Origin of the sequence: Sphingopyxis macrogoltabida (assembly GCF_001307295.1) — a bacterium.
Classification (GTDB): domain Bacteria; phylum Pseudomonadota; class Alphaproteobacteria; order Sphingomonadales; family Sphingomonadaceae; genus Sphingopyxis; species Sphingopyxis macrogoltabida_B.
Genome location: NZ_CP012700.1, coordinates 1 through 55,595, shown reverse-complemented (window position 1 = coordinate 55,595; position 55,595 = coordinate 1). Strand labels below are relative to the sequence as shown.

At 66.0% G+C, this 55,595-nt stretch carries 59 protein-coding genes and 1 pseudogene (1 of these 60 running past the window's edge); 23 read left to right on the top strand and 37 right to left on the bottom strand.

All coding sequences use genetic code 11. From position 1 onward, the window contains the following. The 5 genes from AN936_RS00290 to hisS all read right to left on the bottom strand — a co-directional run. Positions 1-1,026 carry the 5' portion of a DUF4139 domain-containing protein gene (locus AN936_RS00290; protein ID WP_234715689.1) on the bottom strand. It extends 360 nt beyond the left edge of the window, so the window shows 1,026 of its 1,386 coding nt (coding positions 1-1,026); its start codon is at positions 1,024-1,026; its stop codon lies beyond the left edge, outside the window. Positions 1,027-1,150: 124 nt separating this feature from the next. Next, entirely contained in the window at positions 1,151-2,032 is an 882-nt protein-coding gene (locus tag AN936_RS00285; RefSeq protein WP_054586399.1) for a DUF4167 domain-containing protein, read from the bottom strand. A gap of 255 nt (positions 2,033-2,287) precedes the next feature. After that, the gene (gene prmC / locus AN936_RS00280; RefSeq protein ID WP_054589995.1) at positions 2,288-3,115 is read right to left on the bottom strand and encodes a peptide chain release factor N(5)-glutamine methyltransferase; all 828 of its coding nucleotides are present in this window, start codon (positions 3,113-3,115) and stop codon (positions 2,288-2,290) included. Continuing rightward, positions 3,108-4,175 (bottom strand): peptide chain release factor 1, encoded by a 1,068-nt coding sequence (gene prfA / locus AN936_RS00275; protein WP_054586398.1) that lies wholly within the window; start codon positions 4,173-4,175, stop codon positions 3,108-3,110. The genes prmC and prfA overlap by 8 nt, the downstream gene beginning before the upstream one ends. After that, entirely contained in the window at positions 4,175-5,422 is a 1,248-nt protein-coding gene (gene hisS, locus AN936_RS00270) for a histidine--tRNA ligase (protein WP_054586397.1), read from the bottom strand. The genes prfA and hisS overlap by 1 nt, the downstream gene beginning before the upstream one ends. A 77-nt stretch (positions 5,423-5,499) precedes the next feature. Between hisS and AN936_RS00265 the strand changes: the two genes are divergently transcribed. From AN936_RS00265 to ppa, 3 genes are all read left to right on the top strand, one after another. Next, on the top strand, positions 5,500-6,138 hold the full coding sequence (locus tag AN936_RS00265; protein ID WP_054586396.1) for a DUF1345 domain-containing protein: 639 nt from the start codon (positions 5,500-5,502) through the stop codon (positions 6,136-6,138). A 359-nt stretch (positions 6,139-6,497) separates the two neighbouring features. Further along, entirely contained in the window at positions 6,498-8,423 is a 1,926-nt protein-coding gene (locus AN936_RS00260) for a M61 family metallopeptidase (protein ID WP_054586395.1), read from the top strand. Between the two features lie 135 nt (positions 8,424-8,558). Further along, positions 8,559-9,095, top strand: a complete 537-nt coding sequence (gene ppa / locus AN936_RS00255; RefSeq protein WP_054586394.1) for an inorganic diphosphatase — start codon at positions 8,559-8,561, stop codon at positions 9,093-9,095. Positions 9,096-9,187: 92 nt separating this feature from the next. On the opposite strand, the gene AN936_RS00250 is transcribed toward ppa, so the two are convergent. The 4 genes from AN936_RS00250 to AN936_RS00235 form a co-directional block, all read right to left on the bottom strand. Continuing rightward, positions 9,188-10,123, bottom strand: a complete 936-nt coding sequence (locus AN936_RS00250; RefSeq protein WP_054586393.1) for a mechanosensitive ion channel family protein — start codon at positions 10,121-10,123, stop codon at positions 9,188-9,190. Further along, entirely contained in the window at positions 10,120-11,325 is a 1,206-nt protein-coding gene (gene metC, locus AN936_RS00245; RefSeq protein ID WP_054586392.1) for a cystathionine beta-lyase, read from the bottom strand. Before metC ends, AN936_RS00250 begins: the two co-directional genes overlap by 4 nt. A 76-nt stretch (positions 11,326-11,401) precedes the next feature. Further along, complete coding sequence (gene sseA / locus AN936_RS00240; RefSeq protein WP_054586391.1) at positions 11,402-12,244, bottom strand: 3-mercaptopyruvate sulfurtransferase; 843 nt, start codon at positions 12,242-12,244, stop codon at positions 11,402-11,404. A 200-nt stretch (positions 12,245-12,444) separates the two neighbouring features. Continuing rightward, the gene (locus AN936_RS00235) at positions 12,445-13,755 is read right to left on the bottom strand and encodes a hypothetical protein (RefSeq protein WP_234715688.1); all 1,311 of its coding nucleotides are present in this window, start codon (positions 13,753-13,755) and stop codon (positions 12,445-12,447) included. Positions 13,756-13,891: 136 nt separating this feature from the next. Between AN936_RS00235 and queF the strand changes: the two genes are divergently transcribed. Then, the gene (gene queF / locus AN936_RS00230) at positions 13,892-14,362 is read left to right on the top strand and encodes a preQ(1) synthase (protein WP_054586389.1); all 471 of its coding nucleotides are present in this window, start codon (positions 13,892-13,894) and stop codon (positions 14,360-14,362) included. 69 nt (positions 14,363-14,431) lie between these two features. Beyond that, positions 14,432-14,842 (top strand): acyl-CoA thioesterase, encoded by a 411-nt coding sequence (locus AN936_RS00225; RefSeq protein ID WP_054586388.1) that lies wholly within the window; start codon positions 14,432-14,434, stop codon positions 14,840-14,842. Between the two features lie 71 nt (positions 14,843-14,913). Here the strand turns inward: AN936_RS00225 and AN936_RS00220 are convergent, their stop codons facing one another. The 4 genes from AN936_RS00220 to AN936_RS00205 form a co-directional block, all read right to left on the bottom strand. Next, positions 14,914-15,168, bottom strand: coding sequence for a hypothetical protein (locus AN936_RS00220; protein WP_054586387.1), 255 nt, complete (start codon positions 15,166-15,168; stop codon positions 14,914-14,916). A 122-nt stretch (positions 15,169-15,290) separates the two neighbouring features. Then, complete coding sequence (locus AN936_RS00215; protein WP_054586386.1) at positions 15,291-16,577, bottom strand: cytochrome P450; 1,287 nt, start codon at positions 16,575-16,577, stop codon at positions 15,291-15,293. 116 nt (positions 16,578-16,693) lie between these two features. Continuing rightward, entirely contained in the window at positions 16,694-17,143 is a 450-nt protein-coding gene (locus AN936_RS00210; protein WP_054586385.1) for a hypothetical protein, read from the bottom strand. A 7-nt stretch (positions 17,144-17,150) separates the two neighbouring features. Further along, complete coding sequence (locus AN936_RS00205) at positions 17,151-18,743, bottom strand: helicase HerA-like domain-containing protein (RefSeq protein WP_054586384.1); 1,593 nt, start codon at positions 18,741-18,743, stop codon at positions 17,151-17,153. 260 nt (positions 18,744-19,003) lie between these two features. On the opposite strand from AN936_RS00205, the gene AN936_RS00200 reads away from it, so the two are divergent. Continuing rightward, entirely contained in the window at positions 19,004-21,280 is a 2,277-nt protein-coding gene (locus AN936_RS00200) for a TonB-dependent receptor (RefSeq protein WP_054586383.1), read from the top strand. A 103-nt stretch (positions 21,281-21,383) separates the two neighbouring features. Here AN936_RS00200 and AN936_RS00195 read toward each other — a convergent pair whose 3' ends face one another. Further along, positions 21,384-22,781: a methyltransferase family protein gene (locus tag AN936_RS00195; RefSeq protein WP_149037753.1), complete on the bottom strand. Its 1,398-nt coding sequence runs from the start codon at positions 22,779-22,781 to the stop codon at positions 21,384-21,386. Between the two features lie 241 nt (positions 22,782-23,022). Here AN936_RS00195 and AN936_RS00190 point away from each other — a divergent pair, with 241 nt between their 5' ends. Both AN936_RS00190 and AN936_RS00185 read left to right on the top strand, forming a co-directional pair. Then, positions 23,023-24,225 (top strand): M23 family metallopeptidase, encoded by a 1,203-nt coding sequence (locus AN936_RS00190; RefSeq protein ID WP_054586382.1) that lies wholly within the window; start codon positions 23,023-23,025, stop codon positions 24,223-24,225. 1 nt (position 24,226) lies between these two features. Beyond that, complete coding sequence (locus AN936_RS00185; RefSeq protein ID WP_054586381.1) at positions 24,227-24,625, top strand: bactofilin family protein; 399 nt, start codon at positions 24,227-24,229, stop codon at positions 24,623-24,625. Between the two features lie 213 nt (positions 24,626-24,838). Here the strand turns inward: AN936_RS00185 and AN936_RS23900 are convergent, their stop codons facing one another. The 18 genes and pseudogenes from AN936_RS23900 to AN936_RS00105 form a co-directional block, all read right to left on the bottom strand. Then, a complete protein-coding gene (locus AN936_RS23900) occupies positions 24,839-24,973 on the bottom strand; it encodes an entericidin A/B family lipoprotein (RefSeq protein WP_084758081.1) in 135 nt (44 codons plus the stop codon). Between the two features lie 155 nt (positions 24,974-25,128). Further along, complete coding sequence (locus AN936_RS00180; RefSeq protein WP_054586380.1) at positions 25,129-25,902, bottom strand: hypothetical protein; 774 nt, start codon at positions 25,900-25,902, stop codon at positions 25,129-25,131. A gap of 100 nt (positions 25,903-26,002) precedes the next feature. Further along, entirely contained in the window at positions 26,003-28,315 is a 2,313-nt protein-coding gene (locus tag AN936_RS00175) for a S9 family peptidase (protein ID WP_054586379.1), read from the bottom strand. A gap of 165 nt (positions 28,316-28,480) precedes the next feature. Further along, positions 28,481-29,134 (bottom strand): glutathione S-transferase family protein, encoded by a 654-nt coding sequence (locus tag AN936_RS00170; protein WP_201782950.1) that lies wholly within the window; start codon positions 29,132-29,134, stop codon positions 28,481-28,483. Then, the gene (locus AN936_RS00165; RefSeq protein ID WP_054586378.1) at positions 29,134-29,586 is read right to left on the bottom strand and encodes a hypothetical protein; all 453 of its coding nucleotides are present in this window, start codon (positions 29,584-29,586) and stop codon (positions 29,134-29,136) included. The genes AN936_RS00170 and AN936_RS00165 overlap by 1 nt, the downstream gene beginning before the upstream one ends. After that, positions 29,573-30,070, bottom strand: a complete 498-nt coding sequence (locus tag AN936_RS00160) for a VOC family protein (protein ID WP_054586377.1) — start codon at positions 30,068-30,070, stop codon at positions 29,573-29,575. The genes AN936_RS00165 and AN936_RS00160 overlap by 14 nt, the downstream gene beginning before the upstream one ends. 14 nt (positions 30,071-30,084) lie before the next feature. Beyond that, positions 30,085-30,795, bottom strand: a complete 711-nt coding sequence (locus tag AN936_RS00155) for a DUF899 family protein (RefSeq protein WP_054586376.1) — start codon at positions 30,793-30,795, stop codon at positions 30,085-30,087. Between the two features lie 35 nt (positions 30,796-30,830). Beyond that, positions 30,831-31,625, bottom strand: a complete 795-nt coding sequence (locus AN936_RS00150) for a VOC family protein (protein ID WP_054586375.1) — start codon at positions 31,623-31,625, stop codon at positions 30,831-30,833. Then, complete coding sequence (locus tag AN936_RS00145; protein WP_054586374.1) at positions 31,622-32,347, bottom strand: DUF899 family protein; 726 nt, start codon at positions 32,345-32,347, stop codon at positions 31,622-31,624. Before AN936_RS00145 ends, AN936_RS00150 begins: the two co-directional genes overlap by 4 nt. Positions 32,348-32,378: 31 nt before the next feature. After that, entirely contained in the window at positions 32,379-32,921 is a 543-nt protein-coding gene (locus tag AN936_RS00140) for a GFA family protein (RefSeq protein WP_054586373.1), read from the bottom strand. A gap of 155 nt (positions 32,922-33,076) precedes the next feature. Further along, the gene (locus tag AN936_RS25350; protein ID WP_335337320.1) at positions 33,077-33,481 is read right to left on the bottom strand and encodes a DUF1428 domain-containing protein; all 405 of its coding nucleotides are present in this window, start codon (positions 33,479-33,481) and stop codon (positions 33,077-33,079) included. An 18-nt stretch (positions 33,482-33,499) separates the two neighbouring features. Next, a pseudogene (locus AN936_RS25345) lies at positions 33,500-33,796 on the bottom strand (DUF1428 domain-containing protein); the annotation flags it as partial. Positions 33,797-33,828: 32 nt separating this feature from the next. Beyond that, a complete protein-coding gene (locus tag AN936_RS00130; RefSeq protein WP_054586371.1) occupies positions 33,829-34,503 on the bottom strand; it encodes a glutathione S-transferase family protein in 675 nt (224 codons plus the stop codon). Between the two features lie 24 nt (positions 34,504-34,527). Continuing rightward, entirely contained in the window at positions 34,528-35,202 is a 675-nt protein-coding gene (locus AN936_RS00125; RefSeq protein ID WP_054586370.1) for a glutathione S-transferase family protein, read from the bottom strand. A 2-nt stretch (positions 35,203-35,204) separates the two neighbouring features. Next, positions 35,205-35,423: a DUF4287 domain-containing protein gene (locus AN936_RS00120; protein ID WP_054586369.1), complete on the bottom strand. Its 219-nt coding sequence runs from the start codon at positions 35,421-35,423 to the stop codon at positions 35,205-35,207. Continuing rightward, positions 35,420-35,836: a DoxX family protein gene (locus AN936_RS00115; RefSeq protein WP_054586368.1), complete on the bottom strand. Its 417-nt coding sequence runs from the start codon at positions 35,834-35,836 to the stop codon at positions 35,420-35,422. The genes AN936_RS00120 and AN936_RS00115 overlap by 4 nt, the downstream gene beginning before the upstream one ends. A gap of 23 nt (positions 35,837-35,859) precedes the next feature. Next, complete coding sequence (locus tag AN936_RS00110; RefSeq protein WP_054586367.1) at positions 35,860-36,303, bottom strand: VOC family protein; 444 nt, start codon at positions 36,301-36,303, stop codon at positions 35,860-35,862. 45 nt (positions 36,304-36,348) lie between these two features. Beyond that, positions 36,349-37,065: a TetR/AcrR family transcriptional regulator gene (locus AN936_RS00105; RefSeq protein WP_158500023.1), complete on the bottom strand. Its 717-nt coding sequence runs from the start codon at positions 37,063-37,065 to the stop codon at positions 36,349-36,351. Between the two features lie 524 nt (positions 37,066-37,589). Here AN936_RS00105 and AN936_RS00100 point away from each other — a divergent pair. The 10 genes from AN936_RS00100 to AN936_RS00055 all read left to right on the top strand — a co-directional run bounded on the left by AN936_RS00100 (position 37,590) and on the right by AN936_RS00055 (position 45,069). After that, on the top strand, positions 37,590-39,098 hold the full coding sequence (locus tag AN936_RS00100; RefSeq protein WP_054586366.1) for a YifB family Mg chelatase-like AAA ATPase: 1,509 nt from the start codon (positions 37,590-37,592) through the stop codon (positions 39,096-39,098). 5 nt (positions 39,099-39,103) lie between these two features. Further along, on the top strand, positions 39,104-39,397 hold the full coding sequence (locus AN936_RS00095) for a DUF1905 domain-containing protein (RefSeq protein WP_054586365.1): 294 nt from the start codon (positions 39,104-39,106) through the stop codon (positions 39,395-39,397). A 259-nt stretch (positions 39,398-39,656) separates the two neighbouring features. Continuing rightward, positions 39,657-39,968 (top strand): PGPGW domain-containing protein, encoded by a 312-nt coding sequence (locus AN936_RS00090; protein ID WP_234715687.1) that lies wholly within the window; start codon positions 39,657-39,659, stop codon positions 39,966-39,968. 101 nt (positions 39,969-40,069) lie between these two features. Next, the gene (gene rpmH / locus AN936_RS00085; RefSeq protein WP_054586364.1) at positions 40,070-40,204 is read left to right on the top strand and encodes a 50S ribosomal protein L34; all 135 of its coding nucleotides are present in this window, start codon (positions 40,070-40,072) and stop codon (positions 40,202-40,204) included. Positions 40,205-40,233: 29 nt separating this feature from the next. Then, on the top strand, positions 40,234-40,572 hold the full coding sequence (gene rnpA, locus AN936_RS00080; RefSeq protein ID WP_084758079.1) for a ribonuclease P protein component: 339 nt from the start codon (positions 40,234-40,236) through the stop codon (positions 40,570-40,572). Between the two features lie 258 nt (positions 40,573-40,830). Next, entirely contained in the window at positions 40,831-41,043 is a 213-nt protein-coding gene (yidD, locus tag AN936_RS00075; protein WP_054586362.1) for a membrane protein insertion efficiency factor YidD, read from the top strand. Between the two features lie 44 nt (positions 41,044-41,087). Next, positions 41,088-42,845: a membrane protein insertase YidC gene (gene yidC, locus AN936_RS00070; RefSeq protein ID WP_054586361.1), complete on the top strand. Its 1,758-nt coding sequence runs from the start codon at positions 41,088-41,090 to the stop codon at positions 42,843-42,845. Then, on the top strand, positions 42,842-43,495 hold the full coding sequence (gene yihA / locus AN936_RS00065; protein ID WP_054586360.1) for a ribosome biogenesis GTP-binding protein YihA/YsxC: 654 nt from the start codon (positions 42,842-42,844) through the stop codon (positions 43,493-43,495). The genes yidC and yihA overlap by 4 nt, the downstream gene beginning before the upstream one ends. Positions 43,496-43,670: 175 nt before the next feature. After that, complete coding sequence (locus AN936_RS00060) at positions 43,671-44,342, top strand: glutathione S-transferase family protein (protein WP_054586359.1); 672 nt, start codon at positions 43,671-43,673, stop codon at positions 44,340-44,342. Between the two features lie 46 nt (positions 44,343-44,388). Next, the gene (locus tag AN936_RS00055) at positions 44,389-45,069 is read left to right on the top strand and encodes a hypothetical protein (RefSeq protein WP_054586358.1); all 681 of its coding nucleotides are present in this window, start codon (positions 44,389-44,391) and stop codon (positions 45,067-45,069) included. On the opposite strand, the gene AN936_RS00050 is transcribed toward AN936_RS00055, so the two are convergent. Further along, entirely contained in the window at positions 45,045-45,512 is a 468-nt protein-coding gene (locus tag AN936_RS00050; RefSeq protein ID WP_054586357.1) for a cupin domain-containing protein, read from the bottom strand. The genes AN936_RS00055 and AN936_RS00050 overlap by 25 nt on opposite strands. Before the next feature lie 108 nt (positions 45,513-45,620). On the opposite strand from AN936_RS00050, the gene dapE reads away from it, so the two are divergent. Then, positions 45,621-46,754 (top strand): succinyl-diaminopimelate desuccinylase, encoded by a 1,134-nt coding sequence (dapE, locus tag AN936_RS00045; protein ID WP_084758598.1) that lies wholly within the window; start codon positions 45,621-45,623, stop codon positions 46,752-46,754. A 9-nt stretch (positions 46,755-46,763) separates the two neighbouring features. On the opposite strand, the gene AN936_RS00040 is transcribed toward dapE, so the two are convergent. The 3 genes from AN936_RS00040 to AN936_RS00030 are packed head-to-tail and all read right to left on the bottom strand — an operon-like array spanning position 46,764 to position 49,365. Continuing rightward, positions 46,764-47,339, bottom strand: coding sequence for a Smr/MutS family protein (locus AN936_RS00040; protein WP_054586355.1), 576 nt, complete (start codon positions 47,337-47,339; stop codon positions 46,764-46,766). A 6-nt stretch (positions 47,340-47,345) separates the two neighbouring features. After that, entirely contained in the window at positions 47,346-48,677 is a 1,332-nt protein-coding gene (locus tag AN936_RS00035) for a murein transglycosylase A (RefSeq protein WP_054586354.1), read from the bottom strand. Between the two features lie 19 nt (positions 48,678-48,696). Further along, positions 48,697-49,365 carry a Tim44/TimA family putative adaptor protein gene (locus AN936_RS00030; protein ID WP_149037560.1) on the bottom strand — a complete coding sequence of 223 codons (669 nt, stop codon included), beginning with the start codon at positions 49,363-49,365 and terminating at the stop codon, positions 48,697-48,699. 266 nt (positions 49,366-49,631) lie between these two features. Here AN936_RS00030 and secB point away from each other — a divergent pair, with 266 nt between their 5' ends. The 4 genes from secB to AN936_RS00010 all read left to right on the top strand — a co-directional run bounded on the left by secB (position 49,632) and on the right by AN936_RS00010 (position 53,616). Beyond that, complete coding sequence (secB, locus tag AN936_RS00025) at positions 49,632-50,150, top strand: protein-export chaperone SecB (RefSeq protein ID WP_054586353.1); 519 nt, start codon at positions 49,632-49,634, stop codon at positions 50,148-50,150. A gap of 27 nt (positions 50,151-50,177) precedes the next feature. Beyond that, on the top strand, positions 50,178-51,785 hold the full coding sequence (murJ, locus tag AN936_RS00020; RefSeq protein ID WP_054586352.1) for a murein biosynthesis integral membrane protein MurJ: 1,608 nt from the start codon (positions 50,178-50,180) through the stop codon (positions 51,783-51,785). Positions 51,786-51,788: 3 nt separating this feature from the next. Then, positions 51,789-52,805, top strand: a complete 1,017-nt coding sequence (trpS, locus tag AN936_RS00015; RefSeq protein WP_054586351.1) for a tryptophan--tRNA ligase — start codon at positions 51,789-51,791, stop codon at positions 52,803-52,805. A gap of 127 nt (positions 52,806-52,932) precedes the next feature. Next, positions 52,933-53,616 (top strand): DUF4136 domain-containing protein, encoded by a 684-nt coding sequence (locus tag AN936_RS00010; protein ID WP_173585633.1) that lies wholly within the window; start codon positions 52,933-52,935, stop codon positions 53,614-53,616. Positions 53,617-53,728: 112 nt separating this feature from the next. Here the strand turns inward: AN936_RS00010 and dnaA are convergent, their stop codons facing one another. Continuing rightward, positions 53,729-55,090: a chromosomal replication initiator protein DnaA gene (dnaA, locus tag AN936_RS00005; RefSeq protein WP_054586350.1), complete on the bottom strand. Its 1,362-nt coding sequence runs from the start codon at positions 55,088-55,090 to the stop codon at positions 53,729-53,731. Positions 55,091-55,595 lie beyond the last annotated feature (505 nt).

Sequence of the window (55,595 nt, the reverse complement as noted above, 5' to 3'; positions counted from 1 at the left end):
CAGGTCGCGCTGGTAAAAGCGCACCGTCCCGGCGGGCAGCGCGTCGCCGAGGCCGCCGTCGCGGCTCGAGGTGAATTTGATCACGCTCGCCGCGCTAGCCGGTTCGGTCATGTTGTTGAAGCCGTCGACGGTGAACTCGTAGATTTTCTGCGCCGGCACTTTCGACACGTCGAGGAAGCTCACCTGCTTGGTCTGCGCATTGGCGATCGTCGTGCGTTCGGCGAGCGGATAGAGATAATAGTCGCCGAGCTGCTCGCGCGGCGCAGTTTCGGTGCCGGCGCGGCGCAGGTTGCCGGGACCCGGCGGCTGCGGGCGATAGCGATACGACTGGCCGTAAGCGGCCATGCCACCCGCCGACGGCGTCCCCGCGACGAGCAGGGTCTTGGCATTGTCGAAGGTCGTGCCGGTGTTGTTGCTCAGCGTCACCCAGCCCTGGACGTCGATCGTCCCCGCCTTTTCGTCATAGAGCGACACATAGTCGGCGGACCAGCCGAGGCCGTTCGTCAGATAGGAAAGCGTCGCCGGCCGCGTCCCGGCGCCCTTGCTCTCGACGGTGATCGACAGCGTCGGCTTGGCGCGCAAGTTCGGCGGGATCTTGTCGAAGATCACCCGCACCGGCAGGCCGTCGTCGCGCAATATCTCGATCCGCGGCCCGATCTGCAGCACGACGCCGCCGTTGACCGCGAGCACCTTGGCGCGCTCGCGCGTTTCGGCGCCCGTCGCGGGATTGATCCGGAGCAGCGTCACCGTCTCGCCTACCGCCTTCTGCATCAGCGCATCGGGCGAGAGGAGGTCATAGTCGAAATTCTGCTCGACAATCGCCGCCCCGTCCGCGGCGAAGGAGACGGTCTGCGGCCGGATCTGTGCCGAAACGTCGGGAAACTCCTGCCGCGAGCGCCCCGCGGGGAAAGCGATCTGGCGGATATCCTCCACCAGCGACTGCCCGCCGTTATAGATGGTGACGGCAAGGTCGCCCTGCGCATTGCCCTGCGTCGGATCCTGCGCGGCGGCGGGGAATGAAACCATCGCCGCAACGGCGGCCACCGAAGCGCAAGTCCTTGCCAAAACGCGCATAAAAAACCTCCCCGCCAACAGTCTGGCGGGGAGGCTATGTTATGTGCCGGTCAAAAACCAGCGTGAAATAATGACCTTATTCGGCGGCCTCGACGCCGCTGCTCCGTGCCGCCAGCGTGCGGCGCGTGCGGCGCGGTTTTGCGGCAGGGGCTTCGTCGCCGCCATCTGCGCCGGCGTCGGCCTCTACGCTCCGTTCGGGGCGGCCGATCGCCGGCGGCAGCACGGCCGTGTCGATGCCGGCATTGCCGTTATCGTCGCCTGCGCTCTCGTCCTTGCGCGGACGGCGCGCCGGGCGGCGTGCGGGACGCGGAGCCTCTTCGGCTTCGACAGTCTCGGCCTGCGCATCATTGCGGTCGTCGCGCTCGTCCTGTTCGCCGCGGCCGGCGCTGTCTTCGTCGCGGGTACGGTTGGCGCGGCCGCGACCCTGCTGGCGATTGCCGCGATTGTCGTCGCCCTGATCGTCGCGATTGCCGCGCACTTCGCGGTTCCCGCGATTGTCGCGCTGGCCGCGGTCGTTGCGATCATTGCGCTCGCCACGGTCGTCGCCATCGTCGTCGCGGCCGCCGTCGGCGTCGATATCGCTGTCGGTATCGTCATGACCGTCGAAATCCTCGACGCCGCGAATCTCGCGACCACGGTCGTGGCTGCGTTCCTGGCCGTTCTGGGCGTTCTTTTCTTCCTGCCGGGCGCGGAAATCGCTCACGACGCGGAAATAATGGTCGGCGAACTGCAGATAATATTCGGTCTGGACCCGGTCGCCGGCAAGCTGCGCGTCACGCGCAAGGTTGCGGTATTTCTCGATCATCTGGGCGCCGTTGCCGCGGGCGCGGCTGTCGATGCGGTTGGCCTGGTCGACGCCCCCGCGTCCGCCCGACTGCGGGCGACCATTGTTGTTGCTGTTGTTGTTGCGGCCGCGACGGCGACCGCTCTGCCGGTTGTTCATGTTCAACTGAGACATCCTGTCGAAAAGCCAAATAAGCTATGCCAACCCCTTTTGGCCGACCGCGCCATTTGCGCGTCGCGCCCGCGCTCCCTGCGCGGCTTTACCCTTTACCGCTTGAACGGAACCCACGCCCCGGACCAGCATCGTAAGTGGGAAGCAGTTCTGCCGGGCCAGTATCGATGCCAAGCATCGCCAATGGGGTCCGATCAGTCCTAGCGCCGCCCCTACCGCGCTTTGCGGCGTAAACCAAGCGAATAATTGCGGCGACGCTCAGGCACGGGTCAGCAAAAGCGCCCTGTCACGGCCGCCGAGGTCGCGGCGGCACCCGACGGAAAAGCCTGCCGCTTCGGCAAGAGTAGAAACCGAAATAAGCTGCGAGGCTCCGATTTCAAGGATCGCCACGCCGCCGGGCGCCAGCAGGCGCGGCAGATCGGGAATGATCCGGCGATAATCGTCGAGCCCGTCGGGCCCGGCGAAAAGCGCTCCGGCGGGCTCATGGTCCGCGACATCGGGCATCAGTTGTTCGGTATCGGCGATATAGGGCGGATTGCACAGGATCAGGTCGAATTGCCCGGCGACCCCGTCGGTCCAGTCGCCTTCGCGGAATATTGCCCGATCCTGCATTTGCAATTCGCCCGCGTTCCGGCGCGCAAACGCCAGCGCCTCCGCCGACGCATCGACACCGAGCCCGGCCGCTTCGGGCAATTCGGACAACAAGGCCAGCAACAGCGTGCCCGGCCCGGTTCCAAGGTCAAGGATATGCAGCGGCGCCTCGCGATCCTCGACATGCGCCAGCGCCGCCTCGATCAGCGTCTCGCTGTCGGGGCGTGGGATCAGCACACCCGGGCCCACCGTAACGCGGATCGTCCAGAAGTCGCGATAGCCGACGATATAGCCGACCGGCTCGTGCCCCATCCGGCGATCGATCAGCGCAGCGAAATCGCCGGGTACGGCGAAGCGCGGCGGATCGAGGAGCAGCGCCTGCCGTTCGATCCCCAGTGCATGCGCCATCAACAGTTCGGCGTCGAGGCGCGGGGTGTCCGACACCGCCGCCAGCCGCGCCGCCGCATCGCGCAGCGCGGCGCCTACCTCACTCACCCAGCCCCGCCAGCCGCTGCGCCTGATCTTCGGCAATCAGCGCGTCGATCAGTTCGTCCATCGCGCCCTCCAATATCTCGGGCAGGCGGTGGAGCGTCAGGTTGATGCGGTGGTCGGTCACCCGGCCCTGGGGGAAATTATAGGTGCGGATGCGTTCGGAGCGGTCGCCCGAACCGACCATCGACTTGCGCGCCGACGCCTCGGCGCTGTGGATCTTCTCGCGCTCAAGGTCATAGAGCCGCGCGCGCAGCACCTGCATCGCCTTGGCGCGGTTCTTGTGCTGGCTGCGCTGGTCCTGCTGGATCACGACGAGCCCGGTCGGAATATGTGTGATGCGGATCGCCGAATCGGTCGTGTTGACGTGCTGGCCGCCCGCCCCCGACGCGCGATAGATGTCGATCTTGAGGTCGCTGTCGTTGATCGCAACGTCGACCTCCTCGGCCTCGGGCAGCACCGCGACGGTCGCGGCGCTGGTGTGGATGCGCCCGCCGCTTTCGGTGACGGGGACGCGCTGGACGCGGTGGACGCCGCTTTCGAACTTGAGCTTGGCGAACACGCCCTGCCCGCTGACCGATGCGACGACTTCCTTATAGCCGCCGACCTCGGCCTCGTTGGCCGAGATGATTTCGACCTTCCAGCCCTGCGTATCGGCATAGCGGCTGTACATGCGCAGCAGGTCGCCCGCGAACAGCGCCGCCTCGTCGCCGCCGGTTCCCGCGCGGATTTCGAGCATCGCGGCACGTTCGTCGGCGACGTCCTTCGGCAGCAGCTTGATCGCGAGGTCGTGCTCGGCGGCCGGCAGCGCCTCTTCGACCGCCGCGATTTCCTCCTCCGCCATCGCCTTCATCTCGGGATCGCCGAGCATTTCGTTCAGCGCCGCCAGTTCGTCGCGCAGCCGCGTAACTTCGGCCGCGGCCCGGGCCACTGGTTCGAGCTCGGCGAACTCCTTCGACGCCGCGACGAAATCGGCGGGCGCCATGTCGCCCGTCGCCATCCGCGCCTGTAACGCGGCGTGGCGTTCGATGATGGCGTCGATCTGTTTTTCGGAAACGCTGGTCATCAAAGGGCCCGGACGACCGCTTCAGCCTGCTTCGCGCGATCGCTGTCGCCGCGGACATTGATATGCGGCGCACCGTCGCGCGTGCCGACCGAGATCAGCGCGTGCGCCGGAATCTTCGCCGCCTTATCGAAGCGCTTGCGCGGCGATCCGCTGGCGACGATTTCGGTCGCGAAGCCGCTGCTGCGAAGCGCCGCCAGCGCCCGCATCGCCAGCGCGAGCAGGCTGTGGTCCTCGACCGCGATCACCACATCGAGACGATTGTCGATCACGTCGTCGGCGAGCAGCATCGCCAGCCGCTCGATCCCGGCCGCCCAGCCGACCGCGGCTGTCGGCGGTCCGCCGAGATTCTCGATCAGCCCGTCGTAGCGCCCGCCGCCGAGCACGGTGCCCTGCGCGCCGAGCCGGTCGGTGACGAACTCGAACGCGGTGTGGCGATAATAGTCGAGCCCGCGTACCAGCCGCGCGTTGCGTTCCCAGGCGACGCCCGCGGCATCGAGGCCGGCGGTGACCGCGCCGAAGAAATCCTGCGCTTCGCCGGTCAAAAACGCGTCGATATCGGGTGCGCTGTCGGCGATCGGGCGGTCTTTGGGATCCTTGCTGTCGAGGATGCGAAGCGGATTCTTGTCGAGCCGGGCGAGGCTGTCCTCGCTTAAGCTCTCGCGATGCCTCTCGAAATGCTCGACCAGCGCCGCACGCCACGCGTCGCGGCTTGCCGCGTCGCCAAGCGTGTTGAGCGTCAGCGTGACGCCTTCGGATATGCCCAGTTCCTTGAGCAACTGATCGGCGAAGACGAGCAGTTCGGCGTCGGCGAGCGGGCTATCGCTTCCCAGCACTTCCGCATCCAATTGGTGGAATTGGCGATAGCGCCCCTTCTGCGGCCGCTCGTAACGGAACAGCGGCCCGTGCGTCGCAACCTTCAGCGGCGCGAACTGCTGCCAGCCATTGGTGACATAGGCGCGCGCGATCCCGGCGGTAAATTCGGGGCGCAGCGTGATCCCTTCGCCGCCGCGATCCTCGAACGAATACATTTCCTTCGACACGACGTCGGTCGTCTCACCGAGCGAGCGGGCGAACACTGCGGTCGGCTCGATCACCGGCACCTCGATGCGCTTGAAGCCATAGAGGCGGCGCACCCGCTCGAACGTCTCGACGACATAAGCGAAACGGTCGGCGAAATCGCCGAGCATGTCCTGGGTACCGCGGACGGGCTGCGGGGTCGGGATCCTGGCGGATTTGTCCTTGCTCATGGGCCGCGCGTCTAATCGCTTTTCGGCGAAAGGCAAAGCGGGCTTGCGCGGGCTTCGCGCGCGGCTAGGCTGGCGTCATGGCCCGCACGATCGGCAATCGCATCGCCCCGCCCCGCTTCGTCGCCTATGCGGCGGGACTGGTTCTCGTCGCTGCATGGGCCATCATGCAGGATCGATCGGCGCTGCAGGACTTTCTGATCGGCTTCGACATCGTCACCGCGCTCTTCCTTCTGTCGACGATCCCGCTGTTCCGCACCCGCGACCCGCATATCATCGAGCGCCATGCGGTCGAGAATGACGCGAACCGCGTCGCGCTGCTCGTCATCTCGGTCGCGGTGAGCGCGGTGGTGCTCGGTGCCCTCGCGCAGCTCGTATCGGGCACCGGACAATATTCGAAGCCGCTCGTCATCGTCACGCTGGCGCTTGCCTGGCTGTTCGCAAACACCGTTTATGCGATCCATTATGCGCATCTCTATTACACCCCCGACAAGGCGCACGGCGGCCATGCGGGAGGGCTTTCGGTGCCGAGCAGCCCCGCGCCCGACTATTTCGACTTCCTCCACTTCGCGCTGATCCTCGGCATGACCTTCCAGACCGCCGATATCGACATCACCAGCCGCGCGATCCGCCGCGTTTCGACCTGGCATTGCCTCGAGGCCTTCATCTTCAACATCGGCATATTGGCCTTCTCGATCAACATGATCGCCGGAAGCTGAGCGATCGGGCAATCACCGGTTTCGTCGAACCCCACCGCACGCCTGTAGAGTCCGTACTCAATTACCACGCCGTCGAGGCGCCCAAATGGCGAACAGGTCGGGCTGAAAGACGCGCCGGGAAGGCTGGTGGCCTTTCCAAGCGGCTTTCGGACCGAGATGGAAGCCATTTGGGCGTCCCGCAGGGATTTGATCAAAATGGCCCATTGCTTCGTCGAGAAGGCTTGAAATATCGACATATTACTTCGCCCTCTCTCCTCGCACTGGGCCATTTTGCTTCAAACCTCGACGGCGTGGTAATTGAGTACGGACTCTGAGAGCGCCCGCTGGACCTGATCGCCATTTCGTCGCAGATACACGGCATGAGAAAAGCACCGCTCGTCGCAGCCGCCCTGATCGCCTTCATTGCCCCCGCGCAGGCGCAGGATGGCAACAGCCGCCCGCAGCCGGTCGTCCAGCCGCTGACCATCCCGCTGCCCGCCGACAAGCCCTATCCGGGCACGATGACGCTCAGGGTCGACGCGACCGACGTCGCGCGCGGCATCTTCCACGTTCGCCAGACGATTCCGGTCGCCAAGACGGGCAAGCTGACCCTGCTCTATCCCGAATGGCTGCCCGGCAAACACGCGCCGCGCGGCGCGATCGCCGAGCTCGCGGGTTTCAAGCCCAGCGCCGGCGGCAAGCCGCTCGTCTGGACGCGCCAGCCGACCGACGTCTACGCTTTCGATATCGAGGTGCCGGCCGGGGTGAAGAGCATCGATGTCGCCTTCGATTTCCTGTCGCCGACGCGGACGAGCGAAGGCCGCGTCGTCGTCACGCCGACGATGATGAACCTGCAATGGGAGCAGGTCAGCCTCTATCCCGCCGGCTATTTCACCCGCCAGATTCCGGTGCAGCTCGACGTGACGCTGCCCGAGGGATGGACCGGCGCCGCCGCGCTCGACGGTCTCAAAATCTCGGGCAACCGCTACAGCTTTGCCCCGACGAATTACGAGGTGCTCGTCGACAGCCCGATGTTCGCAGGGAAATATTTCCGCAAATGGGATCTCGGCAACCGGGTGACGCTCAACGTCGTCGCCGACGAAGCCAAATATCTCGAAGCCAGCCCCGACCATATCGCGCGCCACGCGGCGCTGGTGTCGGAGGCGGTTGCGCTGTTCGGCGTGCGCCATTTCGACCGCTACGAATTTCTCCTCGCGCTCAGCGAAGAGCTGGGCGGCATCGGGCTCGAACATCACCGGTCGAGCGAGAACAGCCGCAACCCCGACTATTTCACCCGATGGAACGACAACGACAGCGAACGCGGGCTGCTGCCGCACGAACTGACGCATAGCTGGAACGGCAAGTATCGCCGCCCCGACAAGATGTGGACCCCCGATTTCCGTACCCCGATGCACGACAATCTGCTGTGGGTTTACGAAGGCCAGACGAGCTTCTGGGACCTTGTCCTTGCCGGTCGCTCGGGGATGCAGTCGAAGGAGATGATCCTCGCCGAATGGGCGACCAACGCCGGTTTCTACAGCGCGCAGGCCGGGCGCGCGTGGCGCTCGGTCGACGACACGACGCTCGACCCGATCATCGCGGCGCGCAAGCCCAAGCCCTGGCCGAGCTGGTCGCGCACCGAGGATTATTACAACGAAGGGTCGCTGACCTGGCTCGAGGCCGACATGCTGATCCGGACCTCGACGAACAATGCGAAAAGCCTCGACGATTTCGCGCGCGCCTTTTTCGGCGGGCGCGAGGGCGACTGGGGGCAGGACACCTATAATTTCGACGATGTCGTCGCGGCGCTCAATGCGGTTCACCCCTATGACTGGGCGAAATTCCTGCGCGACCGGCTGCAGACGCCGGACCAGCCCGCGCCGGTCGGCGGCATCGAACGCGCCGGATATCGCCTCGTCTGGCGCGACGCGCCCAACATCTACGACCGCGACCGGATGGCGCAGGCGAAGAACACCGACCTGACCCACAGCCTCGGCATGGTCGTCGACAAGGACGGCATCGCGAGCGGTATATTGTGGGACGGCCCCGCCTTCCGCGCCGACATCGTGAACGGCACGAAGATCGTGGCCGTCGACGGCATGGCGTACAGCCGCGAGCGAATCGAGGCCGCGGTGCGCACCGCGACCGACGGCAAGACCCCCGTCCGCCTGCTCGTCGAGCGCGGCGGGCGCTATCGCAACATCGATCTCGACTATCATAGCGGGCTGCGCTGGCCGCACCTCGAAAAGGCGGGCAGCGGAGCGGACTGGTTCGACCGGTTGCTGGCGCCGCGCCGGGCGCTTTAAATCGTAATCGAATCCGTTCGTGTCGAGCGAAGTCGAGACACCCATCGGCAACGCACGTCCTCACGGCATCTCGACTTCGCTCGATGCGAGCGGCTAAGGGGCGTCCGAATCACAGAACAAAGGACTGCATCTCCCATGCGCATCGACCTGATCCCCGCCGGCGACAGCCCCCCCGACAGCCTCAACGTGCTGATCGAAGTGCCGATCGGCGGCGAACCGGTGAAATATGAGTTCGACAAGGCGTCGGGCGCGCTGTTCGTCGACCGGTTCCTGCACACGCCGATGCGCTATCCCGCCAATTACGGCTTCATTCCGCACACGCTGGGCGACGATGGCGACCCGCTCGACGCCCTCGTCGTCGCGCGCTCGCCGATCGTCGCGGGCGCGGTGGTCAAATGCCGTCCGATCGGCGTGCTGCTCATGGAAGACGATGCCGGCGGCGACGAGAAATTGCTCTGCGTTCCCGTCAACAAGACTTTTCCCTATTACGACAAGGTCGCGACCTACAAGGACATGCCCGAAATCGTGCTCCAGCAGATCGAGCATTTCTTCACCCACTACAAGGATCTCGAACCCGGCAAATGGGCAAAGCTCAACGGCTGGGGCGACGTCGACGAAGCGAAGCGCATCATCGTCGAATGCATCGAGCGGGCGAAGCAGGCGGGATTTTAAATTAGTCCGTCATTGCGAGAGCGAAGCGACGCGGCAATCCAGAGTAGCGTAAACCGATCTGCATTGCTTCGCTCCGCTAGCGATGACGAGATTTAGACAGTCGGCGCCGGGCCTTCATCCGGCGCCCCGACCAACCGCACATCGGTGCGCGGATAGGGAATGCGGATTCCGGCTTCCTTGAAGCGGTCCCATATTCCCAGAAACACCTCGCCCTGGATATTGCCGAGCCCCGCCTCGGGGTCCGAAATCCAGTAACGCAGTTCGTGGTCGACCGCGCGTTCGCCGAAGGCGGTGATCCACACCGCGGGTTCGGGCTCGTTCAGGATGCGCGGATTCTGCTGCGCCGTCTCGACGATCAGCCGCTGCGCGAGCCGGAGGTCGGCGTCATAGGGCACCGGAATGCGCATCCGTACCCGCACCTCGGGGCTGGCATAGCTCCAGTTCTCGACCGGCTGCGTCATCAAGAGTTCGTTCGGGATCAGGTGCTTCTTGCCATCGCGGGTGATCACGTTGACCGCGCGCACGCCGATCCTGGCGACGCGCCCGACATTTGGCATTCCGCCCGGCAGCGCCGAACCGCCCATCGAACTGCCGTCGCCGACAACGATGATATCGCCGGGTTTGATCGAGCGATCCATCAGCAGGATGATCCCCGCGATCAGATTGCCGACCGTCTTCTGAAGCCCGAAACCAATGGCAAGGCCCGCCGCGCCCGAGAAAACGGTCAGCGCGGTAAGGTCGATGCCGAGCAGGTCGATGCCGAACAGCAATGCAAAGACGAACAAGGCGATCGCGATCAGCTTTTCGGTGAGCAGCCGCTGCGTCGCGTCGATCTGGGTGTTACGGCGCAGGAGCCATTTGATCGAGCGCAGCGCGACGCGCACCGCGACATAGAGCAATACCGCGACGATGACGGTCGAGAAGAGCCCATAGAGCGACAGGCGATACGAGCCGACGTCGATGCCGATCGCCTGCATCGCCTCGACCGTACGCGTGGCGCCTTCGCGCAGACGCTCCATGGCGCTCATGCGTTCATCACCGCAAAGCCGCGTTCAAGATCGGCGATCAGGTCGGCGGGATCCTCGAGCCCGATCGACAGGCGGACGAGCGCGTCGGGATCGTCCCAGCGCGTCGCGGTGCGAATCTCCCCGGGATCGCTGGGGACGACGAGGCTTTCGTAACCGCCCCAGCTGAAGCCGATGCCGAAATGCGCCAGCGCGTCGATGAAGCGCGTTCGCGCCGCCGTGTCGGCACCCTTGAGCGTGAAGCCGAACAACCCGCTGGTGCCGGTGAAATCGCGCGCCCAGATCGCATGGCCGGGGTCGCCCGCCAGCGCCGGATGGAACACGCGCCCCACCTCGGGCCGCGCCGCGAGCCAGTTCGCCACCGCCAGCCCGTTTTCCCCGTGCCGCTGCATCCGCACGTCGAGCGTACGCAGCCCGCGCAGCATCAGCGCGCAATCGTCGGGCGAGACCGACTGGCCGAGTTGGTATGCCGCGCTCCGCAATTTCGGCCACACCGCCTTCGTCGCGGTGAGCGATCCCATCATCGCGTCGCTGTGGCCACCGACATATTTGGTGAGACTCATCATCGTCACGTCGATGCCGTGCTTCAGCGCGGGGAAGAGCAGCGGCGTCGCCCAGGTGTTGTCGAGCATCGTCAGCACGTCGCGTTCGCGCGCCACGGCGACGATCGCGGGAATATCCTGCACTTCGAAGGTCAGGCTGCCCGGCGATTCGAGGAAGATCAGCTTGGTTGCGGGGGTGATCAGTTCGGCGATGCCCGCGCCGATCAGCGGATCATAATAGGTCGTCGTCACGCCATAGCGCCCCAGCAAGCCATTGCAGAACGATCGCGTCGGCTCATAGGCGCTGTCAACCATCAACAGATGGTCGCCCGGCGCGAGCAGCGCCAGCAGCCCCGCCGAATTGGCCGCGACCCCCGAGGGATAGAGCAAGGTGCCCTCGGCTCCCCGCTCCATCTGCGTCAGCGCGTCGGCGAGCGCCCACACCGTCGGCGTCCCGCGCCGGCCGTAATAAAGCTTGTCGTGCGTCGCATGACCCCGCGCCTTCAGATCGGCGATATTGTCGTAAAGGATCGTCGACGCCCGCCACACCGGCGGATTGACGACCCCGCCGCCAAGCCGCGGGTCGCCGGTCCATTCGGGCCGCCGCCCGCCCTGTACGAGTTTCGTCGCCGGGCGGAGGCTGTCGTCGTCGCTTTTGCTCATGCGCCCCTGTTAGCGGAGCAGCGGCCAAAATCCAGTGGCGCGCAAAACACTCCTTCGCGGGGGCGGCGTTCGATTGTCAGGCCGCGCCAGTCGCCTTGGGCGTCGCCGGATCGGCGCCCCATTCGGTCCAGCTGCCGTCGTACACCGCGACATCGTCCTTGCCGAGCAGGTGCGCGCCAAAAGCGACGACGGTGGCGGTCATGCCGCTGCCGCAGGTCGTGACGAGCGGCTTGTCGAGATCGATGCCGGCGGCGTCGAAGGCGGCCTTCAGCTCGTCGCCCTGCTTCCAGGTGCCGTCGGCGTTGAACAATTCGCCATAAGGCAGGCTACGCGAGCCGGGGATGTGGCCGGGCGCGAGGCCGGGGCGCGGATCGCGCTCTTCGCCGGTAAAACGCGCCGCCGAACGCGCATCGACGACCTGTTCGGCGTTGCTCGACACATTGGCAAGCAGCTGTTCCTTGGTGCGCACGGCCTTGGCGTCGCGCCAGACGGTGAAGTGGCGGTGACGCAGCGTCTGCTTACCCATTTCGAGCGCCCGGCCTTCGGCCTTCCACTTGGCGAGCCCGCCGTCGAGCAATGCGACGTCATGCGCGCCGAACAGCTTGAGCAACCACCAGGCGCGCGCCGCGCTTTTCAGCGGGCTGTCGTCATAGAGTACGATGCGGCTGCCGTCGCCGAGGCCGAGCGACTGCATGCGGCTGGCGAATTTTTCGGCGGGCGGCGCCATATTCTCGACTGCGTTCGACGCGTCGGTCAGTTCGGCCAAATCCATGAACACCGCGCCGGGGATATGCCCCGCCTCATATTCGGCCCGCGCATCGCGGCCTTCGTCGGCAAGAAATTTCGTCGCATCGACGACCCGCAGGTCCGATGCCCCCAGTTCGCGTTCCAGCCAGTCGGTTGAGACCAAGGCGTCCATGTCATGCTCCTGTTGCGACCATCGGGAACCTTGATGCCTGTCCCTCGCCGGCCATCCTGCTGCGCTCTGTTATCTTTCCGGGGACATGTAGCCTATGCCCCCACCTGCGCTTTTTCAAGCGCAGTGGCGTCCTGCCCCAGTCGATGGTGCGCCGCAACAAAAAACCATTCGAAAGCAGGCGAAATATGTCGCTTTCGCGGCTATTGCGCGCGGCGCATCGCCGTGGCGCGCGCGCCGGGGCGATCGACGCGATGCTGCGCGCGATCGAGGGGCAGCGGCGCCAGCTTCTCGCCGCTCGCTCCTCCCTGTTCGCGGCCGAGCACGAAGCTGCCGGCATTCTGGCCAAAGGCCTCGCCGGGACCGTCCCAATGATAGGTGACGTCGAACGCAGCCACCGGAATCAGCATCGGGCGCCCTGCGATCATCAGCGGTTCGATTGCAGCGCGCGGCAACATCACTTCGGTCGAGATCTGTTCGCCCGCGCCGGGTTCGATCGCGATATCGTCGCGCAGCACGCTGCCGCCGGCTCCGTCGAAGAAGCGCGCGAGGACCGCCTCGGGCATCGCCGATCCCTGCCCGAGCGCGATGCGCACCATCAGCCCGGTCGCGGCGACCGGGCCCTGGTTGGCGAGGTTGAGGGCGAGCGAGACGACGACCTGATCCGCCGTCATGCGGATGTCCCGAATTTCGAGCGCCATCGCGACCATCGCGCGCTGCTCGTCGGCAGGGCGGGTGACCAGCGGCGCGGCAGTCCGTCCGGCCGGCGCCGAGGGACGCGCGGCCGGAGCCGGGGGCGTCGGCGCGCGGGCCGGTGCGGCCGCACGGGGCGCGGCGGGCTCGGCGGGCGGAACATATTCGGCAGGCGCGGCGCCAGCCGGCAGCGGACGACGGCGCCAGTACCAGATTCCGGCCCCAAGCGCCGCGAGACCGGCGAGCAGCCACGCCCAGAGCGGTGTCCCGCTTCCTTCGCGCTTCGGCGCCGCGACCGATGCCCCATCGTCTGCGGGCGGCGCCGCGACCGGCGCCGCGCTGTCCGGCGGTCCCGACGTTACGGGCGCAAGCGACGGAGCGGCATTGTCCGAAGCGGGCCGCTCGACCGCAGCGGCGGGCTGGTCGTTCGCCGCCGAACGCGAGGTCGAAGCAGCGGGCGTATCGCGCCGCGCCGGGGCGGGCGCGGGGGTCGGCGTGCCGGCGGCCGGACGGACCGGGGTCGTCGGCTGCGTCGGCGTCACGCGCGGCGGGGCCGGTTGCGGGGCGGGCGTCGGGACGCCGCGCCGTTCGCCGGGGGCGATGGGTGGCAAGCCATTGTCCGAAGGCCCCTGGACCCCCGGCGTGCGCCCCTCGTCGGCGGGCGGCAGGCGGAAATCGATCGAACGGCCGGATGAGGGCGGCGGGGTCGGCGTTTCGGTCTGCTGCGCCGAGACGGGCACGACTCCGGTGCCCGCGAGCGCCAGCGCCAGCGCGGCCAGCAACGCCCCCGCCGCCGTTCGTTCGTGCCCGATCCGCTTCATCTTCATGCCGTCTTTGCGACCCCGATTGTCTTAGGGTCCGCGCCGCTGAATTGGCGCTGAACCATGCTGCCGTTTGCAGGCCGCCGTCGATCAAGTGAACGATGACATCGGCCGCGCTGCGCACTAGACGAAAGCCATGAGTGATTCCAGCCATCCCCCGCTCGCCCCGAAGCATTTGGGCCGATCCAGCGACCTTCCCGCCTCGCCCGAAGCCGCGACCCTCGATTATGTGCCCAATCCGCGGGCGGACGAGCTGTATCTGGTCCGCTTCGCCGCCCCCGAATTCACCTCGCTCTGCCCGGTGACCGGCCAGCCCGATTTCGCCCACATCGTCATCGACTACGCGCCCGGCGAGACGATCGTCGAATCGAAGAGCCTGAAACTGTTTCTCGGCAGCTTTCGCAACCATGCGGGGTTTCACGAGGATTGCACCGTCGGCATCGGCCGCCGCCTTGTCGACGAGATGCGCCCCAAATGGCTGCGCATCGGCGGTTACTGGTACCCGCGCGGCGGCATCCCCATCGATGTTTTCTGGCAGTCCGGCCCCCCTCCCGCAGGACTGTGGCTGCCCGATCAGGGCGTCGCACCGTACCGCGGACGCGGCTGATGGTGATTTTCAACGAAATTGTCGGATTTCATCTTTCCGTCATCATATGTTGACATTAGTGTCAGCGATATGACCTCCGTCTCGCACCCCCACGACCATGCCATCGCCGTCGGCGCCGACCAGATCGATTTCATGGGGCACGTCAACAACGCCCATTATCTGAGCTGGGTGCAGGAGGCGGTGTTGTCGCACTGGCGCAAGATCGCCCCGCCCGATGCGGTCGCAGCGCATCTATGGGTCGCGCTCAAGCATGAAATCACTTACCGCCGCCCCGCCTTCCTCGACGATCAGGTCATCGCCACGGTGATCCTCGAAAAGGTCCAGGGCGCGCGCGCTTTCTACGAGACGATCATCAAGCGTGGTGAGGACGTACTCGCCGAAGTCAAATCGAGCTGGTGCTGCATTGACGCGGAAACGCTGCGTCCCGCCCGGCTCGCCAGCGATGTCATCGCGCGCTTCTTTCCTGCCGAAAAAGCATAGGCAAGCATTTGGGGAATAGCAAAAGGCCCGCCGTTTCGGGCGGGCCTTCCACGGTCGTCCAGACGAGACTGTTACGGGCTGACCGGCGCGTCGTCGTCGTTATCGACGGCAAGCCAGATGCCGCCGGCAATGATGAGCAGGGCCAGTACGGCCGGCAGCCAACTCGAACCGTCCAGTTCGCTCGAGCCGTCGGCGGCGCTGGTCGCACGCACGCCGTCGAGCGCGGGAGCAGCCGAAGCGACCACGGGCGACAGCGTCACCGACGTTGCGGCGATTGCCAGCGCGGCTTTTTTGAAGACATTCATGACAAACTCCATCGACTGCATGACGAGACGGGCGCGCGTGCACGCACCCCACCTCATTCCCGCAGCTACCGATGAGCCGTGACTTTGTTCCATCGGGCGCCCGCCCCCAAGCCCGAAAGCCGTCGAAACGCTCCGTTGCCGGGTCAGGCCGCGCGGAAACGGAGCGGCAGGCGCTTCAGACCGCCGACGAACACCGACTCGACGCGCGCCGGCTCGCCCGCCAATTCGAGGCTCTGCAGCCGCGGCAACAATTCCTCCATCAGGATCCGCATCTCCATGCGCGCCAGATGCTGGCCAAGGCAGACATGCGCACCAAAGCCGAAGGCAATCTGCTGGTTCTTTTCGCGGTCGGGATCGAAGGCGAAGGGATCGGTGAAAACTCCCTCATCGCGGTTGCCCGAGACATAGTTGAGCATCAGCCAGTCGCCCGCGCCGATCGCCTGGCCGCCGATCTCGACGTCTTCCTTGGCGCTGCGCATGAAATGCTGGACCGGTGTCGTCCAGCGGATCGCCTCCTCGATCAGTCCCGCCTTGTCGCTCTCCGCGCTGCGGAAGCGCTCGAAGAGCGCCGGGGTCTTCGCCAGTTCCATCATTGCGCCCGCGGTCGAGGCGCTCGTCGTGTCATGCCCGGCGGTCGCGATGATCATATAATAGCCGGCAAGCTCGCGGTCGGGAATCTGCTCGCCGCCGACCATGGCGTTGGCGATCACGGTCGCGATGTCCTCGCGCGGGTTGGCGCGGCGGTCCGCGGTGAGCGCGCCGAAATAATGCTCGAAGTCGGCGATGACATAGTGAAGCATCGCGATCGCCTGTTCGGCGCTGGTGATCGCCTCGCGGCTGCGGTTCAATTCGGGATCGGTCGGACCGAATAATTGCTGCGTCAGCATCAGCATGCGCGGCTCGTCCTCCGGCGGCACGCCCAGAATGTCCATGATGACGCGCAGCGGGTAATGCGCGGCGACGTCGCGCGCGAAGTCGCATTCGCCGCCCGCTTCCAGCATATGATCGACCGTCTCGCGCGCGATTTCGCGGATGCGATCCTCGACGATCTTCAGATTCTTGGGCATGAACCAGCTCTGCGTCAGCAGCCGGTATTTCATATGGTCGGGCGCATCCATCTGGACGAGCGAGCGGATGAGGTGCCCGTCATTGTTCGGCGTCGCGGCCCGTGCCAGCGCCTCGCCATCGCGGTCGGTGAGCACCGTCGGCCGGATGCCGTTGGCGAAACGCTGCGGATCGCGGCTGATCGCCATGATGTCGGCGTGGCGGGTGACGAGCCAGAACGGATCGTGATTGGGGTTTTCCGCGACCGCGAGCGGGGCGTTGGCGCGGGCCCACGCCAATTGTTCGTGAAGCGGTTCCCACTGCCCGTAAGCGACGGGGTTGATGACCGCAGCGGCTACCTCTCCAGGTAATATAGGTTTTGTCATGCAACCAAAGCTGCCGCGATTCGGCGCATTTGTCGAGCGGATAGAAGCAGAAGTTCGTCCATCTCCTCATCATCCCGGACTTGATCCGGGATGATGATTAAGGAGGTAGCCGCTTTTCAGGCGATCTGCGGCGCCCCCGCCGGCATCGCATTCGCCCATTCGGCCCGCGCCTTGTGGATCATCGCCTTCAGCGCGTCGGCATGCCTCTGCCACGCGGCCGCTGTCGCGTCATCCCAAGCAGCGCCTGCGGCGGCACCGAGTTCGGCGACCGTCATATCGATAAAGGCGTCATATTCGGCGATCGGCAGCGCGCCATAGCTGCGATGCGTGAACACCAGTTCGGCGACCAGCGGCCAGACCCACGCCTCGCCCTTCGCCAGCCCGAAGATCATCTGCAGCGTCTCATCGGTCATCCGCCGCGATGCGGCATCGACCGAAATGAAGCTCGCGCGCCGTTCGGGATAAGCGGCGAAGAAGCGCTCGAACAGCACGTGACGGATGTCGATGCCGGCATCGGCGACCGCAATCAGCGCGGCCTCCATCAGCGCGGCATCGCCCCCGGTCATCGCGCGCTCACTTGAACAGGCTGCCCAATATCCCGCGCATCAACTGGCCGCCGAACTTGCCGGCGACCTGCCGGCCAAGGTTGGTCGCCGCCGAGCGCGCTGCCGATTGCACCATCTTTTCGGCGAAACTCGGCTTCGCCGCCTCGCGCGCCGCCGCCTTTTCCTGCCGGAGCCGCTCCTTCTCCTCGGCGACCTTGCGCTTCGCTTCTTCTTTTGCAGCGATCGCCGCCTGCTTGTCGGCTTCGGCCTGCGCCTTCGCTTCGACCGCCGCCGCCTGGGCCTGCTCGGCCTTGGCGGCGAGCAGTTCCTCGGCGCTTTCGCGGTCGACGACGGTATCATACTTGCCCTCGACCGGCGAAATCGACTTGATGATCGCGCGCTCCTTCAATTCGAGCGGGCCGGCGCGCGAGCAGGGCGGCTTGATCAAAGTGCGCTCGACCGGCGACGGCGCGCCGTCGGCCATCAGCAGCGACACCAGCGCCTCACCGACCTTCAATTCGGTGATCTCGCGCGCGACATCGACCTTGGGGTTGGGGCGGAAAGTGTCGGCGGCCGCCTTGACCGCCTTCTGGTCGCGCGGGGTGAAGGCGCGCAGCGCGTGCTGGACGCGATTGCCGAGTTGGCCCGCCACATCCTCGGGAATGTCGATCGGGTTCTGGGTGACGAAATAGACGCCGACCCCTTTCGAACGGATCAGGCGCACGACCTGTTCGATCTTTTCGGCGAGCGCGGGCGGCGCGTCGTCGAACAGCAGGTGCGCTTCGTCGAAAAAGAAGACCAGCTTCGGCTTGTCGGGATCGCCGACCTCGGGAAGCGTCTCGAACATCTCCGAAAGCAGCCAGAGCAGGAAGGTCGCGTAAAGCTTGGGGCTCGCCATCAGCTTGTCGGCGGCGAGGATATTCACATAGCCGCGGCCATTCTCGTCGGTGCGGATCATGTCCATGATGTCGAGCGCGGGCTCGCCAAAGAAATGATCGCCGCCCTGGCTTTCGAGCGTCAGCAATTGCCGCTGGATCGTCCCGACGGTCGCTTTCGACACATTGCCATATTTGGTCGTCAGCTCGTCGGCATTCTCGGCGCACCAGGCGAGCATCGCCTGCAGGTCGCCCATGTCGAGCAGCAGCAGATTCTGTTCGTCGGCAACACGAAAGGCAATTGCGAGCACGCCTTCCTGTACCTCGTTGAGCCCCATCAGCCGCGCCAGCAGCAGCGGTCCCATTTCCGAGATCGTCGTGCGGATCGGATGGCCCTGTTCGCCGAATAGGTCCCAGAAGATCACCGGATTTTCGCGATACGCCCACTCGCTGTCGCCGATCTCGGCCGCGCGCGCGGCGAAAATCTCGTGCATCTTCGACGTCGGGCTGCCCGCCATCGCCATGCCGGCGAGGTCGCCCTTTACATCGGCGACGAACACCGGGACGCCGACTGCCGAAAATCCCTCGGCCAATCCTTGCAACGTCACCGTCTTGCCGGTGCCCGTCGCACCGGCGATCAGCCCGTGGCGGTTCGCGCGCTTCAGGACCAGCGACTGGCGCGGCCCGTCCTTTGCGCCGCCGCCACCGAGGCCGATATAGATTTCACCTGCTGCGCCGTCGCTCACTTCGCTTTCCTCCGCTCGGGAACCTGCCCTCGGTCTAGAGTGGAGAGGCAGGAAATCAAGCGACCAGCACGCGCCCGCGGCGGGGTGTCACCGCCCCATTTGCCCATATTTGCCGCAAAAGTGCAGCAATTGCGCAACACTGCTGACATGAACGTCAGCCGCAAGAGCTTCCGCAATTGACCCGGCCCGCGCCGCACGCCAACGGGCAAATCGTTTTTAACGTCTCTCCCATCGTCAACTCTGTTTCAGGAAGCTTGCCCATGCGCCACTTTCCTTCCGCTACTGCTATAGCCCCCGTTCTGGTCGCGCTCGCCGCCGCCGGCTGGGCAGCCCCCGCCGCCGCACAGGACGCGTCCGCCGCACCCGTCGCCGAAGACAGCGGCCTCGGCGACATCATCGTCACCGCGCAGCGCCGCGAGGAAAGCCTGCAGGACGTGCCGGTTTCGGTCAGCGTGCTGTCGGGCGGTACGCTTGATGCCATCACCTCGTCGGGCAGCGACGTGCGCGTGCTCGCGGGCCGCGTCCCCAGCCTGAACATCGAAAGCTCGTTCGGCCGCACCTTCCCGCGCTTCTATATCCGCGGGCTCGGCAACACCGACTTCGACCTCAACGCGTCGCAGCCGGTCAGCCTCGTCTATGACGACGTCGTGCTCGAAAACCCGATCCTCAAGGGCTTCCCGATCTTCGACCTCGACCGCGTCGAAGTGCTGCGCGGACCGCAGGGCACGCTATTCGGCCGCAACACCCCCGCCGGCATCGTCAAGTTCGACACCGTCAAGCCCGGCAAGACCGGCGGCTATGCGCGCGTCAGCTATGGCCGTTACGGCAACAGCCAGGTCGAAGTCGCGGCGGGCGCCGCCGACGACAGCGGCTTCTCGGTCCGCCTCTCGGGCCTCTACCAGCACCGCGACGACTGGGTCGACAATATCGCGACGACGAAGAGCAAGGACCTCGGCGGCTATGACGACATCGCCGCGCGCCTCCAGCTCCAGTATGAAAGCGGCCCCTTCACCGGCCGCCTGACCGGTCAGGTCCGCGTCTACGACGGCTCGGCGATCATCTTCCGCGCCAACACGCAGGTTCCGGGCAGCAACAAGCTGGTCGGCCTCGGCGGCGCCGGCACGAAATTCGAGCGTGACAAGGTGTGGCAGGACGGGCTCAACTTCCAGAAGCTCAACACCTATAATGTCGGGTTGAACCTCGAATATGATTTCGGGCCGGTCACCGCTTACTCGATCACCTCCTACTGGAACGGCAATTTCCGGAGCCGCGGCGACATCGACGGCGGCTTCGGCGCCGTGTTCCTGCCCGAATCGGGTCCCGGCCTGATCCCGTTCCAGGCGCAGAGCCAGGACAATGTGCCGAGCCTCGACCAGTTCACGCAGGAAATCCGCATCGCGTCGAACAACAGCGGCGGGCTCGGCTATCAGTTCGGCGCCTTCTACTTCAACGAAGACCTCGACATCTCGAGCTTCGAGTTCGGCGGCCCGACCGACGCGACTCCCTCCGCAATCGCGGTGCAGCGCCAGGAAAGCGAAGCCTATGGCATCTTCGGTTCGGTCAACTATGCGTTCGACAACGGGCTGAAGCTGCAGGCCGGCGCGCGTTACAACCATGACACGCGCGATTTCGTCGCGTCGCGTCCGGTCGAAACGCGCCCGATCTTCGTCGTCAACCCGAACACGCCAGTTCCGCCGCAGGCCGCCACGGTCAAGGGCAAGCTGCTGACGTGGGACGCCAGCGCGACCTGGGAAGCGACCGACGGCTTCAACATCTATGCGCGCGTCGCGCGCGGCTATCGCGCGCCGTCGGTGCAGGGCCGCCTGACCTTCTCGCGCGTCATCTCGACCGCCGATCAGGAAGAGACGATGTCGTATGAGGCCGGGATCAAGACCAGCTTCCTCGACAACCGCGTCCGCTTCAACCTGACCGGCTATTATTTCGACACTAAGGACCTGCAGCTCACCGCGGTCGGCGGCACGTCGAACGTCGCCAGCCTGCTCAATGTCGATGCCAAGGGCCATGGCATCGAGGCCGAACTGCAGGCGGCCCCGGCAACGGGGCTGACCTTCTCGGTTGGCGGCGCGTGGAACATCGCCAAGATCGACGATGCCAATGCCTTCGTCGCAGGTTGCGGTTCGGCGACGCCGTGCACCGTGCTCGACCCGCAGCGCCCCGGCAGCCCCGGCATCTATTCGATCGACGGCAACCAGTTGCCGCAGTCGCCGAAATGGACGGTGAACTGGACCGCGGGTTATGAATTCCCGGTCGGCAATGGCGCGATCTATGCGTTCACCGACTGGTATTACCGCTCGAAGATCCAGTTCTTCCTCTATCAGTCGGTCGAATTCTCGGACGACAAGCTGCTCGAGGGCGGGCTGCGCGTCGGTTATCGCACCGACCGCTTCGACATCGCGGGCTTCGTGCGCAACATCACCAACGATGCGTCGCCGACCGGCGGCATCGATTTCAACAACATCACCAGCTACGTCAACGAACCCCGCATCTGGGGCGTCGAGGCGGGCGTGAAGTTCTGATGCAAAAATGCCGCGACGATCGGGCCGGACAGTCCGGCCGATCGAAGCGATTTAAAAAAAGGGGCGCGCTGCCATCGCAGCGCGCCCCTTTTTTCGGGTCGGGTCAGGCGACCGGGCCGACGCGCGGGTCGGGTTCCAGCCGGATCAGCGGCTGCGTCCGGCCAGCGAGCTTCGCGAACAGGCGCGGGACGAAAGCATGGCTCTGCGCCCAGCTCCAATAGGCCTGATAGGCCGGATCGGCGAGGAGGTGCTTTTCCTCGGTCTTCGCACGCCAGTAATAGACGCCGCTGACCAGCCCGAGCAGGATGACGTTGCGCGCCGCCTCGACCCAGCCGCCGGTGGTGACGAGGAAAGGCATCGACCCGACCCACCAGCTCAGATTCTTCGAAATATAGGCGGGGTGCCGCGTGAAGCTGTACGGCCCGTGCGTAATGACCCCACGATGCGTCAGGTTGGAAAAGCGGATGCCGAACGCCATCGTCGCCCAGGCGTAGATCGAGATGAGACCGACGAGCACGACGCCCCAGATCGCTATCAGCGTGTCATGGCCCTGCAGCCAGTAACCCCAGTCCGAACCGCCGACCTGATAGTCGAGCGGACCGCCGTTCATCAGGATGAAGGGCGGATAGCAGATCAGCGCCGCGACCCACGCCATGCCATAGGGGTTCGCCGTCCGGATGTGCGAATCAAGCGGCTTCATCGTCAGGATATAGCCGACCGTCGCGATATGGACGTCGACGAGGTAGAGGAGGTTGATCGTCCACAGCCCGACAGTGAGCGGATTCGCCAGCACCTCGCTCATCGGCACCGCGACGAGCGACGAGAAATTGCCCGGCACGATCGACAGCATGAAGGCGGTGAAAAAGCCCTTCACCGTCCACGCGCGCAGATGATGCCAGATTGCGCGGCTATCGACCGGTTGTCCTGGCGCGATCAGCCAGCGGCCGAATTGCCAGCAGCCATCACGCGGTTCGACCATCCGGCGGTCGAGCCACAGCATATAGACGACCGATACGGCGAGCAGCCACGGCGCGACGCGTTCGAGCAGATCCATCGAAAAGGCGTAATTGCCCTCCCAATAATAGCGCATCGTTGCGTAGGTGAGCGCGATCAGCGCCCAGGTCGCCCACAGGCCCGCCAGCTTGGTAAGACTGATGTCGATGGTTTCACGCCACGGCCGACGCAGCGACCAGTCGATTCCGGTCGATGGATTGCGGTGTACCTTGTCGACGAAAACCGACCACAACACCATCGGCAGACCGCAGGCGAGCACGCTCGCGATCGCCGAATTGGGACCGTCCATCGGCCCGCGCTCGCCCCAGTCGACGCCAAGGAAACCCGCGATCTCGGGCGCGTAACGCGCGAGGATCAAATAGGAAAACAGCCCGAGCAGGCCGACGATCCCGACCCCGGCGCTGACCGCCGAGCGCGGCCGCACAGGACTGACGGCGGGCAGAACGGAGGCGGGATTGCCGCCACCTGAAGGGGTAAGGCTGGACATCTGGTTCACGCCGTACCCCTAACCAAAAATGGTAAGCAAGCCGTCAATATTACCGCGCGATTCGCAAGCGATTTTCTGCCAAAATGGCGGTATTTGCCGCATCTGGCACCGTTCACCGCGAGTCATGTTCGACTCGGCGCGAGTCGCGCCGCAAAGATTCGCGCGGCTGCTTCTGCGCTGTTAAGGGCGCCATCAAGTCGGGGCGGAGGGCTCCACAAGAACACCAAGATGGGGTCGCCACTTGTCTTCGTTATCGACGGGTCTGCGCCAGTGGCGCGAGCGCGTTTCCGCGCTGTTTCAGGACCATGAAATCTTCATTCGCACGCACGGTCATGTGCGGTTCCTGCGCGTCAGCGCGGTCTGGCAAAAGCGCGTCGCGCTAATCGCCGGGCTCGTCCTGCTCGCCTGGGCCGGTGCTACACTCGCCGTCCTCGTCAACCAGTTGCTCAGCTCGGGCGAACGCGCCGAAGTTGCGCAGAAGCAGGCCGCAGCCGCTGCGGCCGAGGCGCGCATCGCCAAATATCGCGATCGCGTCGCCGAGACGGCCGCCGACCTCGAAGAGCGGCAGAACCAGCTCGACGAATGGCAGAAGAGCTATTTCGGCGACGAGCCCGCGATCCCGGGCGAAGCCGCGGCAACCGGTGCCGATGCGAAACCCGCGCCGCTTAAGACCAGCGCCATCGACCCCAACCTGCCGCCCGAAGCGCAGGCGCTGGCGCGGATCGAAGCGCGGCAGGAAGCCTTTTCGGCCCGCCTGCTCGCTGCTGTCACCGCGCGCGCCGCCAAGGCCGAAAGCGCGGTTGCCAAGCTCGGCCTCGACCCCGCTTCACTTGTGCGCAGCGCTGCGGCCGGCCGCGGTGGTCCTTTCATTCCCTATCGAAATCGGCTCGGCCGTGCGGGTGAACTCGGCAAGGGCTTCGCGGCGCTCGAAGGCGCGCTGTTCCGCATGGAAGTGCTCGAACGCACGCTCGTCGCCGTGCCCTCGGGCAAGCCCGCCAATGTGCTGATGCTCTCGTCGAGCTACGGCTATCGCAGCGATCCGTTTACGGGCGCCGGCGCGATGCATTCGGGGCTCGATTTCCCGGGCCCGCTCGGCAGCCCGATCCTCGCCGCCGCGCCCGGCAAGGTCGTTTTCGTCGGCCAGAAGTCGGGTTACGGCAATGTCGTCGAAGTCGATCATGGTCAGGGCATCCTGACCCGCTACGCCCATCTTTCGGGTTTCACGACGCGGGTCGGCAGCGCGGTTGCCGCGGGCCAGCAGATCGCTAAAATGGGTTCGACCGGCCGCTCGACCGGCAGTCACCTGCATTTCGAAGTCCGTCTGAACGGCGCCGCGGTCAATCCGCGCCGCTTCCTGGAGGCCAAAGCCGATGTTCTCGAAGTCAAAGCCGACGCACGACAGCGAGTCGGCGCCCTCGCAGCCGGCACCGGCGGTGCCCGCTAAGATGGCGACCGGCGCCCGTCATACGACCTTTTCGATCCTCGGGTCGGACGTCGTCGTCACCGGCAACGTTGCCGCCAGCGTCGACCTGCACGTCGATGGCAAGATCGACGGCGACCTGAAATGCGCCAACCTCGTCCAGGGCGAGGCGAGCGAGATCAAGGGCGCGGTGGTCGCCGAGACTGCCAAGATCGCGGGGCTGCTCGACGGATCGATCGAGGCGAAGACGCTGATCGTTCATGCGACCGCACGGATCACCGGCGACGTGATCTACGAAAACATCACGATTGAAAATGGCGGCAAGGTCGACGGCAAGCTCAGCCACCGCCGCCATGGCGCAGGCGCCGCGAAAGCGCCGCCGCCGCTGGAAGTGGTCGAGAACAAGTCGTCGGTGGGGATCTGATGGCATGGCTGCCTGAACGGCAACTTTGGGTGGAGAGCTGCCATTCCATATTCGTCGCCCGAAGGCGCCGCTGGCAGCATTGAGCAAGGCCGATGGCGGCCCCCGCCTTCGCGGGGGCGACGGTTCTAAATTTATGTCCGCTACCGGCTGGTTCCGGACGATCCGTCCCGCGGCTGCGCCGCAGGGGGACGCCGAAATCAAAGGGTCGTGACTCTAGCAGTTGCCCTTCACTCCGTCCGCACATTCTCCGGCCGATTCAACGTCTTTTCCGGCGCCTTCGATCGTGTTGCAAGCAGACAGAAGCAACATCGAGCCGCTAATTGCGAAAATTGTCAGAAGCTTTTTCATCGTCTCTCTCCGACGGCGAGGGCGAACAACCCTCCATTTGAGGTCGAATATTTTGGCAACGGCTGTTCGCAACGATTGTTCCGTTGCACCGGCGTCACGCTAGCCCAAGCGTTCGAAATGACGGCTGGAGAGATGAAGGGGCGTAGCGACGCTATTCAGTCGAGCGTCACGAAGCGCGCCATATCGTCGCGCGTCAGATAGCGGACGTCGTCGAACGGGGTGCTGTTGGTCAGCGCATAGAATTGGCGCGCTTTCTCGGGGGCCATGCCCATTTCGCGGTAGAGCCCCAGATATTCGGCATGGACCGGATCGTTTGCCGGATAATCCCTTGCCTCGCGGCCATATTCGTCGGCCCAGCTATGGACGCCGAATTCGGCGTCGGGGGCGGCGCTGCGTTTGGCGCCGGCGAGCCACAGTTCGACCGCGCCCGACCGCACCGATCCGCCCGCGGGGACGACGGTTTCGATTCCGGCGCGGCGGATCGCACGCGCGAGAATCAGATTGGATTCCTCGTCGAGGCTGCCGGGGCAGTCGACCATCTCCAGCCGCCGGATCGTCGGGAAGGCGGCGAGCATCGCGGCGAACTGGCGCGGCGTCGCGCCGTCGACATCGCCAGCCATGCGAACGGTCGAACCGTCGATCACCGCAAAGGGACCGAAATGCGCCTTGGCGTGGCCGAGCGTCGCCAGCGCGGCGCTGGGTGCGTAGCGGCGGGTTGCACCGAGATCGGCGTCGCTCGCCAGCGCCTCGTCGCCCAGCAGCGCTTCGTCCTCATCGATGGCGTTGCCGTCATCGGCGTCATCATAGCTCCACGTCACCGTCGTCGTGGTGACGGTGAACGCCTGCTCTGCATGCACCGGTGCGAACGCGATCACCGCCGCGAACAGCGCGGCGATCAGCGTGCGGACAATGGCGCTCGGCGAAACCATGCTGCCGCCTTCGCGCGCGCGGCGCTACCAAATGGCAAAGCGGCAATGTCAGCGGCGCGTTAACCGCATTATGGGACGCCCCTTATTGGCACCGCGGCCGTCACTCGAACGGCATCATGGGATAGTCCGCGGGGGGTTCTTTTCCAAGGAGCTCGCGCGAGAAGAAGTCCCAGCTCCGCCGGAAGAAATAGGGGAAGGCGACGATCGGGTGATCCGAATTGGGGATGATCAGCAGTTCGAAATCCTTGTTCGCCTTGATCAGCGCATCGGCCAGCCGCAGCGAATTGAGCGGCGGGACATTGCCGTCGAGTTCGCCATGCACGATCATCAGCTTGCCGGTCAGTTTGGGCGCCCAGGTGATGTTGGAATTGGCGTCCCAGAACGGCCCGGGCTCGCTGCCCATCCATTGTTCGTTCCACCACGCCTTGTCGAGGCGGTTGTCCTGAACCCCGGCGCCGGTCAGCCCGACCTTGTAGAAATCGGGCCGCTCGGTCAGCGCGCGCACCGCGTCATAGCCCCCGGCCGAATAGCCGTAGATGCCGACCCGCGAGACGTCCATCCACGGATTTTTCGCCGCCATTGCCCGGATCGCCGCAATATGGTCGTCGAGACCGACGGCGTGGAGATTGCGGAAGGCGGGCTGCTGGAAGGCGCGCGAGCGGCCTGCCGTACCGCGCCCGTCGACGATGACGCCGATCGCGCCGATCTGCGCGTGCGCGTTGATGAAACGTTTGGTCATCGCGGCCTCGAACGACTTGGGGCTGTTCGCGACGATGTGCGGGCCGGTATAGATTTCCTCGATGATCGGGTAGGATTTCGCCGGGTCGAAGCTCGCGGGCTTGAAGATCGATCCATAGATTTTCGTCTTGCCGTCGGCAGCGAGCGCCTCGAATGGTTCGGGCAGATGATAGCCGGCGGCAAGATAGGCGCTGATATCGGCGCGGCCGAGTTCCTTGACGATCGCGCCGTCGCTGACGCGGCGCAGCACCGATCGCGTCGGCTCGTTGATCAGCGACATATTGTCGACGAAATAACGGCCGTCGGGCGAAACCGAGACATCGTGATCGAGCGGTTCCGGGGTCAGGAGCTTCGGCGTGCCGCCATTTCGCGACACGGCGTAAAGTTTGCGCAGATAGGGATCTTGCCCCGCTTCGCGCCCGGTGCCGATGACGAGCAGATGCCCGGCGGCATTGTCGATGCCCGCGACCTCGCGGGAGACCCAGGCGCCCTTGGTCAGCTGTCGCTGCGCCCCCGTGCGCTGATCGATCCCGTACAGGTTGAAATAGCCGGTCTTGTCGGACGTCCAGTAGAGCGTGTCGCCCTTTTTGTCATAGCCCCAATATTGGCTCCAGTTATCGACATAGGTTTTCGATCGGTCGTCGGCGAGGAGTTTCGCGGTGCCGCTGGCCGCATCGACGCGATAGAATTCGACCTTTTTATAACCCCGCTCGACCAGGCGCGCGAACACCGCCCGGCCATCGGCGCTCCATTCATAGGCAGGGCCGTAATAATAAAGCACCGGATCGGGGGGCAGCGTCATCGTGGTGCGCGCGCCAGTCGCGACATCGAAGAACAGGCCGGTAGCGGTCGGCACCTCGGCATCGCCGGGCAGCGGATAGACATAGTCGAACACCCGCGGCGGCGCACCGCCCGGCGGCGTCGACTGGACCAGCGCCAGCCGCCGCGCGCCGTCCAGATTCAGGCGGAAGGTCGCGATGCGCCGCGAATCGGGCGACCAGGTCAGGATTGGCGGCACTGCGGGATTCTGCGTTCCCTGCGCGACCATGATGCTCGGATCGATCACCGGCGTGGCATAGGGCGCGTCGGGGGTGCCGTCGGTGGTCAGCTGTTTTTCGCTGCCGTCCGCCGCCGAAATCACGAACAGATTGCCGTTACGGACGACGGCGCGCCACTGTCCGTCGGGCGATTCGATGCCGCGCTCGGCAGGGTCTATATCCGCCGTCAGCGCGCCCGCGGCAGGATCATATCGCCACCGTTTTCCGGCGTGGCTGAAGTGAAGTGTGCCGTCCTTCTCGTCGACCGTCAGTCCGATGAGCCTGAGATTCTTGCGCGCAAGCGGCTTGCCCGCGGCTCCGGCCAGGGCCTTGATCAGCGCGTCATGGTCGAACAGCGGCTGGACGCTATCTCCCGCGGCATCGACCAGCACATATTCGCGGCCGTCGCGGGTCTGTTTCTCGAACCAGAAGCGCGACGTTTCGCCGATCCAGTGCGGCTGTACGCTCATCCCGGGAATCAGCTTGCCGATATGCGGGCGCAAGAGCGCGTCGCCATGGGCATAGGCGGCAGCGGGAACCTGCTCCGCCGCCACCTCGGTCCGGGCAAAAGCCGGCGACGCGCTGACGCACGCCGCAGATGCCAACATCATCGCCGCGACCATCGACAGGCGCATCATCGCATAATCTCCCCAATTGGTATTTCGTATACGATTATGCAACGAGTGCGGCGTTTGGTCAACTGCCGGATATCGGCGCCGCGCGCACCTGCCCAGCCGCCCCGCTATTCTGCCGGCATGCCTAACGAAGAAAGCGGGCCCGGAACCGCCCGGCAGTGTGACCGATCAATCGCGGTCGGGCGCGCCGAGCGGGAAATAGGCGCGATACGGCCGCGCCTCCTCGACGCAGCGTGCGATCGACGGATGCGCGAGCAGGCGGGCGCGATAGGCGCACAGATTCTCAAGGGCTTCGGGGATCGGATGCACCCAGTCAGCGTAAAAGAGCGACGGTCCCGCCGCGCAATCGGCAAGACTGAAGCCGTAGGGCGTCGCCCAGCCGCCGCCCGCCAGTTCCTTGTCGAGCCAGCCATAGACGGTTTCGAGCGCCGCCTTCGACTGGTCGACGATCATCGGCACATGATTGTCGGGGCCGCGGATCGCATCGGCGACCACCGCCTGCATCCGGCCCATCACATGATTGTCGAAGACGCGGTCGAACAATCGCACCTTCAGCGCCGCGTCGAACTCTGCCGGGATCAGCCGCGGTTCGGGGACCAGATGGTCGAGATATTCGATGATGATCGACGATTCGAAATAGGGCGTGCCGTCATGGACGATCAGCGGGAACTGGCCGACCGGCCAATGCGCCCTGAGTTCGGGCATATGATCGGGAAAGGCGGGGTCGACCGAGCGATAGTCGAAATCGATCCCCTTCTCGTAAAGCGCGATCAGCGCCTTCCAGGTGTAGGAGGAAAAGGGGTGGCCATAGAAGCTCAGCATCAGCGGGCGTCCTTGCGGGTCAGCCAGGCGCATGGCCAGCCGACGAAGAAGATATGCGGGAAGAGCGCGACCGCGCCCTTGACGAGGTCGACGGGCGGAAAGGGCGAGCCGAAGCGCAGCGGCAGCACGATCCCGTTCATGATGTAATAGAGGAGCAGGCCATAAAGGGTGCCGGTCAGCCACCATGGCCACGCCGTCAGCGCCGTCCAGCGCCGCGCGACGAAGAACCACACCGCGACCATCGCGCCCATGATCGCATAATGGGTCGCGAGACCGGTGAGTGCGCCGCCGATCCCCCAGTCGCCGGCGCCGTCGCCGAACGGACCCTTGGCGACGCCGCGGAGCATGCCGCCGACCGTGCCGCCCGCGAGCACGCTCCACACCGCCGCATAGACGATGTCGAGCGTGCCGCAGAGGGCCCATGCGAAGAGCGCCGGGCTACGCCGCGCCAACTTTTTCGCCCCGGATCGCGGCTTCGATCGTCGCGATGTCGATCTTCTTCATCGCCATCATCGCCTCGGATGCGCGCTTGGCGGCATCCTTGTCGGGGTTGGTCATCACGTCGGTCAGGACGCGCGGGGTGATCTGCCAGTTGACGCCCCATTTGTCCTTGCACCAGCCGCACATGTTTTCGGCGCCGCCGTTATCGACGATCGCGTTCCACAGCCGGTCGGTTTCCTCCTGCGTGTCGGTGTGAACCTGGAAGGAAAAGGCCTCGTTATGCTGGAAGGCAGGGCCGCCGTTGAGGCCGATGCACGGAAAGCCGAGCACGGTGAAGTCGACGGTCAGCACGTCGCCCTCCTTGCCGCTCGGGTTGTCGCCGGGCGCGCGGTGGGTAGCGCCAACCTTGCTGTCGGGAAAGGTGGCCGCATAGAAGTTCGCCGCTTCCTCGGCGTCCTTGTCGTACCACAGGCACAGCGTCGCTTTATTCGTCATCGTTTCTCTCCTCTTCAGTCGTCGTAGCTCAGGCTGGGGTACCAGTCGGTTCCGCGGCCCTCGGGGGTCAGGTCGAGCAGGTTCCACAGCGAATTGGGGTCGGGCGCGCCGTGCGGGTCCTGCCCCGGGTCGGCGATTTCGGGGCCGCCCTCGACGCTCCAGAAATGGCGGATCGTCCCGTCACGCCGGGTGAAGACGCTGTACCCCGCCATGTCGTCGTCGCGGGTCTCGCCGATATAATCCTGCCAGAAATCACCGCTCGGGTCCGAATAGAGCTTCAGATGATCCCAGCCCTGTTCGCGCGCAAAGGCGGCGAGGCGCGGATAGGGCGAGCGGGCGACGACCGCGAAACCGATCCGTTGTTCGAGATGCGGCACCTCGGGGTCCCAGTTCGCGACCGTCGCGGTGCACATCGGGCACGCCTGCTTGCGTTCGGGGCCGTACATCATGCCATAGACGAACAGCGTGTCGTGGCCGCCGAACAATTCGGCAAGGCCGACCTCACCCTCGGCGCCGACGAAGCGATAGTCATGCGTCACCGCGCCACCGGGGGGCAGCGCGCGCCGCTGCGCCGCGACGCGCGCGAGGTGGCGGCGCAGCTCGATCTCCTCGACCAGCAGCGCATCGCGCGCGGCGCGATATTCGGCGCTCTCGTTCGGCAGCGGCCGGCGCGTGCTACGCCGGACCAGCTCTTCCGCGGGTACGAGTTTCGGGTTGTCGGTCATCTCGGCTTTCCTTTCTGCCCCCCGGAGTTTTCGCCCTATTTGCGCGGGCCGACGAGGCCGAAGGAGGCGCCCTGCGGGTCGATGCCATTCATCGCATATTCGCCGCCCGGAATTTCCATCGGTTCGTTGGTGACGGTGCCGCCGTTCGCGGTCACCGCGGCGTGCGCGCGGTCGATGTCGTCGACGCCGATGTAGAAGCTCCAGATCGGGGCGGGATAGCCCTCCAGCAATGGCATCACCGCGCCCAGCCCGACGTCGCCGCGCTGGATGAAGCGATAGGTGCCATGCTCGCCCATCGGCATCTCGCCTTCCTGACCCCAGCCGAAATGCTTCTTGTAAAAGGCGATGGCGGCGTCGGGATCGCTCGTCGCCAGCTCGTTCCAGCGCATATGCTGCGCCTCGGTCACCGAAAAGACGTCGCTTTCCATCCCCTCCATGCCCGGCGGCGGCACGGGATCCATGATATAGAAGGGCGCGCCCTGCGGGTCGGTGACCATCGCGATGCGCCCGACCGGGATGTCCATCGCGCTCATCTGGACGCTGCCGCCGTCGGTCTCGATCGCCGCGACCGCCGCATCGACGTCCGCGACATGCAGATAGCCGAGCCAGATCGGCCGTGCGCCGCCCGCGAGCATGTCGGCATTGAGCCCGAGCACCCCACCGGCATTGCCGCCGTCGCTGCGCCCGATCATGCGATAATCGACCCCGCCCGCGGTTGCCTCGCCCTGCGCCGCGATGGTCCAGCCGACCACCGCGCCGTAAAAGCTTGCCGCACCGGCGGGGTCGCTCGTCATCAGCTCGTACCAGATGAAATTCGCAGCTTCGCTCATTGCTTTCCTCCTTCGACGGTCGGAAAATAATCCCCGCGACCTTCGGGGGTCATGTCGAGCAGCCCCCACAGCGCGTCGACGAGGTCGCCCGCGCGGTGGTGCTGGCCGGGATCCTCGGGCGCGAACGCCATCTCGCTGCCCCAGTGATGCCGGATGGTGTCGCCGTCCTTGCGGAAGACGTTGAAGATCGTTTCGTCCCATTCCTCGCCGGGCCCGAGCTTGCGGTCGGCGCGCATCGACGGCGGGAATTTGCGCGTGTCACCGAAATAATCGGCCGAATAGCGCGTGGTGACGTCGGACAGAAAGGTCAGATGTTTCCAGCCGCGCACCCGCGCCCATTCGACCAGCCGGGCGATCGGCGACTTGGCGACGACATAGAGCGGGGTGCGGTCGTCGACATAGCGGGCGCCGCCGTCGATCGAATCGAGCATATGCGTGCAGCCCGAACAGGGGACGTCGCGCTCGGGCCCGAACATGAAGCTTTGCAGGATGATGCTTTGCTTGTCCCCGAACAGCTCGGACAATCGCACCGTCTCGGGGCGCTGGAACTTGCCGATCCGTTCGAAGACATAATCCTCGGGGATCTCGCCGCCGGGCGGCAGGGCGCGCCGCTGCGCCGCGACCGCCTCGATCTGGCGGCGGAGCGCGATCTCGGCTTCGAGCAGCGCGTTGCGCGCCGCGCGATAGTCCGCGCTCTCGTTGGGATAGCTCACATGATCCATCATCTCTCTCCTTCGGCCGCCGCTACCCGCCTCAGCCCGCGGTCCTTTCGATCGGCGGGGCGCGAAAACCCATCGCGATCCACGCGGTCAGCAGCCTCCACATGAACTTGCCCGAGGGGGTCCGGTAATTGGGGATATCGTCCGGTAGCTCGACGCCCGAAGGCCGGTCGCCGACGATCGTCCGCATCTCGGGCGCCGGGCGCTCGCCCTCGGGAAGCCGCGCCGAATAGACGCTCAGCCAATGCCCCTTGGTGAATTCGAGCGCGACCGGCGCGTTGCAGCATTGCGCCACGAAACGCCGCGTCGGCGAATCGGGGGTCAGCCGATGCTCCTGCAACTGCTGTGAACCCGTTTGCCACACGAGCCGGTCCTTGCGCATCAGCACATAGGGCGTCCCGCCGTCGGCGCCGACCACCGGCGCGGCGCCGGGAAGCGCCGCGAAGGCCGCGCCCGCCCGCTGGCAGCTCTGGCAGTAACAGGTCGCCGCGACGATCGGCTTGCCGACGAGTTCCAGCGTCACCGCGCCGCACTGGCATGCTGCGATGCGCTTTCCTCTGTCTTGTCCGCCGGTCATCGGGTCTCTCCTATTGATCCTCCCTGCCGCGAAGCGGTGGGGAGGGGGACCATCCGGAGGATGGTGGAGGGGCGGCAACATCGCGCCACGGCCCCTCCGTCAGCGGCTCTGCCGCTGCCACCTCCCCATGGCTTCGCTACAGGGAGGATTCGGCCTTACGCCATCACGATCGGCTCGAAGCCGCCATAGATCATGCGCTTGCCGTCGAAGGTCTGGTCGCTGGGATCATGCTGCATCCGCTCGTCCTTCATCATCTTTTCCCAGCCGGCGGTGCGCGTTTCCTTGTCGGGCCATTCGACCCAGCTGAACACGACGGTCTCGCCGTCCTGCTTGTGCGCGGCGCGGTTGAAGTCGGTGACCTTGCCGTCGGACACATCGTCGCCCCACGCCTCGACGACGCGCGTCGCGCCATAGTCGCGGAACACCTGCGACGCCTTTTGCGCCATCGCGCGATAGGCTTCCTTGTTGCCGTCGGGGACGGGCACGACATAGCCGTCGGCATAGCCGGTGCTGCCCTCGGCGCGGTCGTCGACGATCGATTCGAAGCCGCCGACGATCATGCGCTTGCCGTCGAACGGCATCTCGCCGCCCATCGCCGCCATGCGCGGGTCGCTCATCATCTTTTCGGTCGCGGCGTCGCGCGTCGCCTTGTCGGGATATTCGAACCAGCTGAACACGACGGTCTCGTCGGGTTTCGCCTGCACCGCGCCCTTGAAGTCGTTGACCTTGCCGTCGGGCACGTCGTCGCCCCAGCATTCGACCATCCGCGCGACGCCGAATTCCTTGAACAGCGGCGCCGCGTCGGCGGCATGCTTGCGATATGCTTCCTTGTTGGCGGTCGGTACTGCGACCACAAATCCTTCTACATAGGTCATCGTCTCTCTCCTTGGGGGCGGAAATCGGGGGATCAGGCGGCGGGCGGTCCCGCTTCTTCGCTGAACGCGGCAAGCTGCGCATCGAGCGCGCGCCGGAAGGCGGGCCGTGCAAGGCATCGGTCGAGATACGCCTGCAACCGCGGCTGCTCGGCGATCAGCCCGGCCTCGACCCCTTCGCGCAGCACCGTCGCCATCGCGATATCGGCGACGGTGAATGCGCCTGTGAGATAATGTTTGTCGCCGATCGCATCGTCGAGGCGGCCGAGCCGGCCCTGGATGAACTCGATCAGGCTGGGGCGGCGCAGCTTCGCCCATTCCTCGTCCTTCGCGAAGATGTCGACATTGCCGAGTTCGAACAGCATCGGTTCGACACTGTTATAGGCGGCGAACAGCCAGGCGAGCGTGTTGGCGCGCCCCTGCGGGTCGCGCGGCAGCAGCCGTTCGTCCTTTTCGGCGAGGTGGAGCAGGATCGCGCCGCTTTCGAACAGGCGGACGCCGCCGTCGTTCAGCACCGGCACCTGCCCCCACGGCTGGAACAGGAAATGGTCGGCAGGGCGGTTGATCGCGCTGATCAGATGTTCGGCATAATCGAGTCCGATTTCCTCGCACGCCCAGCGCGGGCGCAGGTCGCGGACATAGCCGCGGGCGAAATCGGGGACCCAGTCGAAGGCGGTGACTTCGAGTTTGCTGTCGGGGTTCACGGGCATGGCGGCATCTCCTCGGTTGGGGGTTCAGGCAGGCAGCGGTTCGCCGACCGCGCAGTCGGCCAGATGCGCCGCCATGGCGCTCTGAAAGGCCGGGCGGGCTTTGCCGCGCGCGACATAGGCGGTCAGATTGGGATGCGGCGCCAGCAATTCGGGATTTGCGTTGCGGAGCACGTCGATCATCACGATGTCGCCGATCGAAAAATGCTCCTCCAGCCAGTCGCGGTCGCCGAGCGCCTGCGACAAGCGGGACAATCGCTGTTCGGCAAAGGGTTTCGCGGCGTCGATGGCACCGGCCAGCCAGTCGGTGCCCTGTCCCTTGACGGTCAGCACGACCAGCGTCTGGATCATCGGTTCGACGCTGTTGAGCGCGGCGATCATCCAGCTGATCGCGCGCCCGCGCCCTTTGGCATCGCGCGGCAACAGACGCCCGTCGGCGTCGCCGATGTGGATCAGGATCGACCCTGTTTCGAACAGGGTCAGATCGCCGTCCTTATAGACCGGAACCTGTCCGAACGGTTGGTCGTGAAGATAGGCCGGTGCCTTGTCCTCGAAAATGCCGCCGATCAGCCGTGTGCGATAGGGCTGGCCGATTTCGTCGAGCGCCCAGCGGACGCGGATGTCCTTGATCCGGCCATAGGCAAAATCCGGCACCGACCGGTAGGCGGTGATTTCGGGAACGGCTTCGGTCGGGGCGGACATGATCAGTTCCTCTTCCCTTTGATATAGGCGACGATCGACATCGCGTGGCCGTGGCCCAGATCGAAGTCGCGCTTCAGCCAGTCGACAATCGCGGTGGCCTTGACGCCCGGCGCGAGGCCGCCGTCGTCGGCGAGGCCCTTGTCGATCGCGATGGCCTTCAGTTCGGCGGCCGATTTGCCGGTCTTCGCTTCGACATTGTCGAGATAGGCCTGAAAGCTCATGCGCCGGCTCCTGCCCTGAGCGGGATCAGCGCGCGGACGCGCGGGTCGCGCAGCCACAGCCCGCCCCACAGCATCACGCCGAGGTAGACCCCGAACAGGATATGGCTGAACAGCGGGCTGCCGATGCGGACATGGGTGGCGACCGCGCCGCCGAGATAGGCGGTGATCAGGATCGCGCCGAGGATCGCGGTGCGCGGCCAGATATAGAGCAAAGTCGGGATCAGCAGCAGCAGCCCCAGCATCGTCATCGTCGGCACGTCGAGCGGCCATCCGAGATCGGGCGGGCTGTATTTGATCGCCGTTTCGGGCGACACCAGCTTGAGCCCGGCGTCTAAGAGGAGGAAGGCGATGACGAGGCCGCTGAGTACGCGTCCGGCGATCACCGCCTTTTTCGAGGGGAGAGCTTCGGTCATCACCTTCCTCCTGTCGGCTATGGTCAGGCTTCGGCTGCGGCGGGGAATTCGCCGCTGGCTGCCGCGGGATCCATCCACATCACTTCCCAGATATGGCCGTCGGGATCTTCGTAGCTGCGGCCGTACATGAAGCCATAATCCTGCGTCGGGGTCGGGTCGCCCTTGCCGCCTGCGGCAACCGCCTTGTCGACCAGCGCGTCGACATCCGCACGGCTGTCGGCCGAGATGCAGAGCAGCACCTGCGCCGTCGTCCGGGCGTCGGGGATCGCCTTCGACGTGAAGGTCGCCCATTTTTCGTGGGTCAGCAGCATGACGTGGATCGACCCTTCGGCGACCACCATGCACGCGGCGGTCTCGTCGGTAAAGGCGGGGTTGTTGGCCGCGCCGACGGCTTCGTAAAAGGCCTTCGAAGTGTCGAGATCGGTGACCGGCAGGTTCACGAAAATCATCTTGGGGGCATGGGACATGGGGAACTTCCTCTCTTCTCTCTTCTTGGGGGGGGGGCGGGTGGTTCAGCCTCTGCCGAACAGCATGAGGATGTAACGCTTCAGGTGGGTGACGCTGTCGCGCGCGATCGCGGGATCGTCGGTGGTCTTCGCCATGATGAAGGCGCCCTGCAGCACCGCCTGGACGTGACGCGCGATGCTCATCGCGCTGACGCCCTGCGAAATGCCGTGGCGCGCGATCGCCGCCTCGATGTCGGGGGCCAGTGCCTCGCAATAGGCGTTGATGCTCGCCTCGCACGCGGCGCGGATCGCCGGATTGGTGCCATAGGCTTCCTGCACCATCGTGCCGACGAAGCAGGTGAAATCTTCCACTGGGCCGTCGAGCATCGCAAAGCGGAAGTCGATATGGCCGAGCAGGCGGTCGAGCGGATCGACCAGCCTGGTGTGCGGCGGCAGTTCGAACATCGGGCGGGCGCGCTCGGTCCAGCCTTCGGCAGCGGCGATCGCCAGCGCTTCCTTCGATTCGAAATGGTGGAAGAAGGCGCCCTTGGTGACCCCCGCCGCGGCGCAGATCTCGTCGACCGTCGTCGCGGCATAACCCTTGCGGCGCACCGTCGCATGCGCCGCGGCGATCAGCTTGTCGCGCGCGCTGCCGCGCGGCGTCCGGCGCGCCCCGGCCGGAGCGCCGCTATTCGCTGTGCCGCCGCCCGCCGGGGGGACATCGCGGGCGGCGGCGGGGCGCGGGGTGCGCCGGGGCGCGGCAGGGGGCTGATTCGTCGTCATGCGAATCGCCATACCGACTAGTTGGTATGTTGTCAAATCTGCGACGGCGGTTGAGTTGATGTTGGGCATGTACCGCGGTTGAGTGGCCGGTAATGGCCGGTAGCGGATACAAGATCCTCCCTGTGCCGCAGAGATGGGGAGGTGGCAGCCGCATCGCGGCTGACGGAGGGGCAGAGCGCGAAGCGCTCGCTGCGCTCGCGGCCCCTCCACCACCCTGCGGGTGATCCCCCTCCCCACGGCTGCGCCGCAGTGAGGATTGTATGGAAACGGCCGGTAACGGACCTAACCAATATCGTCACCCCGGACTTGATCCGGGGTCCATGACTTCGGCGCCGCAGTGGGTCCCGGATCAAGTCCGGGATGACGAATACGGGTGGAGCTACGTCCGCTCCCCACCCCAATGCGGCCTCAAACAAGCCATCCCACCCAAAAAGACTCGACCTTCCTTCCGCTTGCCGTAAAGAAGCATGGGGAACAAAGCAGGCACAGCGCGTGCCGTATCGGCAAGGGCAGCGGGGGATTTCATGGTCGCGATCGTTTCCACCGTTGCCTATCTCGGGCTCGATGCGCGCGGGGTGGAGGTGCAGTGCCAGATCACGCCGGGCGTCCCGCGCTTCGTCGTCGTCGGGCTACCCGACAAGGCGGTCGGCGAAAGCCGCGAGCGGGTGCGCGCCGCGATCGCCGCGATCGGCCTGTCGCTGCCGCCCAAGGTGATCACCGTCAACCTGTCGCCCGCCGACCTGCCGAAGGAAGGCTCGCACTACGACCTGCCGATCGCGCTCGCGCTGCTCGGTGCAATGGGGGTGGTCGATGCGGAAACGCTCGCCTCTTACGTTGTCGTCGGCGAGCTCGGGCTCGACGGGCGCGTCGCGGCATCGCCCGGCGTCCTCCTCGCCGCGCTGCACGCGGGCAGCGTCGAGCGCGGGCTGATCTGCCCCGCCGCGCAGGGGCCCGAAGCCGCTTGGGCGGGCCATGTCGAGGTGATCGGCGCGCCGGACCTCCTGTCGCTGCTCGGCCATTTCAAGGGCAGCGCGCTGCTTGCCGCGCCGGTGCCGGGCGAGGTCGAAACGCCGGTGCGCGGCGCCGACCTGGCGCAGGTGAAGGGCCAGGAGACCGCGAAACGTGCGCTCGAAATCGCTGCCGCCGGGGCGCATAATCTGATGATGTCGGGGCCGCCCGGTTCGGGCAAGTCGCTGATGGCGGCCTGCATGCCGGGCATCCTGCCCGAGCTGACCCCTGCCGAAGCGCTCGAAGTGTCGATGATCGCCTCGGTCGCCGGAACGCTCGAAGGGGGACGTCTCGTTCGCGCGCGGCCGTTCCGCGCCCCGCATCATTCGGCGTCGATGCCGGCGCTCGTCGGCGGGGGTCTCCGGGTGCGGCCGGGCGAGGTCAGCCTCGCGCACCTTGGCGTGCTCTTCCTCGACGAGCTGCCCGAGTTCCAGCGCGGCGTGCTCGATTCGCTGCGCCAGCCGCTCGAAACGGGCGAGGTCAGCGTGGCGCGCGCCAATGCGCATGTGACCTTCCCGGCGCGCGTCCAACTTGTCGCGGCGATGAACCCGTGCCGCTGCGGCCATCTTGGCGATCCGGCGCTCGCGTGCAGCCGCGCGCCGCGCTGCGCCGCCGATTATCAGGCGAAGCTGTCGGGTCCGCTGCTCGACCGTATCGACCTGCATGTCGAAGTGCAGGCGGTCAGCGCCGCCGACCTTGTCCTGCCGCCGCCCGCCGAGGGGAGCGCCGAGGTCGCCGCGCGCGTTGCGGCGGCGCGCGACATCCAGACGGCGCGTTACGCGGATCACAAGGCGCGCACCAACGCCGAAATCGACGGCGAACTGCTCGAGGCGGTCGCGACCCCGGACGAGCCGGGCCGCCAGCTGCTCGCACAGGCGGCGGAAGCAATGCGGCTCTCGGCGCGCGGTTATACGCGGATGCTGCGCGTCGCACGGACGATCGCCGACCTCGCGGGCGCCGAAACCGTCGGCCGCATCCATATCGCCGAGGCGCTGAGCTACCGGCGGCAGGCTCCGCGGAACTGAGGGCCATGGACGATATCGCATTCGAGGCGGAGATCATCGAATGGCGCGGACCCGCACCGTTCATGTTCGCCGCCATCCCCGACGAACATGTCGGCGCGATCCGCTATGCGGCGCTGTCGGAAAGCTATGGCTGGGGCGTCGTGCCCGCGGTCGCGCGGATCGGCGCGAGCGAGTTCACCACCTCGCTGTTCCCGCGCGACGGCGGCTATTTGTTGCCGGTGAAGGTCGCGGTGCAGAAAGCGGCCGGGGTCGGACTGGGCGATCGGGTGGCGGTGTTGTTGCGGGTCGGGCGAAGGTGAGGAGGCTGGCGAGGGACAGCGATGGCCGGGTTCGACCGGAAGCGGACATAAGGAAATAACTGTCGCCCCCGCGAGGCGGGGGCCGCCATCGGACTAGCGCAAGGTTGCCAGCGGCCCCCGCCTTCGCAAGGGCGACGAATATGGAATAGCCGCTCCCCAACCCAAATCCGACAGTCGTCCGGCCGCTGCCAATGCCCGGATCGCCGCGCCAAGCTGTTTTAGCCTTGCAACACGCCGTTCGCTCCCCACATCGCCCCCTATGGCGAAGCGGAGCCTCTATCAGCGGATGCGGTCAAACGCGCAGGTGCGTTCGGGGCTCTTCTGCCTTGGCGTATTGCTGATGATCGTCGCGGTGATCATCGGGCCGTTGCCCGGCCCCGGTTTCCTGATCGTCTTTCCCGTCGGGCTGATGCTGTGCCTGCAGAACAGCGCCTGGGCGAAGCGCGTCTATGTCCGTTTCAAATGGCGCCATCCGCGCTATGGCGACTGGGCCGACCGCGTGATGCGCCGGGTCAGCGCGGCGCGGCGGCGCGCCCGCGCGCGCCTCGAAAGCGCCATGGATGACGATTGACTTTGCGCCGACTCTCGCTTATCCGCGCCTCCATCGGTGGCCGCCCACGTTTGGCGGCCCTTTTCTGTTCGAGCCTTTAAAGAGAATTTGGGGATACCGCGATGAAGCGCACCTATCAACCGAGCCGCCTCGTGCGCAAGCGCCGTCACGGTTTCCGCGCCCGCAAGGCGACTGTCGGCGGCCGCAAGGTTCTCGCCAACCGCCGCGCGCAGGGCCGCAAGAAGCTGTCGGCCTGACCGCTGACGCTTCTGCGCCAGTTCCGCTGGTGCGAACGCTTTCAAAACGTAGCGAATTTCTGGCTGCGAATCGCGGCCTTCGCTTTCCCATGCCCGGCTTTGTCCTGCTCGTTCGCCCGCGCAGCGACGATGATGACACGCGGGGCATCGGCTATACCGTCAGCAAGAAGGTCGGCAATGCCGTCACGCGCAACCGGATGAAGCGCCGGCTGCGCGCGCTCTGCCGCGCCGCGCTCCCCGAATCGGGCATTGCCGGCGCCGATCATGTGCTGATCGGCCGGCCGGGCGGCAACGATATCGTCTTTGCCGAGCTGGCCGAGCAGCTCGATTCGGCGCTCCAGCGCGCCGCGAAGAAGCTGGCGAAGTGAAGCGCTGTCCTACATTATTCTGCCGGATTAGCGTGCGGGCATGAGCGTGGCATCACCCCTCCTGCGAACGCCATTTCAGCGTGAAGTTGCGCGGTTTTCCGGTACTTTCGCTACCGCGTCGCTCCCTATGTTTCGTCACCCCGGACTTGATCCGGGGTCCATTGACGCGACGGAGGAGGAGTGGATCCCGGATCAAGTCCGGGATGACGAAGATAGAGAAATTCAGTGTGAAGTTGCGCAGATTTCCGGGCTTTTCTTATGATCGCCCGTCTGCTCATCCTGATCGCGCGCGGCTGGCAGCTTGGCCCGTCGCGCATCCTGCCGCCGACGTGCCGTTATGCGCCATCGTGCAGCGAATATGCGATCGTCGCGCTGAAACGCCATGGTGCGATCAAGGGTGGCTGGCTGGCGACAAAGCGGCTATTGCGCTGCCATCCATGGGGCGGGCACGGTTACGACCCGGTGCCGTAATATACGAACTATCCCGACATCGAGACGAAGAGAGACCAACGAGCGTGGACGACAAACGTAACCTGATCGCGGCAATCCTGTTGTCGGTGGCCATCCTGCTGGGCTGGAACTTCGTCGCCGAGAAATTCTTCCCGACGCCCGCCAAGCCCGACGTGACGAAGACCGTCGCGGGCACCGGCGGCGCGCCCGCCGCCACCCCGGCGGCGCAGGGCCAGCCGTCGGCGCTGCCGACCCCGGGCGCCCCCGCGGCTGCGTCGGCGCCCGCCGCGATCCGTCCGATCGAAACGGTGCTTCGCGAAGGGCAGCGCATCCCGATCGAGACCCCGGCGCTGTCGGGTTCGATAAACCTTGTCGGCGCGCGCATCGACGACATCACGCTCACCAAATATCGCCAGACGATCCAGAAGGATTCGCCGCCGGTGCGCCTGTTCGCACCCGGCGGCACCGCGGCCGCCTATTTCGCCAGCATTGGCTGGTCGGCGCCGGGCGTGCAGGTTCCCGGTCCGAACACCGTCTGGACCGCGACGGGCGCCAAGCTGACCCCGACGAAGCCGGTCACGCTGAGCTGGGCCAATGGCGCCGGCCAGACCTTCCGTATCGAATATAGCATCGACGCCAATTACCTGATCACCGCGAAGCAGACGATCGCCAACACCGGAACCGCGCCGATCAGCGCCAGCAGCTTTGCGCTGATCGACCGCCTCGGCAAGCCGACCGATCCGCACGAGAAGGATAGCTGGACGATCCACATCGGCCCGACCGGTTACCTCGGCGGCAAGTCGGTGTTCGACGTCGATTATGACGATGTCGAAGAAGCGCCGAATCGCGCCGTCCGCTATAATTCGGCGGGCTGGCTGGGCTTTACCGACAAATATTGGCTCGCTGCGATCGTCCCGGCGAAGGGCGAGCGTGTCACCGCCGCGATCAGTTCGCCGGCGGCGAACAATTACCAGACCCTGTTCGCGCGCGATTTCCGGCAGGTTGCCCCGGGCACGCAGGTGACGACGACCAGCCGCATCTTTGCCGGTGCGAAGGAAGTCAGCATCCTGTCGAAATATCAGGACGACCAGGGCATCACGCGCCTGTCGAACGCGATCGACTGGGGCTGGTTCGAATTTTTCGAGGTGCCGATCTTCAAGCTGCTCGACTGGCTGTTCCGCCAGGTCGGCAATTTCGGTGTCGCGATCATGATCCTGACGCTGATCATCCGCACCCTGATGTTCCCGATCGCGCAGCGCCAGTTCGGCTCGATGGCGCAGATGCGCCTCGTCCAGCCGAAGATGAAGGCGCTGCAGGAACGGTACAAGGACGACAAGCCGAAGATGCAGCAGGAGCTGATGAAGCTCTACAAGGACGAGAAGATCAACCCGCTCGCCGGCTGTCTGCCGATCGTGCTGCAGATCCCGATCTTCTATGCGCTGTACAAGGTGCTGATGCTGACGATCGAAATGCGGCACCAGCCGTTCATCCTGTGGATCAAGGATCTGTCGGCGCCCGATCCGCTGCATATCCTCAACCTCTTCGGCCTGCTGCCGTTCACGCCGCCGTCGCTGCTCAGCATCGGTATCCTCGCGCTGATCCTCGGCATCACCATGTGGTTGCAGTTCCGCCTGAACCCGCAGTCGACCGATCCGGTGCAGCAGCAGGTGTTCAAGATCATGCCGTGGATGTTCATGTTCATCATGGCGCCGTTCGCGGCGGGGCTGCTGCTCTACTGGATCACCAATAACTGCCTGTCGATCGCGCAGCAGCAGTGGATGTACCGCAAGTTCCCCGAGTTGAAGACAGCGGTAGCGAAGTGAGCGACATCGAACCCGGTGACGATCCCGAGCTGACCGAACGCGCGCGCAAGCTGTTTGCGGGGCCGATTGCCTTCCTGAAATCGGCACCGGCGCTGCAGCACCTGCCCGCGCCCGGGGTACCCGAGATCGCCTTTGCCGGCCGCTCGAACGTCGGCAAATCGTCGCTGCTCAACGCGCTGACCAACCGCAACGGGCTCGCGCGCACGTCGGTGACGCCGGGGCGGACGCAGGAGCTCAACTATTTCGACGTCGGATCGCCTCTGGTGTTCCGCCTCGTCGATATGCCGGGCTACGGCTTTGCCAAGGCGCCGAAGGATGTCGTCAAAAAGTGGCGCTTCCTCGTCAACGACTACCTTCGCGGCCGCGCGGTGCTGAAACGCACACTTGTGCTGATCGACAGCCGCCACGGCATCAAGGATGTCGACCGCGAGGTGCTCGAGATGCTCGACCTCGCCGCAGTCAGCTACCGCCTCGTGCTCACCAAGACCGACAAGGTGAAGGCGAGCGACCTTGCCGCGGTGCAGGCTGCGACCGAGGCCGAAGCGCGCAAGCATCCGGCGGCGCATCCGCAGGTGATCGCGACGAGCAGCGAAAAGGGCATGGGGATCGCCGAGCTGCGGACCGCGGTGCTGGAAGCGGTCGAAAGTTGAACATCTCCCCTCCCGCTTGCGGGAGGGGAGTTGCTGGTCGAATGTGCCCCCGGCACATTCTTGGCTAGCTGGGGGCTGGCCAACCCGCAACTGGGAGGGCATGTTCCGAACCCAATGTGGCCTTACAGGCCCTCCCCTAGCCCCTCCCGCAAGCGGAGGGGAATTTGGAGACCCCATGAAACTCTTCCTCGGCAACAAGGCCTATTCGAGCTGGAGCCTGCGCGGCTGGCTCGCCGCGAAGCATAGCGGGTTGCCGTTCCAGGAAGTCACCGTGCCGCTCTATGACGAGGAATGGTCGAACCGGCGCGAGGGCGACGAGTTCGCGCCGTCGGGCGGCAAGGTGCCGATCCTGTGGGACGGCGAGGATATCGTCGTCTGGGACAGCCTCGCGATCATCGATTATCTCAACGAAAAGACCGGCGGCACGCGCCGATACTGGCCTGAGGATATAGCGGCGCGCGCGATGGCGCGGTCGATGGCAGCCGAAATGCATTCGAGCTTCGCCGCGCTGCGCCGCAACCACAGCATGAACATCCGCCGCATCTATCCGGCGGCCGAACTGCTGCCCGAGGTGCAGGCCGACGTCATCCGCATCCTGCAGATCTGGGCCGAAGCGCGGGCGCGCTTCGGCGGCGAAGGCGATTTCCTGTTCGGCGACTGGTCAGCGGCCGACATCATGTTCGCGCCGGTGGTCACCCGCTTCGTCACTTACTCGATCCCGCTGCCGCGCTTTGCCCTGCCCTATTGCCAGGCGGTGATCAGCCATCCGCACATGCAGGAATGGATCGGCGGCGCGCAGGCCGAGGACTGGGTCATCGAACAGTTCGAAGGACCGGTGGGCGACTGAACGCGCCGTTCAGCGCAGGATCATTCGCGCTTGCTAACAGCGACGCATGCGCAAACCGACGATCCTGTCGCTGGCCGCCGCGGCCCTGCTCCTCCCCGCCGCGAGTCCCGCCGCCGCTCCGGGTGCGGCCGAATGGGAGATCGGGCCGATCATCCGTGGCCGGAACTATTCGCAGGCCATGCCGCTCCGCCCGCAGCCGACGCGTACCGGCTGGCGATTCGACTTTCCCGTCGGCGACAGCCCCGCGGCGGGCCATGTCCATTATGTCACCTACCGCCCCGCGCCGATCGCGCCCGGATCGCGAATCATCGTCCGCTATCGCGTCGACGCACGCGCCGGCACGCGCTTCGTCCCGCAGGAAAGGCCCGACCTTCCCGCAACCGTCTCGCTCTATTTCCAGCGGCGCGGCGACAATTGGACCGCCAGGGGCCGGTACGAACGGTTCCGCTGGTACGCTCCGGCCGCGACGGTCCGCAAGATCGCGCGGGGCGAGCATGAAATGATCGTGCGACTCGACGATCCGAACTGGATTTCGGTCAACAGCCGGTCGGCGAAATCGGACTCAGGAGCGCTCGAAGCGGCGCTGGCCGATATCGACCGAATCGGCCTCGTTTTCGGTTCCTCGGCGGCGCGCGGCCATGGCGTCTACGCCACCGCCCCCGCCCGCTTCACCTTGCTGAGCTTCCGGATCGAGCCGGCCGGTCAGGGAAGCCGCGACGTCGGGTAAGGCGTGCCGTCCTTGTGGAAATAGCCGTCGGGCGTGAACAGCATGTCGATGTCCGAATAGCCGCCGCCGGTGTCATGTTTCTTGCCGCCACCCAGCGCGACGAACACACAGTCTGCGTCCGATTCGTTGATCAGGTGATGGCCGTTGGTGCTGCCCTTCGGCCACACCGCGATATCGCCGGGGCGCATCGGCCAGCGGCCCTCGTCCTCGACCAGCACGGCCTCGCCGGCGATCATCACGAGCATCTCGTCCTCGCCGGCATGCCAGTGGCGCTGCGACGACCAGGCGCCGGGTTTGAGCACCACATGACTGGCCGCGAAATCGTCGAGCCCGGTAACGGGAGCGAGGCGGCGGTACCAGCGGCCCTGGACCCGGTCGCTGTAGGGCGCGGGATAGCCGGTCGCATTGGTCTGCGGGATCGCATCGAGATCGAGCTTGGGCATGGCAGTTCTCCGGCATTTGTTCTGCCTTTGTTTCGCATATTCGCGCGACGATGCAAAGCCTCGACTTACGCCGGGTGCAGGGCGTAAGGGAGCGGCATGATCCGTAGCATGACCCAAGGCATCGACCCCGTCCAACTGGCGAAAGCCCTGATCGCCGCGCCCAGCGTCACCCCCGCCACCGGCGCGGTGTTCGACGTGGTCGAGGCGGCGCTGACCCCGCTCGGCTTCACCGTCGAGCGCTTTATCGACGGCATCGAGCCCGACGGGCCGGTCGAAAACCTGCTCGCGGTGCGCGCCGGCAAGGGTCCCAAACATTTCGGCTTTGCCGGGCATCTCGACGTCGTGCCGCCGGGCGTCGGCTGGACCGGCGATGCCTTTGCCCCCGAAGTGCGCGGCGACCTGCTCTACGGCCGCGGCGCGGTCGACATGAAGGGTTCGATCGCCGCCTTCGTGGCCGCTGCCGCCGCGACGCCGGTCGAGGCAGGCACGATCAGCCTGATCATCACCGGCGACGAAGAAGGCCCGGCGATCTTCGGCACCCGGGCGCTGATGGAGCATATGGAGGGGCGCGGCGTTCGCCCCGACATGATCGTTGTCGGCGAGCCGACCTCGGTCAACCGGCTCGGCGACATGGTGAAGATCGGGCGGCGCGGGTCGGTCAATATCTGGATCGACGTGCCGGGGACGCAGGGCCATGTCGCCTATCCGCACCTCGCCGACAATCCGATCCCCAAGTTGGTCAGGATCGCCGCGGCGATCGACGCGGTGGTGCTCGACGAGGGTAACGACTGGTTCCAGCCGTCGAACATCGAATTCACCGATATCGAGGTCGGCAACGGCGCGACCAACGTCATCCCGGCGTCGGCGCGCGCGCGGCTGTCGATCCGCTTCAACGACCAGCACCGGGGCGCCGATCTGGTCGCGATGATCGAACGCATCGCGCATGCGGTCGAACCGAATGCAAAGGTCCTCGGCAAGATTTCAGGCGAGGCTTTCCTGACCCCGCCAGGCGACCTGTCGGCACTGGTCGCCGAGGCGATCCATGCCGAGACCGATATCATGCCCGAATTTTCGACGACAGGCGGCACGTCCGACGCGCGTTTCCTATCGGCGCTGTGCCCGGTGGTCGAATTCGGGCTGACCAACGCGACAATGCACAAGCTCGACGAGGCGGTTGCCGTCGATGACCTCCACACGCTGACCGCCATCTATCGCGGCATATTGATGCGCGCTTTTCTCTAGCCCGCGCGCCTAATCTTCCCTGGCGCGCCGCAGGATCACATAGACCGCCCCCGCCCCGCCGTGGCTGATGTGCGCGGGGCGCAGCGCGACGATTGCGTCGGCATGGGGCGAATAAGCGAGCCAGTCGGGCAGCGAAGCACGGATCGCGCCGCGCGGACGCGGATCGCCGTGCATCGTCGGCAAGCGGTCGGCCCCGGGGCGCAGGCGCCCGGCGACGACCAGCAGCACCCGCGCCTCGCGCAGCAGTGCACGGCCGATCGCATCGTCGAGCAGCGCCTGCGCCGACGCGAGCGTGTGCCCGTGCAGGTCGATGCTCATGTCGGGGCGGACGAGCCCCTTGCGCAGCCGCCGGTCCCAATGACCGTCGAGCGTCGCGGTCTGATGCGTACGGCGCGGCGGCGGCAGCTTCGGCGCCGGACGCGGCGCGGCAGCAGGTGCCACCGGGGTGCGAGGCGCGACCTTGGGCGGGCGCACGGCCGGCGGCGCGGCGGGATCGAGCACCGGCGTGCGCTTGCGCAGCGGTTCGACGGTCGCGGCGACCTTTTTCCAGAGCGCATTTTCTTCGGGAGCGAGCCGCCGTCCCATGGCGCGTCAGCGCGCGGGGATCAGCCGCGCGATGCTGGCGCGCGGCAACAGCAGCAGCGCCGAACCGCGCCCCGACATGCCGCCGGCGATCGCGCGCGCTTCGTCGCCCGCGCCCCAGAAGCTGTCGAAGCGGTTGGCGCCCTTGATCGCGCCGCCGGTATCCTGCGCAATCCACAGCCCATTGGGCTCGGCGCGGTCGAGCGACAGGAAGACGGGGGCGCCGAGCGGAACATATTTGGGATCGGCGGCGACGCTGGCGCGGCCGGTGACGGGCACGCCGAGCGCGCCGAGCGGCCCCGGGCCGGTGATCTCGCGGAAGAAGACCCAGCTGGGGTTCTCGTTCATCACCGCCGCGCCGCGCACCGGATCGGCGCGCAGATAGGCGAGAATGCCCTGCATCGACGCCTGCCCGCTCTGCAATTCGCCGCGGTCGAGCAGCAGCTTGCCGATGCCGACATAGTCGCGGCCGTTCTGGCTGTCGTAACCGATGCGCATCACGCCGCCGTCGGGGAGGCGCAGGCGGCCCGACCCTTGCACCTGCAGGAAGAAAAATTCGGCCGCGTCGGCCGCCCAGGCGATCTCGAGCCCGCGCCCTTCGAGCGCGCCGCGTTCGATCGTCGTGCGGTCGTAATAGGGGACGAAATTTGTGCCCTCGACGCGGCCGCGGATCTTCTTCCCTTTGAGATCGGCCGAAAACTGGCCGAGGTCGACGTCGACCAGATCGTTCGGACGGCGATAGATCGGCACGTCGTATCCCGCGCGTTTCGTCCGCGATCCGGCAATTTCAGGCTCGTAATAGCCGGTGACGAAGGCGGTTCCCGCTCCGACCTGCACGGTGCCGAAATAGCGCGCGAAAAAGGCGCTCGCGTCATCGTCGGCCCAGCCCTTCGCCGCGTTGCAGCTTTCGGCCCAGTCGGCATTTTGCGTCAGCCCGCTGGCGTCGGCGCGGCGCTGGACCGACGGGCAACTGAGCCGGAAGGCGGCGAGCGCGGCCTTCGCCTGCGCCGCCGACACGCCGAGCTTGTCAAACGCCGGCCCGGCAATGACGCCGCTCGCCGCCGCGGTCGTCGCACCGGCGGGGACCGGCGCCGCGGGGAGCACGGGATTTGGGGTCGCCGGGATCGGTTTCGCTGCGACGACGCCGCTTTCGGACGGACGCGGCTGATAGGGGCGCACCGGGCCAGTCGGTGCTGGACTCGGTGTCGGTTTGCTGTTCGCAGGCGGCGGATTGGCGGCAACCGGGCCCGCCCCGGCATCGGGAACGATCGACGCGCAGCCAGCGAGCAGCGGCAGCGCCACAAAGGATGCGAATCCGAAAGCGCGCGCGCGTCGCGCCATCACCGTCGCGGGCACCGGCTCAGGCTGCTTCGGCTTCGTCGAGCAGCCAGTTGGGGTCGCTGCTGTCGATCGTGCGGCGGAAGGTCCACAGATCGTCGGTCGCCGACGCATCGCTCATCGATCCGGCGATCATCCGGCCGTCGGCATCGCGGGTGACAGCGCTGATGTCGGCGCGGTAGCGCACGGTGACCCGCGCTTCGTTGCGATTGAGGTCGACCGCGGTGATCTTGGCCGAATCGATCCCGATCAGGCGGTTGTCAAGCTTTTCGCCGCGCGCCTCGCGCGCCGCGATGGCTTCGGCGAACGCTTCGTAGCTGTCGTCGTCGCACAGGTCACGCAGCGTATCGCGGTCGCCGCTCCAATAGGCTTCGAGGATCATGCGATAGGCCGATTCGGCGCCTTCCATGAAGCGGCCGGCGTCGAAATGGCGGTCGGCGGCGAGCAGCGCGCGCAGCCCGGTTTCGGCGGCAGGCTCATAGACGAGCCCAGAGGCATCGGCCGCTCCACCCTGCGTCGTCGCGGGCGCATCGCCGTCGTCGAGACGGACCGGAGCGGGCGCCGCACGGTCGTCGCGGCGCGGCAGCACGGGTTCCTGTTCATGCCCCGTGCGCTTGCCGAGCACCGAATAGAGCCGCATGCCGAGGAAAGCGGCAATCATGGCGAGCAGGACGATCGAAAAAGCGGTCACGGGCAAATGTCCAATGCGGCGATAGAATAATCGGGCTTAACATAGGCGATGCGCGCCGATGTTTCAAATCTCCATGACTTGGCGCGCGCGACAGGTCAACGTCTGGCGCGCCCGACGGTTGCGGGCAAGCGCCCGGACTGCCCCGGACGGACGCCCATTGTGCTGGTCGCGCGGCGCTGCTAAGCGCCGCCGCAACTTTCCGGCGGCGGGGCCATCCGGCTGACGGTGCCGATCCTTCCTTCGATTTCCAGACGAAAGACTTGACCATGGCCGAAGAGACCAGCAGCGACCTCAATAACCCCGCCCTGCAGCCCAACGGCGAGGATACGAGCCCCGCGATCGGCCTGATTTCGCAATATGTGAAGGACATGTCTTTCGAGAACCCGAACGCTCCCGCCGTCTATCAGTGGCAGTCGGCGCCGCAACTCGACGTCCAGTTCAACATCAGCGCCGAAGGCGTCGGCGATAACCTCTATGAAGTCGCGCTGAAGGTCGATGTGACGTCGAAGGGCGACGAGGGCACGGCGTTCGTCGTCGACCTCAAATATGCCGGCCTGTTCGGCGTTCGCAACGTCCCCGACGACCAGCTCCAGCCCTTCTTCCTCGCCGAAGCGCCGCGCATCCTGTTTCCCTTTGCGCGCCGCGTGATCGCCGATGCGGTCCGCGACGGCGGTTTCCCGCCGCTGCTGCTCGAACCGATCGATTTCCACGGCCTGTTCATGCAGCAGGTTCAGGCGCAGGGCGAAGGCCAGGCCGACATCCCGGCCCCGGTCGGCGAGGCGTAAGACGGTCCTGCGGGGCGAGCGCGCGGCTTGACCAGCCTGGTCAAAAGCGTCGGGACGATCGGCGGGCTGACCCTGGTCAGCCGCATCTTCGGCTTTGCGCGCGACATGCTGCTCGCCCGCGTGCTCGGCGCCGGCCTCGCCGCCGACGCCTTCCAACTCGCCTTCACCCTGCCCAACACCTTCCGCCGCCTGTTCGCCGAGGGCGCCTTTTCGGTCGCCTTCGTCCCCATGTACAGCCGCGCACTGCACAAGGCAGAGAGCGACGGCGGTGGCGAAGAGGCCGCGGCCAAATTCGCCGACGATGTCTTGTCGGTGTTCCTCTGGGTATTGCTCGCCTTTTCGGGGCTGATGATGATCGCGATGCCGGGCATCGTGTGGCTCCTCGCGCGCGATTTTCAGGAGGTACCGGGCAAGTTCGAGCTCGCGGTGTTCCTGAGCCGCCTGACCTTTCCCTATCTGGCGCTGGTCAGCCTCGTCGCGATGCTGTCGGGCCTGCTCAACGCGCGGTCGCGCTTCGCACCGGGCGCCTTTGCGCCGGTGCTGCTCAATATCGTCCTGATCGCGGGCATATTGACCGGCGCGTGGCTGCGCGGGCCGGGGCATGACGACCGCATCGTCGCGATCGCACTCGCGGTGTCGGTCAGCTTGGCCGGGGTGGCACAGCTCGCCTATCTGATCTGGTCGGTGCGCCGCGCCGGGCTCCGCCTCCACTGGCGCCTGCCGCGCTTCACCCCCGAGGTAAAGAAGCTCGGCCTGCTGATTCTGCCCGCGACCTTCGGCGCCGGCATCTACCAGATCAGCCAGTTCGTCGACACCTTCTTCGCGACCAGCCTGCCGCAGGGGTCGCTGACCCTGCTCAAGCTCGCCGACCGGCTGAACCAGATGCCGCTCGGCATCGTCGGCATCGCGCTCGGCACCGCGATCCTGCCGATGCTGTCGCGCCATATCCATTCGGGCGACGTCGCCGAGGCGCAGCGATTGCAGGGCAATGCGTTCGAGATGGCGACGCTGCTGACCCTCCCCGCTGCCGCAGCGCTCGCGATCTGCGCCCCCGCCTTCACCGCCGCCTTCTTCGTCGGCGGCAAGTTTACCGCCGCCGACGGCGCGATCATGGCGCATATCGTCGTCGCGCTGGTCGCCGGGCTGCCCGCCTATGTCATCGTCAAAATCCTCAACCCCGGCTTTTTCGCGCGCGAGGATATGCGCACCCCGGTGTGGACCGCGCTCGCCTCGCTGATCATCAACATCGCGATCAACCTTTATGTCGTCGAGCGGTACGGCATCGTCGGGCTCGCCGCGGCGACCGCGGTGTCGGCGAGCATCAACTGCCTCTTGCTCTACACCGTCCTCCACCGCCGCGGCTGGTTCCATTTCACCACGAAGCTCGCAGGCAAGATCGCGCGCCAGATCGTCGCCGTGGCGGCGATGTCGGCGCTGCTGTGGTGGATGATGCCGAGGCTCGCGCCTTATTATGGCGCCGGGGTGTTCGACCGCATCTGGTCGCTCGTCGCACTCGTCGCCGCGGGCGGCGCGGCCTTTTTCGCCGCCGCCTTCCTCGTCGGCGCGCTTGACAAGGATCTCCTCGCCATGCTCACGCGGCGGCGCGCGAAAGTATCGGCGCCGGAACAGGAGTAGACCATGCGGATCGTATCGGGCATCCAGCCCACCGGAAATTTGCACCTCGGCAATTATCTGGGCGCGATCCGCAACTGGGTACGGATGCAGAACGAGGTCGCGGAGGGCGGAGGCGACTGCCTCTTCTTCCTCGCCGACCTCCACGCGCTGTCGATGCCGCATGTCCCGGCCGACCTGACCGCGAACACGCGCGCGATGACCGCGGCGCTCGTCGCCTGCGGGATCGATCCCGACCGCTCGACCTTGTTCAATCAGGCGCGCGTCCCGGCGCACGCCGAACTGCAATGGCTGCTCAACGGCACCGCGCGGCTCGGCTGGCTCAACCGGATGACGCAGTTCAAGGACAAGTCGGGCAAGAATCGCGAAAGCGCCTCGGCGGCACTTTATACCTACCCGGTGTTGCAGGCAGCCGACGTGCTGCTCTATCAGGCGACGCACGTCCCGGTCGGCGAGGACCAGAAGCAGCATCTCGAACTGGCGCGCGACATCGCGCAAAAGTTCAACAATGATTATGCGCGCCCCGAGGCGCCGGTCTTCACCCTGCCCGAACCGATCATCCCGCCGGGCGCGGCACGGATCATGAGCCTGCGCGACGGATCGGCGAAGATGTCGAAGTCGGACCCGTCTGACATGAGCCGGATCAACCTGACCGACGATGCCGACACGATGATGCAGAAGGTGCGGAAAGCGAAGACCGACCCCGAACCGCTGCCGTCGGACGCGGCGGGGCTGGAGGGACGGCCCGAGGCGAAGAATCTCGTCGGTATCTATGCGACCTTCGCCGATGTTTCGGTGGATGCGGTGCTCGGCGATTTTGCTGGGAAGGGTTTCGGTGCGTTCAAACCCGCGCTCGGCGAATTGCTGGTCGAAAAGCTGGGGCCGATCAACGCGCGCTTCGTCGCGCTCAAGGACGATCATGCGACGCTCGACGCGATATTGGAAAAGGGCGCCAGCAAGGCGCGCGCCCTTGCAAAGCCGACGCTCGACGCCACTTATGGCATACTCGGCCTATGTCGCTGAAATGACAGCGGCGACGGAGAAGCGGCCGGGAACGAAGTTGCGACGAAACGGGTTCAACCAAGGTTAAGTCGCATCGGCGTAGTCATGCTATATGAGTGCGATACATATGCGCATCGAATCACGGAGCATGAAGATGAGCAAGATGAACCTCCGGCGGCTGGGCCTTGCCGCCATGACGGGCGCGGCGCTGGCGCTGGCCGGGTGCGCAACGCCGTTCAAGGCCGATGTGGCCCGTTTTCAGACGCAGCTTCCCGCCCCGCAGGGGCAAAGCTTTGCGATCGAATCGAGCGACCCCGCGTTGCAGGGCGGGATTGAATTCAATCAATATGCGAGCATCGTTGCCGGCGAACTGACGCGTTACGGCTATCGCCCTGCCGCGTCGGGGGAACGGCCCGATATGCTGGTGCGGATGGACTATGGTGTCGACAAGGGCCGCGAGCGGGTGGTGTCGAGCCCCGGCTTCGGCGGCCCCTGGGGCGGCTATTACGGCGGCGGCTTCTATCGCCCGGTGATCGTCCGTGGTCCGCGCGGCCGCCGCTATGTCTATGGCTGGAGCGATCCCTTCATGTGGGGTCCCGGCTGGGGCTATAACGACGTCAGCAGCTACACCGTCTATACTAGCGGCATGCAGCTGCAGATCAACCGCGCCTCCGACGGCTACCGGCTGTTCGAAGGCCGCGCCGAAGCGCAGTCGCGCGACAACAATCTGCAGCAGATCGTCCCGAACCTGATCGAGGCGATGTTCACGGGCTTCCCCGGCAATTCGGGCGAACGGGTGCGCATCACGGTGGCGCCGCCCGAAAAGGGCTGAGCCACTTGCCAAGAAGCGGAAAAGCCCGCTCTCCGACAGGAAGGCGGGCTTTTTCATGCCCGGCGCCAAAGCGTGGACAAGCCCGGGGATAAGTCCGGCAGAAGCCTGTGGATCAGCTGTTGAGCGCGCGCCGGATCGCCGCGATCTCGGCGTCGAGTTCGCTGTCGCTGACGCGCAGCGCCTCGACCGTCCGCACCGCGTGGATCACGGTCGAATGGTCGCGGCCGCCGAAGCGCCGCCCGATTTCGGGATAGGAGCGCGGGGTCAGTTCCTTGGCGAGATACATGGCGACCTGCCGCGGGCGCGCGATCGCGCGGACGCGGCGCTTCGACGCCATCTCGCTCTTGTCGAGCCGGTAATGCGCGCAGACCGCGCGCTGGATCTCGTCGATCGTGATCCGCGGCCGGGCGCTGCGGACATTTTCGGCCAGCCGGTCCTCGGCGAGTGCGAGGTCGAGCCGCGCGCCGGTGAGCGCCGCATAAGCGAGCAGCTTGTTGAGCGCGCCTTCGAGTTCGCGGATGTTGCGGGTGAAATGCTTGACCAGATAGGCGACGACGTCGTCGGGCACCTCGACCATCGGCATCGCGGCGAGCCGCTGGCGGATGATCCGTTCGCGCAGGTCATCCTCGGGCGCCTCGATATCGGCGACCAGTCCGCCGGCCAGCCGCGACAGGAGCCGCGCCTCGACCCCGTCGAGCATCGTCGGCGGACGATCGGCGGTGACGACGAGGCGCTTGCCCGCGGTCATAAGGTCGTCGATCGTGTGGAGCAATTCCTCCTGCGTCGAATTCTTGCCGATCACGAACTGGAGATCGTCGAGCAGCAGCAGGTCGGCGGCGCGCAGCCGCGCCTTGAACGCCATCATGTCGCCGCCGCGCATCGCGCCGACGAATTCGAGCATGAATTTTTCCGCCGACATCAGAATGATGTTCGCGGTCGGATGGATCAGCGCATAGGCCTGCGCGATCGCGTGGAGCAGATGCGTCTTGCCCTGCCCGGTGCCCGAGCAAAGATAGAGCGGGTTGAATTGCGGCGCCTCGGCCATCGCCATGCGGCGCGCGGCGTTGGCGGCGAGGATGTTCGAGCGCGCGACGACGAAGCGGTCGAACGACAGGCGCGGGTCGAAGTTCAGCAGCGCCGGATTCGCCGCCGGCGCCGGCGGCGCTTCGAAAGCGGGCAGCGGCGGCTGGGCGAGAATCGCGGCGCGGTCGGCCGCGGCGGCCCCGCCGCGCACCGCGACGCTGCGCACCGCGGGCAGATGCTGCCGCCACGCGAGTTCGAGCCGGTCGCCGAAGCGTTCGTTGATCCAGTTCGCCGAAAAGCGGCTTGCCGTCTCGAGCGTCACCACCCCCGACAGGCTGCAGAAATCGGCAAAGCGCACCGGCTTCAACCAATGGTCGAAGGTGCGCGCGCCAAGGTCGCGGCGCAGCCCTTCGGCGACGCGCGGCCAGAGCGTTGCGGCGTCGCCGCTCATCGCCCTTGCTCTCGCGTCGATACCATGCCGATTCCCTTTTGTGTCACGCCGTACCGCCCCCCGAATCCCCCGGTCATCAAACAGCGCGTGCGGCCGGCCCATGCCGATTCGGCGCCTGCGGCAAGGCGCAAGCATCCTTTCCCGGGCAACGGGCCCGAAAAAATGCGAATCATGTCGATGTGGCGGCCACCGGCGAAGGCCGACGACGCCCCTGTCTAGTCAGGCCGCCGCGAGTCGATCAAGGGTCGGCCGTGTAAAAATACTGAAATAAAAATCTTGACTCACCTGACCCCTCAGAAAATCGCCGAAGGGTCAATTAGTCCTTTTATTTCAATATCTTATTTATGACAGCCGGAGCCCAAGGAAACGAATCGCCGTAAATCCGTCACTTACCGCGCTGCAACACTATTGCCATGACCGCGTCACAATCGCGCGCATGCCGCGGACGCAAAAAAGACCCGCCGGAAGCTGCCGGCGGGTCTTTTGGATCGCTGTCCGGCGAAAG

Coding starts and splice junctions, on each gene's coding strand:
- AN936_RS00285 (WP_054586399.1), bottom strand. CDS start 2,032: ATGTCTCAGTTGAACATGAACAACCGGCAGAGCGGTCGCCGTCGCGGC.
- prfA (WP_054586398.1), bottom strand. CDS start 4,175: ATGACCAGCGTTTCCGAAAAACAGATCGACGCCATCATCGAACGCCAC.
- hisS (WP_054586397.1), bottom strand. CDS start 5,422: ATGAGCAAGGACAAATCCGCCAGGATCCCGACCCCGCAGCCCGTCCGC.
- AN936_RS00265 (WP_054586396.1), top strand. CDS start 5,500: ATGGCCCGCACGATCGGCAATCGCATCGCCCCGCCCCGCTTCGTCGCC.
- AN936_RS00260 (WP_054586395.1), top strand. CDS start 6,498: ATGAGAAAAGCACCGCTCGTCGCAGCCGCCCTGATCGCCTTCATTGCC.
- ppa (WP_054586394.1), top strand. CDS start 8,559: ATGCGCATCGACCTGATCCCCGCCGGCGACAGCCCCCCCGACAGCCTC.
- AN936_RS00250 (WP_054586393.1), bottom strand. CDS start 10,123: ATGAGCGCCATGGAGCGTCTGCGCGAAGGCGCCACGCGTACGGTCGAG.
- metC (WP_054586392.1), bottom strand. CDS start 11,325: ATGAGCAAAAGCGACGACGACAGCCTCCGCCCGGCGACGAAACTCGTA.
- sseA (WP_054586391.1), bottom strand. CDS start 12,244: ATGGACGCCTTGGTCTCAACCGACTGGCTGGAACGCGAACTGGGGGCA.
- AN936_RS00235 (WP_234715688.1), bottom strand. CDS start 13,755: ATGAAGCGGATCGGGCACGAACGAACGGCGGCGGGGGCGTTGCTGGCC.
- queF (WP_054586389.1), top strand. CDS start 13,892: ATGAGTGATTCCAGCCATCCCCCGCTCGCCCCGAAGCATTTGGGCCGA.
- AN936_RS00225 (WP_054586388.1), top strand. CDS start 14,432: ATGACCTCCGTCTCGCACCCCCACGACCATGCCATCGCCGTCGGCGCC.
- AN936_RS00220 (WP_054586387.1), bottom strand. CDS start 15,168: ATGCAGTCGATGGAGTTTGTCATGAATGTCTTCAAAAAAGCCGCGCTG.
- AN936_RS00215 (WP_054586386.1), bottom strand. CDS start 16,577: ATGACAAAACCTATATTACCTGGAGAGGTAGCCGCTGCGGTCATCAAC.
- AN936_RS00210 (WP_054586385.1), bottom strand. CDS start 17,143: ATGACCGGGGGCGATGCCGCGCTGATGGAGGCCGCGCTGATTGCGGTC.
- AN936_RS00200 (WP_054586383.1), top strand. CDS start 19,004: ATGCGCCACTTTCCTTCCGCTACTGCTATAGCCCCCGTTCTGGTCGCG.
- AN936_RS00195 (WP_149037753.1), bottom strand. CDS start 22,781: ATGTCCAGCCTTACCCCTTCAGGTGGCGGCAATCCCGCCTCCGTTCTG.
- AN936_RS00185 (WP_054586381.1), top strand. CDS start 24,227: ATGGCGACCGGCGCCCGTCATACGACCTTTTCGATCCTCGGGTCGGAC.
- AN936_RS23900 (WP_084758081.1), bottom strand. CDS start 24,973: ATGAAAAAGCTTCTGACAATTTTCGCAATTAGCGGCTCGATGTTGCTT.
- AN936_RS00180 (WP_054586380.1), bottom strand. CDS start 25,902: ATGGTTTCGCCGAGCGCCATTGTCCGCACGCTGATCGCCGCGCTGTTC.
- AN936_RS00175 (WP_054586379.1), bottom strand. CDS start 28,315: ATGATGCGCCTGTCGATGGTCGCGGCGATGATGTTGGCATCTGCGGCG.
- AN936_RS00170 (WP_201782950.1), bottom strand. CDS start 29,134: ATGCTGAGCTTCTATGGCCACCCCTTTTCCTCCTACACCTGGAAGGCG.
- AN936_RS00160 (WP_054586377.1), bottom strand. CDS start 30,070: ATGACGAATAAAGCGACGCTGTGCCTGTGGTACGACAAGGACGCCGAG.
- AN936_RS00155 (WP_054586376.1), bottom strand. CDS start 30,795: ATGACCGACAACCCGAAACTCGTACCCGCGGAAGAGCTGGTCCGGCGT.
- AN936_RS00150 (WP_054586375.1), bottom strand. CDS start 31,625: ATGAGCGAAGCTGCGAATTTCATCTGGTACGAGCTGATGACGAGCGAC.
- AN936_RS00145 (WP_054586374.1), bottom strand. CDS start 32,347: ATGGATCATGTGAGCTATCCCAACGAGAGCGCGGACTATCGCGCGGCG.
- AN936_RS00140 (WP_054586373.1), bottom strand. CDS start 32,921: ATGACCGGCGGACAAGACAGAGGAAAGCGCATCGCAGCATGCCAGTGC.
- AN936_RS25350 (WP_335337320.1), bottom strand. CDS start 33,481: ATGATCGTCGGCGGCTTCGAATCGATCGTCGACGACCGCGCCGAGGGC.
- AN936_RS00130 (WP_054586371.1), bottom strand. CDS start 34,503: ATGCCCGTGAACCCCGACAGCAAACTCGAAGTCACCGCCTTCGACTGG.
- AN936_RS00125 (WP_054586370.1), bottom strand. CDS start 35,202: ATGTCCGCCCCGACCGAAGCCGTTCCCGAAATCACCGCCTACCGGTCG.
- AN936_RS00120 (WP_054586369.1), bottom strand. CDS start 35,423: ATGAGCTTTCAGGCCTATCTCGACAATGTCGAAGCGAAGACCGGCAAA.
- AN936_RS00115 (WP_054586368.1), bottom strand. CDS start 35,836: ATGACCGAAGCTCTCCCCTCGAAAAAGGCGGTGATCGCCGGACGCGTA.
- AN936_RS00110 (WP_054586367.1), bottom strand. CDS start 36,303: ATGTCCCATGCCCCCAAGATGATTTTCGTGAACCTGCCGGTCACCGAT.
- AN936_RS00105 (WP_158500023.1), bottom strand. CDS start 37,065: ATGACGACGAATCAGCCCCCTGCCGCGCCCCGGCGCACCCCGCGCCCC.
- AN936_RS00100 (WP_054586366.1), top strand. CDS start 37,590: ATGGTCGCGATCGTTTCCACCGTTGCCTATCTCGGGCTCGATGCGCGC.
- AN936_RS00095 (WP_054586365.1), top strand. CDS start 39,104: ATGGACGATATCGCATTCGAGGCGGAGATCATCGAATGGCGCGGACCC.
- AN936_RS00090 (WP_234715687.1), top strand. CDS start 39,657: ATGGCGAAGCGGAGCCTCTATCAGCGGATGCGGTCAAACGCGCAGGTG.
- rpmH (WP_054586364.1), top strand. CDS start 40,070: ATGAAGCGCACCTATCAACCGAGCCGCCTCGTGCGCAAGCGCCGTCAC.
- yidD (WP_054586362.1), top strand. CDS start 40,831: ATGATCGCCCGTCTGCTCATCCTGATCGCGCGCGGCTGGCAGCTTGGC.
- AN936_RS00060 (WP_054586359.1), top strand. CDS start 43,671: ATGAAACTCTTCCTCGGCAACAAGGCCTATTCGAGCTGGAGCCTGCGC.
- AN936_RS00055 (WP_054586358.1), top strand. CDS start 44,389: ATGCGCAAACCGACGATCCTGTCGCTGGCCGCCGCGGCCCTGCTCCTC.
- AN936_RS00050 (WP_054586357.1), bottom strand. CDS start 45,512: ATGCCCAAGCTCGATCTCGATGCGATCCCGCAGACCAATGCGACCGGC.
- dapE (WP_084758598.1), top strand. CDS start 45,621: ATGACCCAAGGCATCGACCCCGTCCAACTGGCGAAAGCCCTGATCGCC.
- AN936_RS00040 (WP_054586355.1), bottom strand. CDS start 47,339: ATGGGACGGCGGCTCGCTCCCGAAGAAAATGCGCTCTGGAAAAAGGTC.
- AN936_RS00035 (WP_054586354.1), bottom strand. CDS start 48,677: ATGGCGCGACGCGCGCGCGCTTTCGGATTCGCATCCTTTGTGGCGCTG.
- secB (WP_054586353.1), top strand. CDS start 49,632: ATGGCCGAAGAGACCAGCAGCGACCTCAATAACCCCGCCCTGCAGCCC.
- trpS (WP_054586351.1), top strand. CDS start 51,789: ATGCGGATCGTATCGGGCATCCAGCCCACCGGAAATTTGCACCTCGGC.
- AN936_RS00010 (WP_173585633.1), top strand. CDS start 52,933: ATGAAGATGAGCAAGATGAACCTCCGGCGGCTGGGCCTTGCCGCCATG.
- dnaA (WP_054586350.1), bottom strand. CDS start 55,090: ATGAGCGGCGACGCCGCAACGCTCTGGCCGCGCGTCGCCGAAGGGCTG.